This window comes from Variovorax sp. Root318D1 (genome assembly GCF_001424835.1).
In the GTDB taxonomy this organism is placed as follows: domain Bacteria; phylum Pseudomonadota; class Gammaproteobacteria; order Burkholderiales; family Burkholderiaceae_C; genus Variovorax.
In genome coordinates this window covers 169293-222522 of sequence record NZ_LMCQ01000021.1, presented here as the reverse complement: position 1 = coordinate 222522, position 53230 = coordinate 169293, and the positions used below count along the sequence as shown (strand labels likewise).

Here is a 53230-nt window from a genome sequence, read left to right as displayed (position 1 = left end):
CCAGCGGCGGCCCGATCAGCACGGCCGTCGGCCACGTGCTGGGCACAAGCCCTGAAACCACGATCGAGCTCAATCTCCGCATCCGCAATACGGCGGTGACCGAGTTTGCTTTTACGCCCAAGCGCCACATGCTGGTGACGTACAACACTCTGCCGCACCTGGATGGCCCCGCCTATGACGGGTGGGTGACCTACGCCTGATGAAGCCGGCGCGAAAAGGCAACCGATCTCAGGCCTGCCAGACGCCGTAGCCGTTCTTGCGCAGCGCAATGGCCAGCTCGACCTCCATCGAGCGCGCGTCTTCGTAGCTCAGGGGGTTGTAGCGTTCGTAGAGGGTGGGCAGCAGCCGGAGGCCGAACGCCTGCACGAAGCTGTTGGCCTGGATGCCCGCCTTGTGCTTGTCGAAGCGGATGTCCGGGTCGAGCCCGGTCATTCCCACGTACACAAAAGGCCTGCCAAGTTGGTATTCTGGGTTGGCGCGCCTGAAGCGGCCGTGATTCCAGACGCGGTCCTCGAGCTCGACCACGTAGACGTGATGCTTGGCTCCAGGCTTGCGCGGCACGGTCCGCACGCTTCCGGTACTAGCTCTTGCGCTTGACCAGGCTGTAGAGAACCAGTAGCACGATCGCACCAAGCACGGAGGCGATGAAGCCCGCACCCTGTCCCGCCGTGTACCAGCCCAGGGCTTGGCCGACATAGGTCACGATCAGCGATCCCGCAACGCCGATCAGCGTGGTCACGATGAAGCCCGCGGAATCATCGCCCGGCTTGACGGCGCGTGCCACGAGACCCACGATGAACCCGATCAGAATAGTCCAGACGATGCTCATGAAAAATCCTTTGGCGGTGATGGAAGCGCGTAGAAGTCCTGCGCCGTCGGTGCAGGTGGCATTCATGATAGCGGAGCAATACGCGCGCCAAGCCTCGCGGAGTCCGTGGAACATTCGGCCAGGGATTTTTGGCGCGGATGCCATGGCGCGCATGCTGTAGCGTCCTACAGGTCGCCGCGCCCCGCAGCGCTATACCGGCGCCATGCTCGAGAAATTGCCCGAAGTCATCGGCCACGCGCTGCACGGAATGCGCGCGGGCCTGGACAAAATCATTTTCAATACGCTGGGCATGCGCCAGGGTATGGCGTCGATCGCGCTCACTAGCGTTGCCTTCGCGGACCATGCACCTTTGCCGCCGCGCTACACGGCCGATGGCGAAGGCGTTTCGCCGCCGCTGCAATGGACCGATCTCCCGGCTGAAACCACCTCATTGGTGCTGGTGGTGGAGGATGCCGATTCGCCAACCCCGAACCCGCTGGTGCAAGCGATCGTGGTGGGGCTGCGGCCGAGCGAAGGCAAGCTCGACGAAGCGGCCATTCCAAGCCGCGACAACGACGGCGCGCCCGGCTTGCACGTCGGCCGCAACTCCGCACTGCAGGCGGCCTGGCTGCCGCCCGATCCGCCTCCCGGACACGGCGCGCACCGCTATGCCTTCCAGATCTTTGCGCTCGGCGGGGCGCCATTGTTTTCCGCCAGCCCAGGGCGTGATGAGATCTTCAATGCGCTGCGCGAGCATGCGCTTGCCAGCGGCCTGTTGATTGGTACGTGGGAGCGGCCGGATGGCTCGATCAAGATCGAGGAGGCCGCGCCAGCCGGCCCCTTGGCAACCGGTTGAGAAGATTTTTCAACTGCATGAACCTGCCGAGGTGGCGAAAACAGCCATTTTTGCCGCTACAATTGCGGGCTCTGCGGTGGCTGTAGCTCAGCTGGTAGAGTCCCAGATTGTGATTCTGGTCGTCGTGGGTTCGAGTCCCATCAGCCACCCCAAAATATCTTCCTGACTGCTATTTGCGCAATAGCGTCCATGGAAACCACTACGCCGGGCCCGCCCCGGCGTTGTCATTTCCGGCTCCCGCTTCGGCGGGCGCTTGGAGTCTTCCTTCCTCCATTTGTTCGATAAAACGCCCACGCCGTCGAGCTTTTCGTCGTGTGCTGCCGCAATCGGTGCGGCGCTGAGGGTTTTTTCTCACCGCGGCCTGCTTGTTTTAAATTGGAACTGAATTAAAATCCGCCCCGTTTCCAATTTTCAGGAGTCCAATATGGCTTCGACCCTTGCCGATATCAATTCTCAGATCAAGAAGTACGACGAGCAGATTGCGCAATTGCGCAAGCAGGCCGAAGACCTTCGCAACGAAGAGCGCGCTGGCGTCATTGAGGATGTGCGCAGAAAGATCGCCGAATATGGCCTGACGGCTTCTGACTTGAAGCTGAGCGCACGCGGCGCCCCGGTCAAGCGCAACGCCGGCGTTCCCGCAGCCAAGGCAGCGGCCAAATACCGCGGCCCGACCGGTGAAACCTGGTCCGGCGGCCGTGGCCGCAAGCCGCGCTGGGTCACCGAAGCATTGGCCGCCGGCAAGTCACTGACCGAATTCGAGATCAAGTAAACCTCTGGCGTAGCCACTGGACCATAAAAAAGCCCGCATGCGCGGGCTTTTTTATTGAGCGACGACGGGGCGCGCGGGGCGTGTTCAGTTGACCATCACGAGTTTTCCTTTGACGCCGCGCGAGCCCATGTGTGCGTAGGCTGCTTTCAATTGCGCCATGGGCATGGTGCTGTCGATCACGGGCTTGATCTTTCCCTGCCCGTACCAGTGGGCCAATTCGGTCATCATTTGCGCATTGGCCTTGGGCTCGCGCCTGGCGAAATCGCCCCAGAACACGCCGACCAGCGAGGCGCCTTTCAGCAGCGTCAGATTCAATGGCAGCGATGGAATCGGGCCTGACGCAAAGCCAACGACCAAATAGCGGCCGCGCCAGCCAATCGAACGAAATGCCGGCTCTGCAAAATCGCCACCTACGGGGTCGTAAATCACATCGGGACCCTTGCCATCGGTAGCGGCCTTGATGGCTTCGCGAAACCCGTTTGGAAGCGCGTGCGTCGTGTAGTTGATTGTTGCGTCGGCGCCAATGGAGCGGCAGAGCTCGCATTTCTCGTCGGTCGATGCCGCTGCTATTACTTTGGCGCCCGCTGCCTTTGCAATCTGGATGGCCGCGGTGCCCACGCCGCCGGCGGCTCCGAGCACGAGCACGGTTTCTCCGGCTTTCAATTGCGCGCGGTCCATCAATGCGTGCCATGACGTGGCATAAATCATGATGAATGCCGCTGCATCGACGTGGCTGAAGCCTTCCGGCAGCGGCATGCACAGCGCGGCGGGTGCCAATGTATGCGTTGCGAACCCGCCGGTGCCCGAAAGGCACGCGACGTTCTGTCCGGCCTTGAGATGCGTGACGCCTTCGCCCACAGCCTGAACGACGCCAGCGTATTCGGAGCCTGGCACGAAAGGCAGCGGCGGCTTCATCTGGTATTTGTTCTGGACGATCAGCAGATCGGGAAAATTGAGGCTGGCGGCTCTTATTTCGATCAGCACCTGGCCCGGACCTGGCGTTGGTGTGGGTAGTTCTTTCCAGGTCAGCGCGTCGACGCCGGTGGGGTTTTCGCAAAGCCATGCGTGCATGCTGGGTCTCCTTTGGATCGTTCGTGTGTGGGCAATGATTGCGAGGCGATGATAGGGGGCCGTGCAGGGCGCCCTTGTCCCTGCTGCGACCCACCCGGCGCCTACAATCCGGGCACTGAAAAGCACCATGAAGATACTCATTTCCAACGACGATGGCTTTCAGGCACCTGGCATCGTCGCATTGCACGACGCTCTGAAAGACATCGCAGATGTCGAGGTGGTTGCACCCGAGCACAACAACAGCGCCAAGTCGAATGCACTCACGCTGGCGGCGCCGCTCTACGTGCACAGGGCACACAACGGTTTTCGCTATGTGACAGGCACGCCGGCCGACTGCGTGCACATCGCGCTGAAGGGGCTGCTCGACTACCGGCCCGATCTGGTGGTGTCCGGCATCAACAATGGCGCCAACATGGGCGACGACACCATTTATTCCGGCACCGTGGGCGCGGCAATGGAGGCGTATCTGTTCGGCATTCCGGCCATCGCGTTCTCGCAGATCGAAAAAGGCTGGGCGCATGTCGATGCGGCCGCACAGGTGGCGCGGCGACTGGTGCAGCAGATCGAGCGCGAGCGCATGCTGGATGGCAGCGCCTTCCTGCTCAATGTGAATGTGCCGAACCGGCCATTCGATGAACTCAAGCCCATGAAGGTGTGCCGGCTGGGTCGCCGCCATGCGGCGGAGAAAGTCATTACGCAGGAAAGCCCGCGCGGCGAGACCATGTACTGGATTGCAGGCGCCGGCAGCGCCAAGGACAGCGGCGAAGGCACAGACTTTCACGCCACCGCGGACGGCCATATCGCATTGACGCCGTTGCAGATCGACCTGACGGACCATGCCAACCTGGGCCAATGGCGCGAGACGGTTGCCCGTCTCGGCAATTGACATGGCCACGCAACGGCCTGGATTCCCGGTTCGCCTGACACCCACCGCTTCAGCCGCCACGCGCGGGCGGCTCCCCGCCGTCCCGGCGAAGCCGATGGTGCCGACCACGCCCTCGATGGCCTCGGACGCCGTGCGCGCGCGCATGGTGCAGAAACTTGCCGCCCAGGGAATTACCGATCCGCGCGTGTTGCGCGCATTGGGCGCGGTGGAGCGGCATCGCTTCGTCGACAGTGCACTGGTCAACCAGGCCTACGAAGACACGAGCCTGCCCATCGGGCTTGGCCAGACCATCTCCAAGCCCAGCGTGGTGGCGCGGATGATCGAACTGCTGCTGGGCGCGCCCGCGCTGGCCGGCAAGCCGCAGGAGCGGTTGGGACGTGTGCTGGAAATCGGCACCGGTTGCGGTTACCAGGCGGCGGTGCTGAACCACGTGGCCACGGAGGTCTACAGCATCGAGCGCCTGCGCGGGCTGCACGAGCGCGCGCGCACCAACCTGCGGCACTTCCGATTGGCAACGGTGCACCTGATGCTGGGCGACGGGATGGTGGGCTATGCCAAGGGCGCTCCCTACGCCGGGATCATTGCCGCAGCGGGTGGCGAAGCAGTCCCCGAGGCCTGGACCGAACAACTCGCCGTGGGCGGACGCATCGTCGCGCCCACGCAATCGGCAGGGGGCGGACAGGCCCTTGTCGTCATCGATAAAACCGCCCGCGGACTCGAGCGCCGCATTCTTGAGGCGGTTCACTTTGTCCCCCTAAAATCGGGTATCGCTTGAAGGAACAACAAATGCAGGGTTTTGGCAATCGGAGTTGGTGCGCTGGTATCACGTTGGCCGTTGTGCTCGTGATCGCAGGCTGCGCCGCGCCGCGAGGGCCGGCTCCGGTCGAAGACCGCGGCACCATGACGCGTGCGCCCGGTGCAGCACCCGGTGGCCCGCTCATCACCACCGATGCCTCGGGCAAGCCGCTTCCGGGCATCGAAAATTATGGCAAGCCGGGCTATTACACCGTGCGGCCCGGCGACACGATCCGCCGCATCGGAAACGAAACCGGTCAAAGCTGGCAGAACATCGTTCGCTGGAACAATCTCGAAAATCCCGACCTGATCGAGGTCGGCCAGGTGCTGCGCGTGATTCCGCCGGTGGGACCGGCGAGCGGAGCGACCTCGCTCGCCACAGCGCCTGCGCCTGCAGAAGCGGGCGTGGTGACCAAGCCCGTGGCGCCTCCGTCGGCCGTGGTGCCCACGTCGCCCGCAAGCGCAGCAGTTGGCAGGCCTCCCGTCACAGCGTCGCCGTCGGCACCTGCCGCTAATTCGGGCGACGAAGACCTCGGCTGGATCTGGCCGGCGCATGGCACGCTGATCGCGGGTTTCGACGACGCCAAGAACAAGGGTTTCGACATCGGCGGCAAGGCCGGCGACGCGGTGCTGGCCGCGGCCGACGGCCGTGTGGTCTATGCGGGTGCTGGGCTGCGCGGCTATGGCAACCTGATCATCCTGAAGCACAACAACACCTATCTCACGGCGTATGCGCACAACCAGACGCTGCTCGTGAAGGAAGACCAGTCGGTTCAAAAAGGCCAGAAGATCGCCGAAATGGGCAGCAGCGACGCGGACCGCGTGAAGCTGCATTTCGAAATCCGCCGCCAGGGCAAGCCCGTCGATCCGGCGCGCTACCTGCCGAGCCGGTGATGCCATGGCCGCCTCTCGCCTCCGTCGCACGCTTGCTGTGCGTCGGCCGGCGGGCCGGGGCGGGGCTGTAGAGAGCAGCCAGGCAAACGCTGCGCCGGAAGGGCGCTCTTTTCCCGGGGACTTCGATGCGGCGGCAACCGAGCCGTCCATTGGCGGCGAGGGCGCGGACGCCCTGACGATCTATCTACGCCAGGTGCGGCGAACCGAGCTCTTCACGCCGGAAGAGGAATACCAGGCTGCATGCGCCGCGCGCGCGGGCAGCTTCGAAGCACGGCAATCGATGATCGAACACAACCTGAGGCTGGTTGTGAGCATCGCCAAGGCTTATCTGGGCCGCGGCGTTCCGCTTTCCGATCTCATCGAGGAAGGCAATCTCGGCCTGATGCATGCCATCACCAAGTTCGAGCCCGAGCGCGGCTTTCGCTTTTCCACCTACGCCACCTGGTGGATCCGCCAGTCGGTGGAGCGTGCGGTGATGACCCAGGCCCGTGCCATCCGCCTGCCGGTGCATGTGGTGCGTGAACTGCAGCAAGTGCTGCGGGCGCGCCGAACGCTGGAAGGCAACGCGGAATTCTTGGTGCATCGGCCCGACGGTGTGCGGGTGGAAGACATCGCTGCACTCCTTGGCCGCGACGTGCAGGCGGTCGCGGAACTGCTGGCGCTGTCGGAGGCACCGCGTTCGCTCGATGTCGGCGACGCGCGCGGCGACGAGGGCTTCACGCTCGCCGACACCGTGGCTTCCGACGATGAGCAGGGCGATCCGACCGACGTCACGCAGACCCACGAAGTCGCGCGCCTGCTCGATCAATGGGTCCATGCCCTCGATGCGCGCGAGCGCGAAGTGCTGGAAGGCCGCTACGGCCTGCGCGACCGCGAGCCCGAAACGCTCGAGGTGCTGAGCGTCCGTCTCGGACTGACGCGCGAGCGCGTGCGACAGATCCAGAACGAGGCGCTGGCCAAGATGCGGCGCCAGCTGGTTCGCTCCGGCGTGGCGCGCGACGCATTGTTCTAGCGGCGCCGCCCCGCCGCGGAAGCCGGGGGCTGGCGCTGAGACAATCGGGGGATGACGGAATCCACTGAAGAAAAGAAAGTCCCCGCGAAAACCCCGGCAACCGCGGCGGGCGAATGGCTCAAGATCGAGTCGCTCGACCTCGATGCGCAAGGCGTGGCGCACAACGCCGAAGGCATGGTCGTGTTCATCGAAGGCGCCCTGCCTTTCGAAGAGGTGCAGTTCAACGCTCACCGCCGCAAGAACAACTGGGAGCAGGGCACGGTCACGGCCATCCGACGCGAATCGTCGCAGCGGGTGCGCCCCGGCTGCCCGCATTTCGGCTTGCACACCGGCGCCTGCGGCGGCTGCAAGATGCAGCACCTGGATGCGGCGGCGCAGGTGGCGGTGAAGCAGCGGGCCCTCGAAGACAACCTGTGGCATCTCGGCAAGGTGCAGCCCGAGAACGTGCTGCGGCCGCTGGAGGGGCCCGCGTGGCACTACCGCTACCGCGCGCGGCTCTCGGTGCGCCACGTGGTGAAGAAAGGCACGGTGCTGATCGGCTTTCACGAACGCAAGAGCCGCTATCTCGCCGACATGCAGGTCTGCCCGGTGCTGCCCAAGCAGGTCAGCGACATGCTGATGCCGCTGCGTGCGCTGATCGGTTCCATGGATGCGCGCGAAACCTGCCCGCAGATCGAACTCGCGTGCGGCGATGCGCCTGGTACGACCGCGCTCGGCACCATTGCGCTGGTGCTCCGGCATCTGCAGCCGCTCTCCAATGCGGACATCGGCCGCCTGAAGGCTTTTGCGGCGCAGAACGCGGGCGTCCAGTGGTGGTTGCAGGCCAAGGGCCCCGAAACCGTGAAGCTGCTGGAAGAGGGCGGCGCGCCGCTCTCGTACGAACTGCCGGAATTCGGCGTGACCATGCCCTTCAAGCCGACCGACTTCACGCAGGTCAATCCGCACATCAACCGTGCGCTGGTGGGCAAGGCGTTGCGCCTGCTCGACGTGCAGCCCGACGAGCGCGTGATCGACTGGTTCTGCGGGCTCGGCAACTTCACCTTGCCGCTGGCCAGCAGGGCGCGCGAGGTGCTGGGTATCGAGGGTAGCGACACCCTGGTGGCGCGCGCGGGCGAAAACTTCAAGAAGAACCAGCCCGCCACCTCCGCGAGGCGGGCACTGTCGCCGACGCGCTTCGTCGCTCGCAACCTCTTCGAAATGACCCCGGCCATGCTGGTGGCCGACGGCAGCGCCGACAAATGGCTGGTCGACCCGCCGCGCGAGGGTGCTTTCGCGCTCGCCAAGGCCATGGCCGACCTGCACCTGCAGCCCGAGCTGCTGCGAACCGATGGCTGGACGCCGCCTAAGCGCATCGTGTACGTGAGCTGCAATCCGTCCACCCTGGCACGCGATGCCGGACTGCTGGTTCACCAGGCCGGCTACCGCTGCACCTTTGCCGGGGTGATCAACATGTTCCCGCACACGGCGCACGTCGAGTCGATGGCGGTGTTCGACCTGGCATGAAAAAAGGGCCCGCGGGCCCTTTTCTCATTGGCGCACGCGGCGCCTTGCTTGGTCGCGTTCAGTCGCGTTCGCCGCCGGCAATGCCCAGCAGGGCCAGCAGGCTCTGGAACACGTTGAACAGGTCCAGGTAGAGCGCGAGAGTGGCGCTGATGTAGTTGGTTTCGCCGCCGTCCATGATCTGCTTCAGGTCATAGAGCATGAAGGCCGAGAAGATGCCGATGGCCGCCACCGAAATGGCCATCATGCCGGCGCTCGAGCCAACGAAGACGTTGATGATGGCGCCCACCATCAGCACCATGGCGCCCACGAAGAGCCACTTGCCCATGCCGGACAGGTCGCGCTTGATGACGGTGGCCAGCGAGGCCATCACGAAGAACACACCGGCGGTGCCGCCGAATGCCGTCATGACGAGTTCCGGGCCGTTCTTGAAGCCCAGCACCATCGCGATCAGGCGCGACAGCATGAGGCCCATGAAGAAGGTGAAGGCCAGCAGCACCGGCACGCCGGCGGCGGAGTTCTTGGTCTTCTCGATGGCGAACATGAAGCCGAAGGCGCCGCCGAGGAAAACGATGAGACCCAGACCGCCCGAGAGCGAGCGGGTGATGCCGGTGCTGACGCCGATCCATGCGCCCAGCACGGTGGGTAGCAGGCTCAGTGCCAGCAGCCAGTAAGTGTTGCGCAGCACGCGCTGGCGTTCAGCCTGCGGCAGCACCTGGCCGTAGCCGGTGGAAGTGTCGAGGGTGGTAACGCGGTCGTTCATGGCCGTAGCTCCTTTGATTGCTGCAGTGATGCAGTTGGGCGCATTCTAGGGGTCTGCAAGAGGGGGCAGCGAAAAGACCGTATGGGCGATGGTCCTAAGCCCCGCCGGGGTTTCGGGCGCGTTGCCCGTTATGCTGTCGGGTTTTACGAACCTGCTCCCAACATGAAGACCAAGTCCTTCCTCGAACTCGCCGACGTCAAGGCCATTGCCGCCGCAGCCGAAGCCGAAGCCCTCAAGAACAACTGGGCCGTGACCATTGCCATTTCCGACGATGCCGGCAACCTGCTCTGGCTCCAGCGCCTGGACGGCGCCGCGGCGCTCTCGTCGCACATTGCCCCTGCCAAGGCGCACACGGCCGCCATGGGGCGCCGCGAGAGCAAGGTCTACGAAGACATCATCAACGGCGGCCGCACGGCATTTCTCACGGCGCCCGCGGTGCAGGGCCTGCTCGAGGGCGGCGTCCCCATCGTCAAGGACGGCCAAGTGATCGGCGCCGTCGGCGTGAGCGGCGTCAAGTCGAACGAAGACGCCCAGATTGCCAAGGCCGGCATCGCAGCGCTCGGCCTCTGAGAACCTGAAGCCACAACGCAAGACGCCGACCAAGGGTCGGCGTTTTTGTTTGAGTGCTCAGCGTGGAAAAAAAGCTTGGCTAGTCGGCGAACCGTTGGCTAGCAAAAAACGACCCTCGGAGATGAAATCTCCTCAAGTCGCCCCACGATGAAACTTGCGCGAGGGGCGGCTGATTTTTACTTGGTAAGAATCAGCTTGCCGAGTTTGGTGGCCTGGAGCCGATAGAGGGAACCGTTGTGCATGATGCCCACAGTCTTGCTTCCCTTGAGAAGCTCCGTGCTTTCGACCAGGGGCGCCGGACGGGCGGCCTGGATGGATGCTCCGCCCCCCGATTGGTCGAGCGAGGGATGGCTCAGAACGGAAAAGGCGTTGGGCTTGGCTTGCATTTGAGATTCCCTTATCGAAGCGATGAGTGAATGATAATGATTCGCAATAAAAAAGTCAATCGCGGCGATCGATTTTTTTGCGTATGCCCGTATTTATTTCGTGTCCGGCTCTGTAATGAAGCCGATCTTGCGCACGCCGGCTTCTCTCGCCTGCGACATGGCCTTGGCCACGCGCTCGTAGCGCACGTCCTTGTCGCCGCGGATGTGCAGCTCGGGTTGCGGGTCCTTGGCGGCCTCGGCCGCCAAGCGGGCCTGCAGCTCGCCGTCTTCGATCTTCTGTTCGTTCCAGTAGTAGCCACCGTCCGCCGTGATGCTGAACAGGATGTTCTGCGGCTTGGGCTGCTCGGGCTCGCTGGTCGCGCGGGGCAGATCGATGTTGACTGCGTGTTTCATCACCGGCACGGTGATGATGAAGATGATCAGGAGCACCAGCATGACGTCGACCAGCGGCGTCATGTTGATCTCGTTCATCACCTCATCGGGTTCGTCCTGGGTACCGAAAGCCATGATTCTCAGCCCTTCTTGAGCGGAACCACGATGGCGTCGCCGCTGCCGCTTTGCACCCGTGCACCGGTGACGAAGTAGGCGTGCAGGTCATGCGCGAAGCTGTTGAGCTTAGTCAGCACGAACTTGTTGCCACGAACCAGCGCGTTGTAGCCCAGCACCGCGGGAATGGCCACCGCGAGGCCCAGCGCAGTCATGATCAGTGCTTCGCCGATGGGGCCCGCCACCTTGTCGATGGTGGCCTGGCCGGCCGTGCTGATGCTCATGAGCGCGTGATAGATGCCCCAGACGGTGCCAAACAGGCCGATGAAAGGAGCCGTCGAACCGACCGATGCCAGGATGGCGAGGCCGGTTTGCAGGCGCGCCGTGAAAGCGTCGATGCCGTTGCGCAGCGCGCGCGTGATCCAGTCGCTCACGTCCAGCGCGTCGTGCAGATGGGCCTTGGTGTTGCGATGGTGCGCAGCCGCTTCCCGGCCTTCGAGCGCAAGCGCGCGGAACGGGTTGCTGTCGTCCTTGCCGAGCTTGTTCAGTGCGGTTGCGAAGTCTTCGCTGTGCCAGAAATCCTGCGAGTGCTTGGCAAGGCGCTTGTATTTCACGACGTCGAGGGCCTTGATGATGATCACGATCCACGACACAAGCGACATGCCGATCAACAGCACCGCGACGGCCTTGGTGACGAAATCGCCCTGATTCCAGACGTTCATCAAGCCGAATTGGGAATCCATACGAAGTTGCTCCAGAGAAAGATTAGTTCAATTTGAATGAGAAGGGCGCCCGCAGCAGGTAGGTCGTCTGTGCGTTGCCTCCTGTTTGCCGGAAGGGCGTGACCTGGGCGGTCCTGGCGGCGCTCAGCGCGGATTCGTCCAGGCGTTCGAACCCGCTGGACTTGTAGAGTTCGACCCGCTTGGCGAAGCCTTCGCTGTCGAAGTAGATCGAGACAACGGTGGTGCCGGATTCCCCCAGCCGCTTGCTCATGCTGGGAAACACGAGCCTCGGTTCCCTGACATAGCGCGTCTGGCCTTCCGTGATCTCGATCGTCCGCGGTGCGGGCGGCGCGGGCGGTGCTGGCGGCGGCGCCGGGGGAGCGGGCGGTGCCGGGGCTTCTGCCACGGGTGCGGGTGCCGGGGGAGGGGGTTCAGGCACGCCCACGGGCGCGGCGGGCGCGGGTGTTGGCTTGGGCTCGCGAACGGCCACCGGCCGCGGCGGGGGCTTGACGGCCTCGGGCTTGCGCTGCGGAGGCGGTGGGGGAGGAGGCGGCGGCTCGGCCGGCTTGGGAGGCTCGACGAACTGGCTGAGTATTTCGACGGGGATCACCACTTCGGCGGCGCGGCGCAGCAGGCCGCTTTGCAGCGCCCACAGCGCAGCCGCGTGAAACAGGATCACGCCCCCGGCAATGAGTGCATTGCGCGAGAGGCCCAGAAAGGAGGGGGGAGGGGCAAAGCGGTCAGACACGATCAACCATTCGAATGCGGGCACGCCGAAACGTGCCCCGATTGCAGCAAAACCGCTACGACTACTGTTTACTTACGAAAGATCCACCAGACCGAACCTGCAACGAATATCAGGCTGCCGCCGAGCGCCGAGAAGAGTTCCATGCCTTGCTTTCCGAAATGGAGGTGGCAAGCTGGATCGCGCTCGTTCCGGATTCGCGATTCAACGCGGCGACCGGATGCGAGGCGCTGCACTGCGCGACGATATCGCGCGCACAACCTTCACACTGGCCACATTGGGTGGCCACGCCAAGCTCGAACTGGACTTCGTCGAAAGTCATGCCGGCCCGCACGTGACGTGCGATTTCACGGTCGGAGACTCGGCGGCAGACGCAAACGATCATGGCGGTGAAAGCGGCAGTTGGCTGGCTGGTTAGTTCGAGGTCCAATTATAAATACGAATCTCTCGCATTTTCAATAACTATCCAAAGCAGAGGTCTTTTGTGTCGGTGTGGGAGAAAGTAGTATTTTCGCAACAAGCGAATCTAACTGCGAATGATTAAGACTACGTTCCAACTACACTCCAGCCAAATTTCGGCAAGCCACTTTCCCGACCTCGCGCCGGGGCCAGCCAGCCATTCAAAAACTAGCCGTTTTTTGGCTTTCTGGAGGTTATCTTGGCCCATGCCGCCCGTCAGCGCGCTCGTACGTCGCGCTCCGTGTCTTCTTCCGTCAATGCGGCTGCCGCAGCGGTCACGTCGCGTGAAGCGGCAATGCTTCCTTTTGGAGCCCTGATGTTGGCTGCCTCGGTCAGCAGCTGGGCGCAGACACCGCCGGCCACGGTGCAAGGCGGAACGTTGGGCACCGTCACGGTGACGGAGCAGGCCGAAGCACAAGGCAAGGACCAGGTCCAGACCAAGAAGACCAACATCGGCAAGGGAACGCAAGAAATTCGCGACATTCCCCAGTCGATCAACGTCATCACCGAAAAGCTCATCGACGACGTCAAGCTCGATACGCTTCGCGACGCCTTGCACTATTCGGCCGGCATCACTTTCGCCGCGACCGAGAACGGCACCGACCAGGACATCCGGCTGCGCGGCTTCCCGGTTGCGACCGTGGGCGACCTGCTCATCGACGGCATGCGGGACCCTTCGCAGTACGACCGCGACACCTTCAACCTCGAGCGCATCGAGGTACTGCGCGGTTCGGCGTCGATGATCTTCGGACGGGGTTCCACCGGTGGCGTGATCAACCAGGTGACCAAGAAGCCGTTGCTGGCCGACCAGACCGACGTGGAAGCCACCGTCGGCTCCCGCGGCTACTACCGCACGACCGCCGACTTCAATGTGCGCACCGGCGAGACGTCGGCGCTGCGCATCAACGGCATGTGGAACAAGGCCGACAACGGCGGCGCCAAGGTCGACAAGTACGGCATTGCGCCTTCGTACAGCTGGGGCGTGGGCACGGCCAATGAATTCACCGTCGGCCTGTTCCACCTGAACGTCGACAACGTTCCACTGTCGGCGGTTCGCTGGGTGGCGACCGGCCGCCAAGGGATTACCGGCTACAACGCGAGCGGCGTGCCCACCATCGGCAGCCTGGGAACAATCGCCCCCATCAAGCCGGGCAGCTTCTACGGCACCACGGCCGACAAGCTACTTGGCCAAGCCACCTACGGCACGGCTTCCTGGCTCCATCGATTCGATGACGGCGGCGAACTGCGCACGCAGGTGCGCTCGGGTACCTTCGACCGCAACCAGTGGTCCACCGCCGCTGGTGCCAGCACCACCTTCGGTGCGCCGACCACGCTGGCCAACTTCGGCGACTACACGGTGCTCACGCGCAGCGGCCTCACGCCGCGCAAGGACGAGTACAAGGGCACCTACCTGCAAAGCGACTACAGCAAGGAGCTGAACTTGGGCGGCATGAAGCACCAGTTGCTGGCCGGTATCGATGCCTCCAAGGAGGAAGCGAGCCGCTACCAGAACGATGCCTTCTTTAACAACAGCTTCCGCGGCCGCGCGCTGGGTTCGCGAGCCAACACCTTCGTCGGCACGCCGAATGACGGTGCCGGCCTGAGCGGCACGTTCGTGGAGCCGGTGTACCGCGACTCGAGTTCCTATTCCGCCAAGTCGATCGGCGTCTACCTGCAGGACCTGGTCCAGGTCGCGCCTGACTGGAAGATCCTCGGCGGCGTGCGCTACGACCACCTCAGCGGCGACTTCAACCAGTACAACTACTCGAATCCTGCGTGCGTCAGGCCCACCCCTGCGCCGCGCGGCTATACGCAAACGGCCAACTGTACCGATCCGCGCGAGCGCTATTCCGCCGGTAGCCCGCTGCCGACGGTGGCATCCACCAGTTTGTCGCAGGGCGCCTGGAGCTACCGCGCCGGCGTGCTTTATCAGCCTTCGACCACGCAGTCGTATCACCTGTCCTACAGCACGTCGTTCAATTCGTCCGCGGACACCTACCAGTACGTGACGCCCCAGACGGCGGGCACGCCACCGGAGAAGAGCCGCAACATCGAACTCGGCACCAAGCTCGACTGGCTCGACGGCAAGCTCTCGACGCGCGCCGCCATCTTCCGCACCGAGAAGACCAACGAACGCACCACTGACTCGGACTTTGCCAGCAGTTCCTACCTGCTGTCGGGTAAGCGCCATTCGCAGGGCCTTGAGCTCGACGTGGTCGGCCGGCTGACTTCGCAGTGGGAGGTCTACTTCTCGTACTCCTACATTCCGAAGGCAACCATCGACCAGGTCGGCAGCACCGCGACGCCGGGCACCGTCGGCTCGCGCGTGGGCCTCACGCCCAAGCACAGCGGCGCCGCGTGGATCAGCTACCAGGCCACGCCCAAGTTCCGCATCGCGGGCGGTGTGCGCGGCGCATCCGAGAACCGGCCGCTGCAAGGCGCCAGCGGCGCTGCCAGCCTGGCCAACAGCACCCCTGGCTACGTGGTGGGCGACATGATGCTCGAGTACAAGTTCACGCCCGATCTGTATGCGCAGCTCAACGTCAACAACGTGACGAACAAGCTCTACGGCGACCAGCTCTATCCTGGCTTCGTGATTGCCGGTGCCAAGCGCACGGTGCTCTTCACGGTTGGCGCACGTTTCTAGAATAGACCGGCACAACCGATCTTCCGCTCTTCATGCTCTTGCACATTCGCGAAGTCCTCACGTCTGACGAAGTCCGCCAGGCCAGGGAAATCCTGGGCCAAGCGCCCTGGGAAGACGGCCGCCTGACCGCAGGCGAGCAGTCGGCCAAGGCGAAGAACAACGAGCAGCTGAGGGAAGACTGCGAAGAAACCCGCGCGGTCCAGCAGCTGCTGCTGCGCGGGCTCGAGCGGCACCAGGTTTTCTTCTCGGCTGCGCTTCCAAAGCAGATTTCGCCGCCGCTGTTCAATCGCTACGGCGGTGCGTCGAACAGCTTCGGCAATCACGTGGACAGCGCGGTCCGTTTTCTGCGCGACGGCACGGGCAGGGTGCGCACCGACATTTCGTGCACCCTGTTCCTGGCCGAGCCTGACGAATATGACGGCGGTGAACTCGTGATCGAGGACACCTTCGGCACCCAGCGCGTCAAGCTCGCAGCGGGCGACATGGTGCTCTATCCGGGCACCAGCGTTCACCGGGTGCTGCCCGTGACGCGGGGCTTCCGTATCGCGAGCTATTTCTGGATCCAGAGCATGGTGCGCAGCGACGAGCAGCGCCGGCTGCTGTTCGAAATGGACAACCACCTGCGCCATCTCCGCAGCCAATATGGCGAGACCGATCCGGGCGTGATCGGGCTTACCAGTACTTATCACAACCTGCTGCGCATGTGGCTCGACATCTGAGCCACGGCGTGGTGCCGGCAATGCCGGGAGACCATTCATGAACAAGTCACTTCTTTATGTGGCGGCTGCAGCGGCCGTCCTCTGGTCCGCGTCCGCATCCGCGCAGTTCGTCGACCACGACGCGGTCAAGTGCGCGCCGGTTCCCAAGGAAGAAATGCGTCCGCAGATGGAGCTGCAGCGCAAGCTCACCTCCGAAGGCTGGAAGGTGCGCCAGATCAAGAACTTCAATGGCTGTTACGAGGTCTACGGCTTCGACGAGAAGGGCCAGCGCGCCGAAGCGTTCTTCGATCCCAAGACCTTCGTGAAGGTCGGACAGGTAAAGCAGCCTTCCTGAGGCGCTGCGCGGTGCATGCGGTTTCCGGGCGTCCATCGACGCGGGTCTGGGCGCTTTGGCTGCGTGCAACACACTGGGCGCTGGTGGCCGCCATTGCGGTGGCATGGTTCAGCGGCGAGGCGCTGCTGCGGCAGCATGAATGGGCGGGCTACGCGGCACTGGCCCTGGTCGCGGGCCGCTGCATCGGCGGCGGACTCGGCGGGCGCTACGCGAGATTCCGCCAGTTCGTTCGTTCGCCCTCCGAAGTGCGGCGCTATGCGGGCGAGGTGCTTGCCCGGCGGGAAAAGCGCTACATGGGCCACAACCCACTGGGCGGCTGGATGGTCATTGCCTTGCTGGCCGCGGTGGCTGCCGTCGGCGTTACGGGCTGGATGTACTCGCTCGACATGTTCTGGGGACTGGCGTGGGTGGAATGGCTCCACCGCACATTGGCCTGGACGCTGGTGGCGCTGATTGCCCTGCATCTGGCCGGTGTCGTTTTCACGAGCTGGCGGCACCGCGAGAACCTGGTGACTGCCATGCTCAGCGGTCGCAAGCGACCGCAGGCGCCGGGCGACGTCGATTGACGGTTGCGCCCGGCCTCGCCGATCAGCTGAGCTCGCCCATCTGCGATTGCAGGTAGTTCTGCAGGCCGACCTTGTCGATCAGCTCGATCTGGGTTTCCAGAAAGTCGATGTGCTCTTCGGTGTCGTCCAGGATTTCCTGGAGCAGGTCGCGTGAAACGTAGTCGCGCACCGTTTCGCAGTAGGCAATGCCGTCCTTGATGGTGGCTTGCGCGCCAGTTTCGGCGCCCAGGTCGCAGGTCAGAAGTTCGGGCACATCCTCGCCGATGTTCAGCTTGCCCAGGTCCTGCAGGTTCGGCAGTCCATCGAGCATGAAGATGCGGTCCATCAGCTTGTCGGCGTGCTTCATCTCGCCGATGGATTCCTCGTATTCCTTCTTGGCCAGCTTGTCCAGGCCCCAGTGCTTGAGCATCCGGTAGTGCAAGAAGTACTGGTTGATTGCGGTGAGCTCGTTCTTGAGCTGCGCCTGCAGATGTTCGATGACCTTAGGGTCGCCCTTCATGGTGTTTTCCTTGTTCTGAAAGCACCGATTGTGAGAGGGGTGGGTAAGCAGTTGCAAGCAATCCCATGCTGCGCCGGTCTGCATGCGTTTGATGGTGATACACGTTCGTATTCGCCCGCTGGGGCGCCATCGCGGACATAGCAACCTGTAATGATTTTAATAGCTGTTAACTATTGAAACTGATGAATTGGTAGTTATACTAATGGCTCGTTCTTTTCATTAGCCACCACAAGGAAACAGCAATGTCCCTGATCAACACCGAAATCATTCCCTTCAAGGCCACCGCGTATCACAACGGCAAGTTCGTGCCGGTCAGCAACGACAACTTCAAGGGCAAATGGTCGGTCGTGGTGTTTTACCCGGCGGACTTCACATTCGTGTGCCCCACCGAACTCGGCGACCTCGCCGACCACTACGCAGAATTCCAGAAGCTCGGCGTGGAGATCTATGGCGTGTCCACCGACACCCACTTCACCCACAAGGCATGGCACGACACCTCGGACACCATCGGCAAGGTCAAGTACCCGCTGATCGGCGACCCTAGCCAGCAACTGGCCCGCGCCTTCCAGGTGCTGATCGAAGAAGGCGAAGACGCCGGCCTCGCATACCGCGGCACCTTCGTGATCGACCCCGAAGGCAAGATCAAGACCATCGAAGTGCACGACAACGGCATCGGCCGCGACGCTGCCGAACTGCTGCGCCGCGTGAAGGCTGCCCAGTACGTGGCCGCCCACCCCGGCGAAGTTTGCCCCGCCAAGTGGACCGAAGGCGCCGAAACGCTCAAGCCTTCGTTCGACCTCGTCGGCAAGATCTAAGCGTCCCGCGAAAGCCCGGGCGCTCACGAGGCCCCGGGTTTTTTTGTCCCCTGTTGATAGTTTTCAGTTATCGAAAGAGAGCCCCTCATGCTCGACGCCAGCACCAAAGCCCAATTGAAGAGTTACCTCGAACGCGCCACGCAGCCGATCGAGATCGTCGCCTCGCTCGACGACAGCAAGGCCTCGGGCGAAATGCTGTCGCTGCTGAAGGACGTCGCAGAAGTGTCGCCGCTGGTCAAGCTGACCGAAAGCCGCGACGACAACCATCGCAAGCCCTCTTTCTCGGTCAATCGTCCGAGCGAGAACCACGGCCCGCGCTTTGCCGGCCTGCCAATGGGCCATGAATTCACGTCGCTGATCCTTGCGCTGCTGCAGATCGGCGGCTACCCACCCAAGGTCGAGCAAGCTGTGCTCGACCAGATCAAGGCGCTCGACGGCGACTTCGAGTTCGAGATCTACGTCTCGCTCACCTGCCACAACTGCCCCGACGTGGTCCAGGCGCTGAACCTGATGGCCATCCAGAACCCGCGCATCCGCACCACGATGATCGAGGGCGGCACCTTTCAGGAAGAGGTCAAGGAGCGCCAGGTGATGGCCGTGCCTACCGTGTTCCTGAACGGCACCGAATTCGGCCAGGGGCGCATGAGCCTGGAAGAGATCCTCGCGAAGATCGACACCAGCGGCGTCGAGCGCGAGGCAAAGAAGATCGCCGCCAAGGACCCGTTCGACGTGTTGATCGTCGGCGGCGGCCCGGCCGGTGCCGCGGCTGCCGTGTATGCGGCGCGTAAGGGCATCCGCACCGGCGTGGCATCGGAGCGATTCGGCGGCCAGGTCCTCGACACGCTCGGCATCGAGAACTTCATTTCCATCAAGGAAACCGAAGGGCCGAAGTTCGCCCATGCGCTCGAAGAGCACGTGCGCGACTACGACGTCGACATCATGAACCTGCAACGCGCCAAGGCGCTGGTTCCGGGCAAGGACCTCATCGAAGTGCAGCTCGAGAGCGGCGCTTCGCTCAAGAGCAAGTCGATCATCATCTCGACCGGTGCGCGCTGGCGCAACATCAACGTGCCCGGTGAGCACGAGTTCAAGAACAAGGGCGTGGCTTACTGCCCGCACTGCGACGGGCCGCTCTTCAAGGGCAAGCGTGTCGCTGTCATCGGCGGCGGCAACTCGGGCGTCGAGGCGGCGATCGATCTTGCCGGCATCGTCGGCCACGTGACGCTGATCGAGTTCGACACCGCGCTGCGCGCCGACGCCGTGCTGCAGCGCAAGCTCAAGAGCCTCCAGAACGTCGACGTGTTCACCAATGCGCAGACCACCGAGATCACCGGCGACCAGAAGGTCAACGGCCTTGTTTACAAGGACCGCGCGACGGGTGAGCTGAAGAAGGTCGAGCTCGAAGGCGTGTTCATTCAGATCGGCCTGGTGCCCAATACCGATTGGCTCAAGGGCGTGGTCGAGCTGACCAAGCACGGCGAGATCGTGGTCGACGCCAGGGGCCAGACCTCGGTGCCGGGCGTGTTTGCGGCGGGCGACGTGACCACGGTGCCGTTCAAGCAGATCATCATCGCGGCCGGCGACGGCGCGAAGGCGGCACTGGGCGCGTTCGACCACCTGATCCGCACTTCCGCGCCGGCCGAGCAGATTGCTGCCTGAACGCGGCAGCGACGGGCTGACCGGGCGGCAGGTTCAGTAAACCAGCCGCTCGGGCTTCAGTTCCTGCAGGATGGTGGTGGCAATTTCCTCGATCGACTTTGTCGTCGTCGAAAGCCACCGGATGCCCGCCCGTCGCATCATCGCCTCGGCCTCGGCCACCTCGTGGCGGCAGTTTTCGAGGCTGGCGTAGCGCGAATCGGGCCGGCGCTCGTTGCGGATCTGGCTCAGCCGCTCGGGCTGGATGGTGAGCCCGAAGATCTTCTTGCGATAGGGCATCAAGGCCGGAGGCAGCTGGCGTCGATCGAAATCTTCCGGTATCAGCGGGTAATTAGCTGCTTTCAGGCCGTGCTGCATTGCCAGGTAAAGAGACGTGGGCGTCTTGCCGCTGCGGCTCACCCCCACCAGGATCACGTCGGCACCCTCGAGGTCTCGGTTGCTCTGGCCGTCGTCGTGTGCCAGGCTGAAGTCGATGGCCGCTATGCGCGCGTCGTACTCCTTGCTCTTGCTGACGTCGCTGAAGCGGCCGATGCGGTGGTTCGATTTGACCGCCAACTCGATCTCCAGCGGGCGCACGAAGGTGCCAAACATGTCCAGCAGCATGCCTTTGCACCCGGTTTCGATGACTTCGAGCACCTCCATGTTCGCCAGGGTCGTGAAGACGATGGGACGAACGCCCTCTACCTCGGCCGTGTGGTTGATCTGCCGCACCGCCTGGTGGGCCTTGTCGACCGTGTCCGTGAACGGCAACCGCACGTGGCGCGGCTTCATCTCGAACTGCGCGAGCACGGCGTTACCGAAAGTTTCGGCGGTGATCCCGGTGCCGTCTGAAATGAAGAAAACAGTGCGTGTATGCATGGTGTAGCTCTTGCGGCCTTGTCCTGCGGCGCGTGCAACCTCGCCACGCCTACAATTCGGGCCATTATCGGGAATCCGCTTTCCCCTGACCCAATTCTTTCCATGCACGCCGCGCCAGCACCCAAAGCAACGACAACGATCGTGCCGCGCCGTCTGCATGCAGCATCGGTTTCAACTTCTGGAGCTTTCCCATGTCTGCACTTTTCGACGCGACCGCCCTGGTCGTACCGTTTGAAAACCTGAGGATGACCGACGTCGAGTCGGTCGGCGGCAAGAACGCCAGCCTCGGCGAAATGATCTCGCAACTGCCGCAGGGCGTGCGAGTGCCCACGGGCTTCGCGACCACGGCGCACGCCTTCCGCGAGTTTCTGGCTCATGACGGACTGGCCGACAAGATCAGCAAGCGGCTCGCCGCCCTGGACACCGAAGACGTGCGGGCGCTGGCCGTGGCCGGCGCTGAAATTCGCGCCATGGTCGAGGCCCAGCCTTTTCCGGCCGATCTTCAGAAAGCCATTGCCGACGCTTTCGCCAAGCTGAGCGCTGGCAACCCCGCCGCCTCTTTCGCCGTGCGTTCTTCGGCCACCGCCGAAGACCTGCCGGACGCTTCGTTTGCCGGTCAGCAGGAAACCTTCCTCAACGTGGTCGGCATCGACGACGTGCTGCACAAGATGAAGGAGGTGTTCGCCTCCCTCTACAACGACCGCGCCATCAGCTACCGCGTGCACAAGGGATTTGCGCACGACGTGGTCGCGCTCTCGGCCGGCGTGCAACGCATGGTCCGTTCCGACCTCGGCGCGGCCGGTGTGATGTTCACCATCGACACCGAATCGGGCTTCGAAGACGTGGTGTTCATCACCTCCAGCTACGGGCTGGGCGAAACGGTGGTGCAGGGCGCCGTGAACCCTGACGAGTTCTACGTGCACAAGCCGACGCTGCGCGCCGGCAAGCGGGCGGTGATCCGCCGCAACCTCGGCTCCAAGCTGATCCAGATGGAGTTCGCAACGCCCGAAGAGAAAAAGGCGACCGGCAAGCTGGTCAAGACGACCGACGTCAAGGCCGAGCAGCGCAACCGCTATTCGCTGAGCGACGCCGATGTCGAACTGCTTGCCAAATACGCGCTGGTCATTGAAGAGCACTACGGCCGCCCGATGGACATCGAGTGGGGCAAGGACGGCACCGACGGCCAGCTCTACATCCTGCAGGCGCGCCCGGAAACCGTGAAGAGCCAGCAGCAGGGCAAGGCCGAGCAGCGCTACAAGCTGCTGGGCAAGGGCGCTGTGCTGGCCGAAGGCCGTGCCATCGGCCAGAAGATCGGCACCGGCCCCGTGCGGCTCGTGCACAACATCAGCGAGATGGACAAGGTGCAGGCCGGCGACGTGCTCGTCACCGACATGACCGACCCCAATTGGGAGCCGGTGATGAAGCGCGCTGCCGCTATCGTCACCAACCGCGGTGGGCGCACCTGCCACGCGGCCATCATTGCGCGCGAACTCGGCATTCCGGCCGTGGTGGGCTGCGGCGATGCCACCGACCTGCTGAAAGAAGGCACGCTGGTGACCGTGAGCTGCGCCGAGGGCGACACCGGCTTCATCTACGACGGCCTGCTCGAGACCGAGGTGACCGAAGTGCAGCGTGGCGTGATGCCCGAGATCGACATCCAGTTGATGATGAACGTGGGCAACCCGCAACTCGCCTTCGACTTTGCGCAGTTGCCGAACCACGGCGTCGGCCTGGCGCGGCTCGAGTTCATCATCAACAACAACATCGGCGTGCACCCGAAGGCGATCCTCGACTATCCGAATGTCGACAACGACCTGAAGAAAGCCGTCGAGTCGGTGGCCCGCGGCCACGCTTCCCCGCGTGCCTTCTATGTCGACAAGGTGGCCGAAGGCATCGCGACCATCGCGGCAGCCTTCTGGCCCAAGAAGGTCATCGTGCGCCTCTCCGACTTCAAGTCGAACGAGTACCGCAAGCTGATCGGCGGTAGCCGCTACGAGCCGGAAGAAGAAAACCCGATGTTGGGCTTCCGCGGCGCCGCGCGTTACTTGAGCAAGGATTTCGGCGAGGCCTTCGCCATGGAATGCGAGGCGCTGAAGCGCGTGCGCAACGACATGGGCCTGGTCAACGTGCAGATCATGGTGCCCTTCGTGCGCACGCTGGGCCAGGCCGAACGCGTGACCACGCTGCTCGGCGAGCATGGCCTGAAGCGCGGCGAGAACGAGCTCAAGCTGATCATGATGTGCGAGGTGCCGAGCAATGCGATCCTGCCCGAGGAGTTCCTGAAGTTCTTCGACGGTTTCTCGATCGGCTCGAACGACCTGACCCAGCTCACGCTCGGCCTGGACCGCGACTCTGGGCTCGAGCTTCTGGCCGCCGACTTCGACGAGCGCGACCCGGCCATCAAGGCTCTGCTGAGCCGCGTCATCAAGGCCTGCAAGGCCGAAGGCAAGTACGTCGGCATTTGCGGCCAGGGCCCCAGCGACCATCCGGACTTTGCGCTCTGGCTGGCGGAACAGGGGATCGAGTCGATTTCCCTCAATCCCGACAGCGTGATCGACACCTGGCAGCAACTCGCCAAGCGTTGAAGGCGCGGCGGCGCGCGTTGCGTCGCTTGTCGCGTAGCAGCCACTGCGGGAATTCCCATGGGAATTCCCGCGCCAATGCCTGCAGAATTGAATCAGAATGTGTTACTAGGTGTCAGTTCCGTGACTCCACGGGGCTGGCCGGCCGCTCGCGGACTGCGCATGGCGAAACCGCTCGTCGCCGCATCCGCCGGCATTACCCGGAAGAAACCATCATGATTCTTGTCAAGACAGAAGCCGGACAGCAGGTCCTCAAAGATCGCTCGGTGCCCCTTTCACCGCGCCAGCGTACGGCTTTCATCCTGTTCGACGGCAAGCGTTCGGTCGACGAAGTGCTGGCCGGAGCGGGCATTGCGCGTGAAGAAATCGATCAACTGGTCACGCTGGGACTGCTCGGTCCAGCGGCGGGCAGCAAACCGGCCGCACCGGCCAAGGAACCAGAACCGCCGGCCGCAAGCAGGGCGCCCGCAGCGCCGCCGGCGCCAGTCCCGACGCCCACGCCAAAGCCGGCCGAGCCCGCGCCGCCTGCCGGGCGCAGCAGGCAGCAGCGCTACAAGGATGCCTATCCGATCGCCACCCAATTGACGGGTGCTCTCGGGCTGAAGGGGTTTCGGCTCAACCTGCAGGTCGAGGGCACCACCAGCTACGAAGATCTGGTAGCGCTGGCACCCAAGATACGTGCCGCCGTGGGCCCCGAGAAGGCCGCCGCACTCGACAAGGCCTTGAACGACTGAGGCTGGACAAGCGCTGCGCCAGCAGTGCTACAATAGCCGGCTTTGCCTTGCCACACTGCGCCCGACGCTGCAGGTGGCTTTTCCTCTTCTACGGAAGAATCCACAAGGAGTGCCATGCGTCACTACGAAATCATTTTGCTGATCCACCCGGATCAGAGCGAACAAGTTCCGGCCATGCTGGAGCGTTACAAGGGCCTCATCACGGCCGGCGGTGGCAAGATCCACCGCGTTGAAGATTGGGGCCGCCGCCAGCTGGCTTACCAGATCAACAAGCTCAACAAGGCGCACTACCTGTGCGTCAACATTGAAGCCGAGCAAACCGTGATGGGCGAACTCGAACACGCGTTCAAGTTCAACGACGCCGTGCTTCGCCACCTCACCGTTCAGAAGAAGAAGGCCGACACCGGTCCTTCGTCGATGATGAAGACGGTCGAGCGCGAAGAAGCCCGCAAGGCCCAGCAGGCCGAATACGCCGCCAACAACAGCTGATGGCGTGACCGCTGCCGCTGCTGCGGCAACCGGGGTCAATCAGCTTCTGCTGACAGCCTCTGTTGCCGAACTCGGAGCCTTGCGATACACGCCGGCCGGCCTTCCCGCCATCGACCTGAAGCTCGAACACGAGTCGACGCTTCAGGAGGCAGGAAAAGCCAGGCAGGTGAAAACGGCCCTCAAGGCCGTTGCCTTCGGCGCCATCGCCGAAAGGCTCGCAACGCAGTCGATGGGAAGCCTCTGGCGTTTTCAGGGTTTTCTCGCGACACCGGGCAACGGCAAGCATCCGGTCCTGCACATCCAGGATTTTCAGCAAGATTAATTTTCGACAAGAGGTCCCCAAATGGCCACGTTCAAGAAATTCAACAAAGACAAGCGCCCGAAGCGCAACACCCAGTCGCTGCTGTTCAAGCGCAAGCGCTTCTGCCGTTTCACCGTCGCTGGCGTCGAGGAAATCGACTACAAGGACATCGACACGCTGCGTGACTTCATCAGCGAAAACGGCAAGATCATCCCCGCACGCCTGACCGGCACGCGCGCGATCTACCAGCGCCAGCTCAACACCGCGATCAAGCGCGCGCGCTTCCTCGCGATGGTGCCGTACAGCGACCAGCACCGCGTCTAAGGAGCCGTACCATGCAAATCATTCTTCTGGACAAGGTCCTGAACGTCGGCGCCCTGGGCGATATCGTCAAGGTCAAGGACGGCTACGCCCGCAACTTCCTGATCCCGTCGGGCCGCGCCCGCCGCGCTACCGCTGCCAACAAGGCCGAATTCGAAGCCAAGCGCGTCGAACTCGAAAAGGCTGCGGCTGCCAAGCTGGCTGAAATGCAAGCCCAGGGCGAGAAGCTCGGCGGCACGACCATCAAGCTGACCCAAAAGGCCGGCGTCGACGGGCGCCTGTTCGGCTCGGTCACCAACGGCGACATCGCCGAAGAGCTCGGCAAGCAAGGCTACAAGGTTGCGAAGTCGCAAGTGCGCCTGCCCAACGGCCCGATCAAGGTCGTCGGCGACAGCACCGTGAGCGTTGCGCTCCACACCGACGTGGTGGTCGACATCACCGTCACGGTCTACGGCGAAACCGCCTGATCGTCCACAGCGCCTTGCGCGCTGCCGCAAAAGCCGCCCTCGGGCGGCTTTTGTCTTTTTGCGCACCGGTTCTCCCGGTCGATTCACTGAAAGATCACCGTTTATTCACAACCTTGTCCACACACGCCAGCGCGTGTGCGGCTTAGCATGCAGGGTTGCAAGGGAAGTCCATGTCCGCCGTTTTCTCCTATGCCGACAATGACCCGTCGGCCGACCGCCAAGTCGCCAAACTCCGCATTCCGCCTCACTCGATCGAGGCCGAGTCGAGTGTGCTTGGCGGGCTGCTGCTCGACAACGGCGCGTGGGACCGAATGGGCGACCTGCTGGTGGATGGCGACTTCTATCGCCATGAACACAAGCTGATCTACGCCGCCATCGGCGGGCTGATCAATGCCAGCAAGCCGGCCGACGTCATTACCGTTTACGAGCAGCTGCAGGGCCTTGGCAAGGCCGAGGAAATCGGCGGGCTGGTGTACCTGAACTCGCTCGCGCAGTACGTGCCGAGCGCGAGCAACATCCGCCGCTATGCGGAGATCGTGCGCGAACGCTCCATCCTGCGAAAGCTAGTCTCCGCGAGCGACGAGATCGCGACCAACGCCTTCAACACGCAGGGCAAGTCGGTCGACAAGATCCTGGACGAGGCCGAGCAGAAGATCTTCAACATCGGCGAAGAAGGCACGCGGATGAAGCAGGGCTTCCAGAGCATGGATGCCCTCGTGGTCGAACTGCTCGACCGCGTGACCGAGATGGCGGAGAACCCGAACGACATCACTGGCGTTCGCACCGGCTTCTACGAGTTCGACAAGATGACCTCGGGCCTGCAGCCGGGCGACATGATCGTGCTGGCCGCGCGTCCTTCCATGGGCAAGACCTCGCTGGCCATCAACATCGCCGAGCACGTGGCGCTCAACGAAGGGCTGCCGGTGGCGGTCTTCTCGATGGAAATGGGCGCTTCGCAACTCGCGGTGCGTATCGTCGGCTCAATCGGCCGCATTGACCAGGGACACCTTCGCACCGGCAAGCTCAGCGACGAAGAGTGGCCGCGCCTGACCGAGGCCATTGAGAAGCTGCGCAACGTGTCGCTGCACATCGACGAGACGCCGGGCCTCACCACCAGCGAACTGCGCGCAAATGCACGCCGCCTGGCGCGGCAGTACGGGCGGCTCGGCCTGATCGTGGTCGACTACCTGCAGCTCATGAGCGTGTCGACCAGCATGAACGACGAGAATCGCGCCACGGCGGTGGGCGAAATTTCGCGCGGCCTGAAGATGCTTGCCAAGGAGCTCAAGTGCCCGGTGATCGCGCTGTCGCAGTTGAGCCGCGGCGTCGAAAGCCGCACCGATAAGCGCCCCATGATGAGCGACCTGCGCGAATCCGGCGCCATCGAGCAGGACGCGGACATCATCATGTTCATTTACCGCGACGACTACTACGACAAGAACAGCAAGGAGCCGGGCGTGGCCGAGGTGATCATCAGCAAGCACCGGAACGGGCCCACGGGCACCGTCAAGCTGACCTTCCTCAAGCCGCTCACCAAGTTCGAGAATATGGCCAGCTACGGCAGCAACGACGACTATTGATCCCTCGTTTATTGCTGCTGCTGTTCGAGCCGCTTCGCTTCCGCCGAGCGGGCCTTCACCTGGCGCAGCATGTCGGCCAGCGTCTTGCCCGCTTCGTCGCGAAAGCGCTCCGGCAGCACCTCGACCGCGTCCATGCGGTCGATGCGAAAGCCGCGAAAGTCGCTGCGCAGTTCGCACCAGGTCGAAAGCGTCCAGACCTTGCCCCAGTAGAAGCAGCCGAGCGGGCGCACAGTGCGCTCGCTGGCATCACCCGACACATCCCGATAGCTGAGCCGCAGCTTCTGGCGTGCCTCGACGGCCTCGCGCAAGATCTGCAGCCGGTTGCGCATGGTGTCGTCCAGGCCCAGTGCGGGCGCGTAGAGCGCCAGCGCTTCCGCCGAGACCCGTGCCGCTGCCGGCAGCACCGAAAGAATCTTGCCCAGCCCGGTTTCGATGTTGCGCGCCAGCGCCGGATCGACCCAGCTCTGCGCGAGCCGCGCCGCAGCCATGAGCGCTGAAGCCTCTTCCTGCGTGAACATCAGCGGCGGCAGCTCGAAGCCCGCGCCCAGCCGGTAGCCCACGCCGGCTTCACCCTCGATAGGCACGCCCTGGTGCTGCAGATCGGCCACGTCGCGGTACACCGTGCGCTCCGACACCTCCAGGCGCTGCGAGAGGAAGGCGGCCGTGGTGAGCCGGCGGCCACGGATGAGCTGCACAAGCTGAAAGAGGCGGTCGGCGCGGCGCATCAGCGTGTGCGGGCCAGTTTCTTCGCGAAGTCTTCGACGAAGTAGCGCTTGCCGCGCTGCACGACCGTGTGGCCTTCGGCCTCGAGCCTGGTCATTTGAGATTCGATGCCGCCCGGGTAGCCGGCGAGCCTGTCGCGCCAGCTTTTCTTGGTGCTCATGAGACTCCGATGTGGATCGCCACTTTGTCAGGTCCGTCGTACGCTTCGAAGTCGCTGCGGTAGAGGCGCGCGATTGTCGGGTTTGCCTCGAAATACTGCCAGATGCGCTGCCAGGCATCGATCACCATTTGCGGCATTTCGCCCTGGCTTGTGAAGACGAGGTAGTCGCCGGCCTCGATGGTCGCAGCTTCGCTCGTTGCATGCGACACAGCCACGCCCACGGTCACGTCAAACGGGCCATCGGCGTCCGATTCGTAGCCGGAGTAGACGCCGAAGATGCGCGCGTCTTCGGTGCGATGCGGTGTCGACCGATAGGTCTCTTCCGCGAAGAAGCGGTTCCACAGTCCCTCGATGCGGGCCGTTGCAGGCTCGTTCTCTTCGCGGTTGGTGGTGCGGGCCGTGAGGCCCGCAACCTGGAAGGCGCCATGGTGCTGGCGTATGGGTTCCATCTGCTTTTTCTCCTGCGTAAGCGATGCCACGGTGGCTCAGGCCAGAGCGTGAAGGCCGACTTCGTTACCTTCGGTGTCGCGCAGATGGGCGATGAAGCCCATGCCCGGTGGCAGCGCGGACTTGGGCGCCACGATCTGGCCACCTGCCGCTTCGACCCGTGCGAGCACGGCGTCGATGCTTGGCATGCAGTCGAGGTAGATGCGGATCCCGCTGCCCGCGCGTGCGCTGGCGTTCGCACCCGCCTGGAGCGCCCCGCCAGTGGCAGGATCGTCGTAGGGGAACACGGCCAGCGTCTCGCCGCCGAAGTTTTCGCGGCGCAGCGTGCGGCCCAGCACGGTTTCATAGAAGGCTTGGGCGCGATCGATGTTGGCGACGGGAATCTCGAACCAGCTGATGGCGTTTTGCATGAGGGACTCTCTTTCGATTGTGCGTTGGAAGGAGCCTTGATGGTGCGGACCGCCTCCTGACAACGTCTTGTCAGGAGCCTGTCACCACGGACGAAAAAAAGCCCGCGATGCTCCGAGGAGCATGCGCGGGCTTTGATCGGATCGGACGAAGCCTAGAGCACGTCGCTCGCGAAGTCAGCCAGCCGCGAGCGTTCGCCACGCGCCAGCGTGATGTGCCCGCCATGCGGCCAGCCCTTGAACTTGTCCACCGCGAAGGTGAGGCCCGAGGAGCCTTCGGTCAGGTATGGCGTGTCGATCTGCGCAAGATTGCCCATGCAGATGATCTTGGTGCCCGGGCCGGCCCGGGTGATCAGCGTCTTCATCTGCTTGGGCGTCAGGTTCTGGGCCTCGTCGATGATCACGTACTTGTTGAGGAAAGTGCGCCCGCGCATGAAGTTCATGCTCTTGACCTTGATGCGGCTGCGGATCAGCTCGTTGGTGGCCGCGCGGCCCCATTCGCCGGCGCCGCCGCCGTCGCCCTTGGCCAGGAACTCGAGGTTGTCGTCGAGCGCTCCCATCCAGGGGCCCATCTTTTCTTCCTCGGTACCGGGCAGGAAGCCGATGTCTTCGCCCACGCTTACAGTGGCACGGGTCATGATGATCTCGGTATAGCGGCGGTCGTCGAGCACCTGCGTCAGGCCCGAGGCCAGCGCCATCAGCGTCTTGCCGGTGCCGGCGGTGCCCGTGAGCGTGACGAAGTCGACTTCGGGGTCCATGAGCAGGTTCATCGCGAAGTTCTGCTCGCGGTTGCGCGTGTTCACGCCCCACACCGCGTTCTTGCCCGAGCTGTAGTCCTTCAGGGTCTTGAAGACCGCGGTCTTGTCGCGGATCTCGGTGACGCGCGCGTACATGCTCGGCTCGCCCGGGGCCTCGAAATAGACGAACTGGTTGATGTACAGGTTGGGCACCAGCGGCCCGCTGACGCGGTAGAAGGTGTTGCTGCCGCTTTGCCAGCTTTCGACCGTCTTGCTCTGGCGCGTCCAGAAATCGGGCGGCAGCGCGAGCGAACCCGCATAGAGCAGGTCGCCGTCTTCCAGCGTCTTGTCGTTTTGGTAGTCGTCGGCCGCGAGGCCGAGTGCGCGCGCCTTGACGCGCATGTTGATGTCCTTCGACACCAGCACCACTTCCTGCTTCGGACGGCCGGGCTGCTCTTTGGCGTGCAGGTCGTGCAGGTCGCGCAGGGCCTGCACCACGCCGAGGATCTGGTTGTCGGCCTTGCCTTGGGGCAGGCTGACCGGCAGCGAGTAGTCGAGCGGCGCCGTCTGGAAGAACAGCTTGCCACCGGCCTCGCGATGGCCCGTGGTGTCCAGCTTCAGGCCCTTGGCGATGTCGGCGTCCTGCGTCGCGGCCAGGGCGTCGAGCGTGCGGCTGGTCTGGCGGCCATTGCGCGCCACTTCGGTGGTGCCCTTCTTATGGCCATCGAGCTCCTCCAGCACGATCATCGGCAGGAAGATGTCGTGCTCTTCGAAGCGGAACAGGCACATCGGATCGTGCAGCAGCACGTTGGTGTCGAGCACGAACAGCTTGGCCGGACCATTCGATTTGGCGCGTTTGGCACGCGTTGGTTGCGGCGCCGCAGCCGGCAACGGCGGCGGCACATAGACGGCGGGCGGCGCCTCGGGCTCGCCGCGGGCGGCAGGCCTGTGCTCCTGATTGCGGTCCTGGTTGCGTTCGGGACTGCGGGAGGGGGCGGGTTTCGACCTGCCGCGGGCCACAGGCGCAGCCTCGGTACCGCCGCCTACCGCATCCGCGGCGCTGCGGTCGAACAGTTCCAGCGGCTGGGAGCCGCTCGATGAAGCCGAATCGGCGCGCGATTCGCCCGAGCGCCGCGAGCCCCCCCTGTGGGAGGAGCGGGCGGGTGCATCGTGCGCATCCGGCGAGAGCAATGCGGCGCGTTTCGTGGGGGCGGGAGGCAGTGGCATGTGTCAGGTCGCTCGCAGGAAGTGGAAACCAGAAAACGAAAAAGCCGCCTGTAGACCAAGGCGGCTTTGTTCGGGGGATGCGGTCGTGGAGCTCAACGGCATGAGGCCATTATGCACACCCGCGGTGACGCGTCTCGCGCTCTTTGCACAGTCCGTTGGGCAATTCCCACGGGTTGAAGCAAAAGCGCACAGTCCGCGCTTGTTGTAACGGTCAGGCAGCCTTCTTGAGCGCCTTGACGGCCTTGAGCACGTCGTCGACATGGCCAGGGACCTTGAGGCCGCGCCATTCGGCCTTCAAGATGCCGTCGGCGCCGATGAGGAAAGTGCTGCGCTCGATGCCCTTGACCTTCTTGCCGTACATGATCTTGTTCTTGACCACGCCGAACATGTGGCACATTTTTTCTTCGGTATCGGCGATGAGTTCGAAGGGGAGTTCGAGCTTGGCCTTGAATTCGTCGTGCGACTTCATGTTGTCGCGGGACACGCCGAACACGGTGGCGCCGGCTTTTTCGAAGTCTTTGTAACGATCGCGAAACTGCATGGCTTCGGTCGTGCAACCCGGAGTGTTATCTTTCGGGTAAAAATACATGACCAGCACGTGGCCGAGATGCGAGGTATTCGAGACTTTCAGGCCACCCGTGGCGTTGGCGTCGAATTCAGGAATGGGTTTGTTGACAACGATCGCCATGAATCTTGTTTTCTCCGTTGGTTTCCATTGGATCGGGCGCTTTGAGGCACACTCGACGAAATGGAGGATTGGTCGTTGCTAACTGAGGGCAGCTGGCCTGTTCGCAACCCGGTATTTTACCCCGAAAAGCTCCCCCTCAGCTATCCTGGGGTGGTTCGACCAGCAGGGCGGCAATCACGTGGCGGCCTTCGCCGGCCAGGATGTTGTAGGTGCGGCAGGCTGCCGGGGTGTCCATGGTCTCCACGCCGGTGCGCTTGGCCATGAGCGGCTGCAGCCAGGACGGCTGCGGAAAGCGGATCCGGGATCCGCTCCCGAAGATGATCAATTCGGCGCCGAGCGACGCCAGCTGGGCGAAATGTTCGGGGCCCAGCTGGTCGAAACGGGTGCAATTCCACTCGAAGCGCTCGCCGCGCGAGCCAACCACCACGCTGCCCTCGACCTTTTCGTTGTTGATCGCGACCCACCCGGGGCCGTGGGCGGTGAGGGACTGGGTGTCGGATTTGTCGGGCTGGAGCTTCATCGGGGCACTGGGAACTGTGGTCAAATTATAGGTTTTCCCCAGTGACACGAGGCCTTTGAGGGCCTTTCGACATCGAGTAACCCGCGCCCGGGAGGGCCCTTTGAAGCAGTTCAAGAAATCGGCCAAGCTGGCCAACGTGCTCTACGACATTCGCGGCCCCATCATGGAGGCCGCCCAGCGGATGGAGGAAGAGGGCCAGAAGATCATCAAGCTCAACATCGGCAACCTTGCCGTGTTCGGCTTCGATGCGCCTGAGGAAGTCCAGCAGGACATGATCCGCAACCTGCCGGGCTCGGCGGGTTATTCGGACAGCAAGGGCATCTTCGCGGCACGCAAGGCCGTGATGCACGAGACGCAGAAGCAGGGCATTGCCGGCGTCACGCTCGACGACATCTACCTGGGCAACGGCGCCAGCGAGCTGATCGCCATGGCCACCAACGCGCTCTTGAACGACGGCGACGAAATGCTGCTTCCGGCGCCCGACTATCCGCTTTGGACCGCTGTGACCAGCCTGTCGGGTGGCAAGCCTGTGCACTACCTGTGCGACGAGGACAACGGCTGGATGCCGAACCTCGACGACATCCGCGCCAAGATCTCGCCGCGCACCAAGGGCATCGTGGTGATCAACCCGAACAACCCGACCGGCGCGCTCTATTCCGATGAGCTGCTCAAGAGCATCGTGGCCATCGCGCGGGAACACCATCTGGTGATCTTCGCCGACGAGGTCTACGACAAGGTGCTGTACGACCACGCGAAGCACACAGCGATCGGGAGCCTTTCGACGGATGTGCTCACGCTGACCTTCAATTCGCTATCCAAGAGCTACCGGTCATGCGGCTATCGCGCGGGCTGGCTCGTGGTGTCGGGTGACAAGAAGCGGGCGGAAGACTACATCGAGGGCCTGAACATGCTCTCGAACATGCGCCTGTGCGCCAACGTGCCCGGCCAATGGGCCATCCAGACCGCCCTTGGCGGCTACCAGAGCATCAACGACCTGGTGGGCGACGGAGGTCGTCTGCGGCGCCAGCGCGACCTGGCCTACGAGCTGATCACGGCCATCCCTGGCGTGAGCTGCGTCAAGCCTAGCGCTGCGCTCTACATGTTCCCGAAGCTCGATCCGAAGATTTATCCAATCGAGGACGACCGGCAGTTCTTCCTCGAGTTGCTGAAGGAAACCAAGGTGATGCTGGTGCAGGGCACCGGCTTCAACTGGGCCACGCCCGATCATTTCCGCATCGTGTTCCTGCCGCACGAGGAAGACCTGCGCGAGGCCATCCACCGCATTGCCAAGTTCCTGGAGCTGTACCGTTTGCGCAGCAGCGAGACAGAGTCATGACATCCGCATGTGCCGCGGTTCTGCAGGTGGCGCCTGGAACCTGCCCCACTGCATGAGCCGCGCCGTGAGCGCGCCGCCTGCCGCCCCATTTAAACCATTAACGCGAATCTCCCAATGAAACCCATCCAAGTAGGCTTGCTCGGCGCAGGCACGGTCGGCAGCGGCACCTTCAAGGTGCTGCTGCGCAACCAGGAAGAAATCAAGCGCCGTGCGGGCCGCGGCATCGAGATCACGATGGTGGCCGACCTCGACCAGGCGCGTGCGCGCGAAGTGGCGGGCGAGGGCGTGAAGGTGGTCAGCGATGCGCGCGCCATCATTGCCAACCCGGACATCGACATCGTCATCGAACTCATCGGCGGCTACGGCATTGCGCGGCAGCTGGTGCTAGAAGCCATTGCGGCCGGCAAGCACGTGGTCACCGCCAACAAGGCGCTGCTCGCCGTGCACGGCACCGAAATCTTCGCGGCCGCCCACGCCAAGGGCGTGATGGTGGCCTTCGAAGCCGCGGTGGCCGGCGGCATCCCGATCATCAAGGCATTGCGCGAAGGCCTCACGGCCAACAGCATCCAGTGGCTGGCCGGCATCATCAACGGCACCACCAATTTCATCCTCTCCGAGATGCGCGACAAGGGGCTGGACTTCGCGACCGTGCTCAAGGAGGCGCAGCGCCTGGGCTACGCCGAAGCCGACCCAACCTTCGACATCGAAGGGGTCGACGCGGGCCACAAGGTCACGCTGATGAGCGCCATCGCCTTCGGCATTCCAGTGCAGTTCGACAAGGCGCACATCGAGGGCATCACCAAGCTCGCCGCGCAGGACATCAAATACGCCGAACAGCTCGGCTACCGCATCAAGCTGCTCGGCATCACCAAGCGCACCGCGCAAGGCATCGAGCTGCGCGTGCATCCCTCGCTCGTGCCGTCGAAGCGCCTGCTTGCGAACGTCGAGGGCGCAATGAACGCCGTCGTCGTGCATGGCGATGCCGTGGGCACCACGCTCTACTACGGCAAGGGCGCGGGCAGCGAGCCGACCGCCAGCGCCGTGATCGCCGACCTCGTCGACATCACGCGCCTGCACACGGCCGACGCCGCGCACCGCGTGCCGCACCTGGCCTTCCACCCCGACGCCATGAGCGACCTGAAGGTACTGCCGATGACCGAGGTCGTCACCAGCTACTACCTGCGCCTGCGCGTGGCCGACCAGGCCGGCGTGCTCGCCAAGGTGACGGGCCTGCTGGCCACCGCCGGCATCAGCATCGACGCGGTGCTGCAGCGCGAAGCCGACGAAGTGGGCGGCGAAGGCTCCACCCAGACCGACCTGATCATCCTCACGCACGATGCGCGTGAAGGCACCGTGAACGACGTGCTCGCGGAACTGCAGGCACTGCCCACCGTGCTGCAGCCGATCGTGCGCATCCGCAAGGAAGAGCTGTCCTGAGGGCGGCGCAAGAGAACCACCGTGAATTACCTGAGCACCCGCGGCCACCCCGACCGCAAGCGTTTCTGCGAAATCCTGCTTGAAGGCCTCGCGCCCGACGGCGGGCTCTACCTGCCCGATGAGTATCCGCAGATCGACTCCGCCACGCTCGCGAAATGGCGCAGCCTGCCGTATGCCGAACTGGCGTTCGAAATTCTGTCGCTCTACATCGACGACATTCCGCCGGCCGACCTCAAGGCGATCTGCGCCAAGACCTACACGCCCGAGGTGTTCGGCACCGAAGAAATCGTGCCGCTGCGCGAGCTCGAAGACGGCGTGTACCTCGAAGCTTTGTCCAACGGCCCGACGCTCGCCTTTAAGGACATGGCGATGCAGCTCCTGGGCAACCTGTTCGAGTACGAACTGGCCCGCCGAGGCGCCGAGCTCAACATCCTCGGTGCCACCAGCGGCGACACCGGCAGCGCGGCCGAGTACGCCATGCGCGGCAAGAAGGGCGTGCGCGTCTTCATGACCTCGCCGGACGGCCGCATGAGCCCGTTCCAGCAAGCGCAGATGTTCAGCCTGCAGGACGAGAACATCCACAACATCGCCATCACCGGCGTGTTCGACGACTGCCAGGACATCGTCAAGGCGGTGTCGAACGACCTGGGCTTCAAGCGCAAGTACCGCATCGGCACGGTCAACTCGATCAACTGGGCGCGCCTGCTCGCGCAAGTCGTCTACTACTTCGCCGGCTATTTCCAGGCCACGGCCAGCAACGACAAGCCTGTGAGCTTCACCGTGCCGTCGGGCAATTTCGGCAACGTGTGCGCGGGCCACGTGGCGCGCATGATGGGCCTTCCCATCCAGACGCTGGTGGTCGCCACCAACGAGAACGACGTGCTCGACGAGTTCTTCCGCACCGGCATCTACCGCGTTCGCGCGGCGGCCGATACGCATGAAACCTCGAGCCCGTCGATGGATATCAGCAAGGCCAGCAACTTCGAGCGCTTCGTGTTCGACCTGGTGGGCCGCGACGCCGCCAAGCTGCGCTCGCTGTTCGTGGACGAGCTGGGCGGCCAGGGCCGCTTCGACCTGAGCGGCGATCCCGCCTTCAAGCAAGCCGCGGAGCGCTTCGGCTTCAAGAGCAGCCGCAGCACCCACGCTGACCGGCTGGCCACCATCCGCGACACCGACAAGCGCTTTGCCACCTTGGTCGATCCGCACACCGCCGACGGCCTCAAGGCCGCGCGAGAACACCTCGCGCCCGGCGTGCCGATGGTGGTGCTCGAAACCGCGCTGCCGATCAAGTTTGCAGCCACGCTTGTGGAGGCGCTCGGCCACGAGCCTGCGCGGCCGGCCAGGTTCGAAGGCATTGAGGCGCTGCCCAAGCGGGTCGTCAAGCTTCCGGCCGATGTGGAAGCCGTGAAGGCCTATATCGCCCAGAACTGTGATTGACCTTTGCCGCACGCCGCGCATGGCGGCGGCTGCCTCGCAACTGCATCTGCATTCGGCTGCTGCGTAAACAGCAGCCACAGGAACTCGACATGAAGGTGATCGGCTTTTCCGGGTATTCGGGTTCAGGCAAGACCACGCTGGTCGAGCGCCTGATTCCGGTGCTCAAGCTCCACGGCCAGCGCGTGTCGGTGGTCAAGCATGCGCATCACAAGTTCGACATCGACCATCCGGGCAAGGACACCTACCGCCACCGCGAGGCCGGGGCCTTCGAGGTGGTTGTGGCGTCGGACAAGCGGCTCGCGCTGATCCGCGAATTTGAACAGCCCGCGCAGCTGACGGTGCATGACCTCATTGCAGAGCTTCACGACGGTGTCGACTGGGTGCTGGTCGAGGGCTTCAAGCACAGCGACCTGCTCAAGATCGAAGTCTGGCGCGCCCCCGAGGCGGGCCAGCCGCCCCGGCCTTCGAAGTACATCGAAGACGCCTTCGTGACCGCCATTGCCACCAACGCGCCAAAAGGACTGCCGGCGCCCACCAACCTTCCCTTGTTCGACCTCGACGACATCGAGGGCATCGCGCAGTGGTTGATCGACAGCGGCAGCCGCTTCGAATACAACCCCGAACACCATGGCTGATCCTGCTGTTCCTTCGCGTCCCCCGCTGATGGCGCTTGACGATGCGCTGGCAAGCCTGCTCGAGAAGGCACAGCCCAGGTTGCCCGCCGAAAGCGTCGCCACCTTCGACGCAGATGGCCGCGTGCTTGCGCAAGACCTGGTGTCCGCGCTCACCGTGCCGCCGCGCGACAACAGCTCGATGGACGGCTACGCGGTGCGCGTGGCCGACTGCGCCGCCCCCGGCGCAGTGCTCCAGGTGGCGCAGCGCATTCCCGCTGGCACCGTGGGTACGCCGCTCGCGGCCGGCACCGCGGCACGCATCTTCACCGGCGCGCAGATCCCCGAAGGCGCAGATGCCATCGTGATGCAGGAAGACACGCAAGTGCTGCCGCAGGAAGGCACGCTCGGCGCGGTGCGCATCGAGACCGTTCCCGCCGCCGGCCAGTGGATTCGCCGCGCGGGCGAAGACGTCGCGTCCGGCGACGTGGTGCTGTGCAAGGGCGAGCGGCTGACGCCCGCGGCGCTGGGCCTCGCGGCCAGCGTGGGCTTCGACCGGCTCCAGGTGGCACGGCGGCCGCGCGTGGCGCTGCTCTCCACCGGCGACGAACTGGTGATGCCCGGCGAGGTCGCGCCCGAGGCCATGAAGCCCGGCGCGATCTACAACTCCAACCGCTTCTTCATGCGCGCCTTGCTGCATCGGCTCGGCTGCGAGGTGAACGACCTCGGTATCGTGCCCGACAAGCGCGAAGCCACCATCGAGGCGCTGCGCGGTGCGGCCAAGAACAGCGATCTGATCATCACCACCGGCGGCGTGTCGGTAGGGGAAGAAGACCACATCAAGGCGGCCGTGCAGACGCTCGGCGAACTGCAGTTGTGGTCGCTCTCGATGAAGCCGGGCAAGCCTTTCGCCTATGGCTCTATTCCGAGGGCCGGGGGCGAATCGCAAGGCCGCTGCCACGTCACCGGGCTGCCCGGAAACCCGGTGTCCAGCTTCCTGACCTTTCTGCTGCTCGTTCGCCCCTTCCTGCTGACGATGCAGGGCGCCACGCGTGTGGCACCCGAGCCCGTACCGATGCGTGCCGATTTCGACTGGCTGCGCGCCGACAAGCGCCGCGAGTTCCTGCGCGCGCGGCGCAACGCTGCAGGTGGGCTCGACTTGTTCACCAACCAGAGCTCGGGCGTGCTCACGTCGATGGTCTGGGGCGACGGCGTCATCGACAACCCGCCAGGCCAGATCATCAAGGCGGGCGACACGGTGAAGTTCATTCCCTTGGCCTCGCTGCTGGCCTGAGGCGAATCCATGAAAGTCCAGATCCGTTACTTTGCCTCAGTGCGCGAGGCGCTCGACACCAGCGGTGAAACCGTCGACACCACCGCCGCCACGCTGGCCGCATTGCGCGACGAACTCATCGCCCGCGGCGGCGCTTACGCCACGGCGCTCGCACGCGGCAAGGCCGTGCGCATGGCACTCGACCAAGCCATGAGCGACGAGGCGGCCGCGCTGCGCGAAGGCTGCGAGGTCGCCTTCTTCCCACCCGTTACGGGCGGCTGAGCCGGGCGTTCAACGCCACCAGGCGCTCGCGCAGCGCGTTGGATGCCCGGGTCATCGGCGAGCGCAGTTCGTCGCTCATCGATCCGCCGTGTGCCAGCAGCGCCTTGAGCGGCCCGGGGTTCGGTTCGGCAAACAGCATCTCGATCAGCGGCTGCAGCGGCTGCCATTCGGCGCGCGCTTCCGCGAGCCGGTTTTCGGCCAAGAGGCGCAGCACCTGCACAAAGCGCCGCGTCTGCACATGGCCGCTCGCCGCGATGGCGCCCACGCCGCCTTCGGCCACCGTGCCGAAGATCTGGTGGTCTTCGCCAGACAGCACCTGAAGCCTGCCGTCGGCGATCACTGCGCGCGTCTTGGCCATGTCGCCGCCGCAGTCCTTGATGCCGCGGATCTGCGGGTGCTCGGCCAAGGCCAGCAGCGTTTCGCGCGCGATGGTCGCACCGGTGCGGTAGGGAATGTCGTAGATAAGCACCGGCGCGGCGCTGGCATCGGCGATGGCGCGGAACCATTCGAGCAGGCCGGCCTGCGATGGCCGAATGTAGTGCGGCGCGGGCACCAGCAGCCCCGCCAGCGGGCGTTCGGCCAGCCGGCGTACCCAGGCCGTCGTCTTGCCCAGGTGATAGCCCGACAGCCCCATGACGATCGGCAGTCCCTCGGCGGCCGCCTGTACTGTCTCGAGTGCGGCGAGCTGCTCAGTCTCATCGAGCGCGGCGGCCTCGCCGGTCGAACCGCAGACCACGAAGCCGGCAACGTCGTCGCCCGCGAGCCGGCGGGTTAGCGCCGAGAGTGCGGCATGGTCGATGGCGCCACCGCGAAACGGTGTGACGAGAGGAATCCAGAGGCCCGAGAAATCAGGGCGGGAGGAGGGGTGAGAGGGTTGCAGCACGCGAGGCTTCCTTACGGGATCGACCGATGGAAAAGAACCGTCGTTCGATGCGCGCGCAACCCAGTCGGGGGCCAAGGCCTTTGCAGGTTCCGTCGCTCATCCGACGACGGAACCGCAGCTCCGGTCAGACGAGCTTGGGTTTTTTGGCTTTGCTGCCCTGGCGCGCAGCGCTGCTTTCGAGGCGCGAAAGCACCGTGGAGAGCGTGGCGTGGCAAGGCATTGCCGAAGTCTAGCGCGGTGCCACAATCCCGGCATGAGTGGTGCACGCGTTTCGATCCAGACAGCTGATTTCGACCTGGGACAGGAGGTTGCCGCGTTGCGTGCCGGCGACAAACGCGTGGGCGCGGTGTGCAGCTTCATCGGTACCGTGAGAGACCGCAACGACGGCAGCGCCATCGCCTCGATGGAGCTCGAGCACTACCCCGGCATGACCGAGAAGGCCATCGAAGCGATGATCGACGAGGCGCACAAGCGTTTCGACATTTTGGGCGCACGCGTGATCCACCGCGTGGGCCTGCTGCAGCCGCTCGACCAGATCATGATGGTGGCGGTGGTCTCGGCCCATCGCGGGCAGAGCTTCGAGGCCTGCGAGTTCCTGATGGACTACCTCAAGACGCAGGCGCCGTTCTGGAAAAAAGAACAGACGCCTGAAGGCGCACGATGGGTGGATGCGCGAGTCAGCGACGATGCGGCATTGGCGCGCTGGGGCATCGCCGCCAACAACGCCTGATCTTTTCCCTCTCCCTCTGGGAGAGGGCAGGGTGAGGGCGGCGGCGCTGGTTGAGCGGCGTGCTTCATCGGCGGCACAGTGCCCTCACCCCTACCCTCTCCCAGAGGGAGAGGGAGCAAGAAGGGGAGAGGGGGCAAGAAAGATCAGAGGGGCTTGAACCCGCTCGACTGAATGATCCGCTCCCAAGTCTGCGTGTAAGTACGCACGCGGCCCGCAAACTGGCCTTGCGGCTCGTACGCCACAGTGAGGCCCATTGCGGTGAGCTTCTGCTTCACGTCAGGCATCGCCAGCACCTTCTGCAGTGCATCCCCATATTTGTCGATGATCGGCTGCGGCGTGCCCACGGGCGCGAAGATGCCGTAGTAGGGCAGGTCTTCAAGATTGGAGAAGCCCAGCTCGGTGAACGTTGGCACGTTCGGCAGCACGGCCTGGCGCTTGGCGCCGATCGAGGCCACGATGCGCACTTTGCCGGCCTTGTGGTTCTCGATGAAGTCCGGCACCGAGGCAATGCCCGCGGTGATCTGGTTCCCCAGCATGTCCGCTGTCATCGGCGCGCTGCCGCGGTAGGGCGCGGGCTGCACGTCGATCTTGTATTTTTCCGAGATCATCTTCACCAGGAACTCGGGAATCGAGGCCGGCGCGGGGATGCCGATGGTCTCCTTGCCGCCGCGTTGGGTACGAACCCATTTCACGTACTCGTCGATGCTTTTGGCCGGCGTGCCGCCCGAGACCGCCAGCACGTTGGCGAAGGTGGCGAAGCCGGCCACCGGCACGAAGTCGGTGGCGGGGTTGAAGCCAGGGTTCTTCACCACCTGCGGCAGGATGGAGATCGAGTGGTCGTGGGAGAGGAACAGCGTATGGCCGTCAGCCGGGGCTGCCTTGAGCGCCTGCGCCGCAATCTGTCCGCCCGCGCCGGCGCGGTTCTCCACCACCACCGGCACGCCCAGCACGTCCTTGAGTTTTTCGCCGAGCGTGCGTGCAATGGCGTCCGAGCCGGCGCCGGCCGGAAATCCGACCAGCAGGCGGATGGGCGTGCCTTGCGCCTGCGCAAGACCGGTCAGGCCGAAGGCCGCTACAAGGAGGCCGACGCCGAGCGCCCGGCGAGCCGGATGAGGGCGCTGCATTGAAAAAACCATGATCGACTCCATTCGAAAGATGAGCAGGCACAGTGCAATAGACGTGCCCGAAGCCCCGGGCACCTTGAATCGCGCCCGAACAGTCCTATTTTGAGTGCAGGAACACCACCATGCGACAAGACAAACTCACCACCAAATTCCAGGAAGCGCTGGGCGATGCGCAGACGCTCGCTCTCGGCAACGACAACGCCTACATCGAACCGGCCCACCTGCTGGTCGCGATGCTGCGCCAGGAAGACGGCCCGCGCGCCTTGCTGGAACGCGCTGGCGTCAACGTCCACGGCCTTGCGAACGCAGCCGAAGCTGCTATCAAGAAGCTGCCGCAAGTACAGGGCCACGACATCGTGCAGGTCGGACCCGAGCTCGGCAAGCTGTTGCAGGCGACCGAGAAAGAGGCCATCAAGCGCAACGACCAGTTCATTGCAGGCGAGCTCTTCCTTTTGGCCGTGGCCGACAGTAAGTCGGACATTGGCCGCATCGCGAAAGAAAACGGCCTGACACGCAAGTCGCTCGAATCGGCCATCGACGCCGTGCGCGGCGGCCAAGGCGTGAACAGCGCCGATGCTGAAGGCCAGCGCGAAGCCCTCAAGAAATACTGCCTAGACCTGACCGAGCGCGCCCGGCTGGGCAAGCTCGACCCGGTCATCGGCCGCGACGAGGAAATCCGCCGCGCCATCCAGGTGCTGCAGCGCCGCACCAAGAACAACCCCGTGCTCATCGGTGAGCCGGGCGTGGGCAAGACTGCCATCGTCGAAGGCCTGGCGCAGCGCATCGTGGCGGGCGAAGTGCCCGAATCGCTCAAGGGCAAGCGGGTGCTGTCGCTCGACATGGCTGCGCTGCTGGCCGGCGCCAAATACCGCGGCGAGTTCGAAGAACGCCTCAAGACCGTCTTGAACGAACTGGCCAAGGACGAAGGCCAGACCATCGTCTTCATCGACGAACTGCACACCATGGTGGGCGCAGGCAAGGCCGAAGGCGCGATGGACGCGGGCAACATGCTCAAGCCCGCGCTCGCGCGCGGCGAGCTGCACTGCGTGGGTGCCACCACGCTCGACGAATACCGCAAGTACATCGAGAAGGACGCCGCGCTTGAGCGCCGCTTCCAGAAAATCATCGTGGGCGAGCCGAGCGTGGAGGCGACCATCGCCATCCTGCGCGGCCTCCAGGAAAAGTACGAAGTGCACCATGGCGTGCAGATCACCGACCCGGCCATCGTGGCCGCGGCCGAGCTGAGCGACCGCTACATCACCGACCGCTTCCTGCCCGACAAGGCCATCGACCTGATCGACGAAGCCGCGGCCAAAATCAAGATCGAGATGGATTCCAAGCCCGAGGTGATGGACCGCTTGGACCGTCGCCTCATTCAGCTGCAGATCGAGCGCGAAGCCGTGCGCCGCGAAAAGGACGAGGCCTCGCAGAAGCGCTTCGGCCTCATCGAGGACGAGGTTGCGCGCCTGCAAAAGGAAATTGCCGACTACGACGAGATCTGGCAGGCCGAAAAGGCACAGGCGCAGGGCAGCGCGAAGATCCGCGAGGACATCGACAAGATCAAGTTCGAGATCGAGGAGTGGAAGCGCAAGGGCGACTTCAACAAGCTCGCCGAACTGCAATACGGCCAGCTGCCAGCACTCGAAAAACGCCTGCGCGAAGCCGAGGAGAGCGAGGCGAGCAAGGGCAAGTCGAGCGCGCCCACGCTGCTGCGCACACAGGTCGGCTCGGAAGAAATTGCCGAAGTCGTGGCGCGCGCCACCGGCATTCCGGTCGCCAAGCTGATGCAGGGCGAGCGCGACAAGCTGCTCGTCATGGAAGACAAGCTGCACGAACGCGTCGTGGGGCAGGACGAAGCCATCGGCGCGGTTGCCAACGCGATCCGCCGCTCGCGCTCGGGCCTTTCCGATCCGAACCGCCCGACTGGCTCCTTCCTGTTCCTCGGCCCCACCGGCGTGGGAAAGACCGAGCTGTGCAAGGCGCTTGCGGGCTTCATGTTCGACAGCGAAGACCACCTCATCCGCATCGACATGAGCGAGTTCATGGAGAAGCATTCGGTCGCCCGCCTGATCGGCGCGCCGCCGGGCTACGTGGGCTACGAGGAGGGCGGCTACCTCACGGAAGCCGTGCGCCGCAAGCCCTACAGCGTGGTGCTGCTCGACGAGGTCGAGAAGGCCCATCACGACGTGTTCAACGTGCTGCTGCAGGTGCTCGACGACGGCCGCCTGACCGACGGCCAGGGCCGTACCGTCGACTTCAAGAACACCGTGATCGTGATGACCAGCAACATCGGCTCGCCGATCATCCAGGCCATGGTGGGCCAGCCGGCCGAAGAGATCAAGGAAGCGGTGTGGGATGAGCTGAAGAACTACTTCCGCCCCGAGTTCCTGAACCGCATCGACGAGACGGTGGTGTTCCATGCGCTCGACGCGAAGAACATCGAATCGATTGCCGCGATCCAGCTCAAGGTGCTGCAGGCGCGGCTCGCGAAGATGGACCTGGGGCTCGAAGTCTCGCCCGCGGCGCTGGCCGAGATTGCCAAGGTCGGCTTCGACCCGGTGTTCGGCGCACGGCCGCTGAAGCGCGCCATCCAGCAGCGCATCGAGAATCCGCTCTCCAGGCTGCTGCTCGACGGCAGCTTCGGGCCGAAGGACACGATCGAAGTGAATACCGATCCGATCCGGACCCCAGGCCAGTTCTCGTTCACAAAGGCCGGGGAACCATCGGAGGCCATTGCGGCCTAAAGTCGGATGATGAACTTCATATTTCGCGTCATTCTTCTGCTTCTTGGCCTGGTTTTTGCGGCCAGTCTCGCGGTGGCGGTCATGCTGCTTGCGGCTGTGTGGGGCGTGCGCTACGCCTGGGGCCGGATCACAGGCAAGCCCGTGACGCCCTGGGTGGCCTCGATGGGCGGGCGCTTCAACCCGCGCTCGGGCTTCGAGCGTTTTCGCAATGCGGCACAGCCGACCGAGCCCACCGCGGCCGACATGGCCAATGCGCGTGCGCGCGGCGAATCGGTGCGCAGCCCGTTGGCCCTGCGTCCCGCGGGCGACGTGACCGACGTGCGGGCCCGGCCTGCGCGCGGCGAGTAGGCACCCCGCCTTCTCGAACGCGTTTGAAGGCACACTTGCCTTCATGCTTCGCCCACCCCTTCTCATCGACCCCGACGAGGTCGAGATCAGCGCCATTCGGGCGCAGGGTGCGGGCGGGCAGAACGTCAACAAGGTGTCGAGCGCGGTGCATTTGCGCTACGACATCCACGCGAGCTCTTTACCGCCTGACGTGAAGGAACGCCTGCTTGCGCTGCGCGACAGCCGCATCACGCAGGAAGGCGTCTTCGTGTTGAAGGCCCAACAGCACCGCACGCAGGAGATGAACCGGGCCGGCGCGCTCGCGCGCCTGCAGGCGGTAGTCGACAGCGTGGCTACGCCGCCGCGCGTGCGGCGTGCTACCAAGCCGACCTACGGCTCGAAGCAGCGCCGACTCGAAGGCAAGAGCCAGCGTTCGCAGATCAAGAACCTGCGCGGACCGGTGCGGGACTGACCTTTAAGGCCCCGCTAAGCTGCATGACACGGCCCCGACGCACAATGGAGGCCATGAGAGTCTTCTTCCGCCGCGTATTGCCGGCATTCCTGCTGGCTCTGGGCGCGGCTGCCCTGGCGGGCTGCGGCCCGGATGCCGACACGAAGGCGGCGACCGCGGGCCCGGTGCAGGAGCTCAAGTGGGAAGAGCTCGTACCCAAGAACTGGGATCCGACCAAGCGCTACCGCAACATCAGCCTCGAATCGCTGCGCGACAACGACCCGCGCGCGATCCAGATGCTGGACGAGATGCGCGCCGTCTGGGACAACGCGCCGGTCAACGTGGCGCTCGACGGCACGGCCGCGCGGCTGTCGGGCTTTGTCGTTCCGCTCGACAACACGCAGGGCGGCATTCGCGAGTTTCTGCTGGTGCCTTACTTCGGCGCCTGCATCCATACCCCGCCGCCGCCCGCCAACCAGATCGTGCACGTGACCGCGGCCGACACCGTGAAGGGCCTGCACGCGATGGACACAGTGCGGGTCAGCGGGCTGCTGAAGGCGGCGCGCTATTCCTCGGTGGACATGGGCGTGAGCGGCTACGAGATCAAGTCGGCTTCCGTCGAGCCTTTTGTCTCGGCGCGCTGAGCTTCTTCCGGCTGCGCCAGCGCGGCCAGCGCCTCTGCGTCGGTGCGGTAGCTGAAAAGCATCGGCCCCGCTGTAAGAAGTCCGGCACGCTCCAGCACCTGCATGGCCGGCAGCTTCAGGCCGCTCAGGTGCAGGCGCACGCCCTTGGCTTCCATCATCCGGCGGATCGAGCCGAACACCTCGGCGCCCGTGATGTCGATGCGGTTGATGGGCTGCGCAAAAAGGCATACGTCGGTGAGGTCCGGCCGCTCGGCCATGGCGACCGTGAGCGCGCGCTCGAGCGTGGAGGCCGATGCAAAGTCGAGTTCGGCATCCATGCGCAGCGCGTAGAGATGCGGCGCCAGCGGCGGCAGCTTCCAGAGGTGGCGGTCGCGCAGGCTGCCGTCCGGGTGCAGGCCGACCTCGATGATCCGCGGATGCAGGTGGCGGTACATGTAGTGCGCCATGCTCGCGAGCAGCCCGCCCAGCACGCCCCAGTAGATGCTCGGTGCGGTGGCAATGGTCAGCACGAAGGTGCCGAACGCGATGCCTGCCTCGATGCGCGACACGCGCCACAGCGCGACGAAGCTCGCCGGCTTGACCAGCCCCAGAATGGCCGTGACCACCACCGCCGCCAGCACTGCTTGCGGCACGTGATAAAGCAGCGGCATGAGCCACAACAGTGCACCGGCCACCACCATCACGCTGAACAGCGTCGCCCATCCGGTTTGCGCGCCCGCATACAGCGTGATGGCCGAGCGCGAGAACGACGAGCTGGTGGGAAAGGAGCCCGAGAAACCCGAGGCCAGCTTGGCGAGGCCCTGACCGATCAGGTCCTGGTTCTCGTTCCAGAGCGTGCCGGCGCGCGCGTTGTCGATCTTGGCGCTCGATGCCGTCTCCAGAAAGCTCACCAGCGTGATCATCAGCGCGGGCAGCACCAGCGCGCTGAACGTGTTCAAGGGCAAGAGGCCCGGCCAGTAGAAGGAGGGCAGGCCGGCGGGCAGGCTGCCCACCACGGCGCCGCCGCGCAGCGCGTAGTTGACCGTCCAGCTGATGGCCGCGGCACCCGCCACGAGCGCCATGGTGGTCGGAAAGCGCGGCGCCAGCCGCTTGCCCAGCCACAGCACTGCAATGCTGCCGAGCCCGAAGGCAATGGCGACAAGGTCTGGCAGCGGACCGCCCTGCAGCACCTGGGGAATGGTGCGGCCCGTGAAGCCGAGCAACGCCGGCAACTGCGAAATGGCAATCAGCACCGCCGCGCCCTGCGTGAAGCCGATCAGCACCGGAGAATTCACCAGCCGCAGCAGCCACCCGAAACGCCCCGCGCCCAGCACCATCTGGATGGCCCCCGATATCAGCGTGAGCCACACCGCCATCGCCACCCATTCGCTGCTGCCGGGCACCGCCAGCGGCGCGAGCGAGGCGCCCACCAGCAGGCTCGTGAGCGCGGTGGGCCCGACCGACAGTCGCTGCGAGGAACTGAAGATCACCGCAACCAGTGCTGGGAACAGTGCCGCGTACACGCCGGTGACCAGCGGCATACCCGCCAGCGCCGCGTAGGCCACGCCCTGCGGAATGACCATGAGCGCCACCGTGAGGCCCGCCAAGGCCTCGTTGCGCAGCAGCGCTGGGGAAGGGCGCGGCCAAGCGAGGCAGGGAACCCACCGCGCGACGCGGTGGCGCAAGGAAGTGGAAGAAGAGGAGGAGGCTGCCGGATTCATGAAGCGTTACGAGCGCACGGGAGAAGCGGGACGGCACGTGCGCGGTGCGCCGCGCGCGTGGGATGCGGAGCGCCGTCAGATCAGCGAGGAGGCGTTTTTCAGAACGTAGTCGCAGGCCTTCACCTTCAGCTTCGATGAGAGCATCTTGACGTTGAGCGTCTTGCCGTCCCCGCCCTTCAGCAGGCCCTTCGCGCCGCTCTCGAAGTTCTTTTCCTGCTGCTTCTGGCCAGTGATCTTGGCAAGGAGCTTGTCTTTCACCGAGGCCGCATCGCCGCCCAGGTAGTTGTTTTTGACGCAGTACTGCAATACGCCGGCCGCGCTGCCGATGGTGCTGGAGCCGATGGCGGGCATCTGGAAGCCGAGGTTCTCGCCAAGCGACGAGCCGGCCTGGTCCTTCAGCTTGCCGAGCAGGTCCGACTGGGCCAGGACCGGGACGCTCGCCGCGATCAGCGCGAGAGAAACCAGTGCGAAGCGAAAGCGCATGACGAACTCCCGTCTGTGGATGTGAATGAAGATTCCATCGTCAGCATACCCCCGACGGAATCCGGGTTCACGCGCGACGGAACAGCAGCACCGAATTCGTGCCGCCGAAAGCGAAGGAGTTGCTCATGGCCGCTTCGAGCGCAGGTGCGCCGGTGTCGTCATGCGTCACCAGGTTCAGGCTGCACGCCGGATCGATTTCGCTGCAGTTGGCATTGGGCGGCAGTTGCCGGCGGTGCAGCGCGAGCACTGTGATGAGCGCTTCGATGGCTCCGGCCGCGCCGAGCAGGTGGCCGTGCAGCGCCTTGGTGGAACTGACGCGCAGGTTGTCGAGGTCGTTGCCCCACACGTCCGCCAGCGCATTGCGTTCGACCACGTCGCCGATGCGCGTGGCCGTGCCGTGCGCGTTGCAGTAGCCCACGTCGCGCGGCTGCAGCCCGGCCTGGCGCAGGGCGGAGCGCAACGCGCGGGCCTGGCCGGGAGCGTCGGGCTTGGTGAGGTGCGTGGCGTCGCTACTGAGGCCCCAGCCCGCCAGCGTGGCATAGCTGCGGGCGCCGCGGCTGCGCGCGCGTTCGGCCGACTCAAGCACCAGAAACGCTGCGCCTTCGCCCAGCGCGAAGCCGCTGCGGTCGCTGGCAAAGGGCCGCACCGCGCCGGCTGCTTCGCCGGGCTGGAAGGTGGCCAACGTCTGCATGGCCTGCCAGGCCAGCACCACGCCGGGCACGATGAGAGCCTCGCTGCCGCCGGCAATGGCCACGTCGACTTCACCGCGCTGGATGGCTTTGGCGGCTTCGGCAATGGCCACTGACGACGAGGCGCAGGCCACCGAATAGGTGAGTACCGGCCCCAGCACGCCGTGGCGCATGGCCACGTGGGCGGCGGGCGCATTGGGCATGAAGGCGGGAATGGTGAGGGGCGACACGCGCCCATTGCCGCGGTAGGCCGCCTCGAGTGCTGCGGCGCCGCCCATGCCGCAGCCGGCATAGACGCCCACGCGCTCGGGGTCGGCATCGCTCATGGTCAAGCCCGCATCGCGCACCGCGAGGTCAGCCGCGGCCACGGCGAGCTGGCTCACGCGGTCGACGCCGGCAAGCTGCAGCTTGGTGAACCAGCGTGTTTCGTCGAAAGCCACCGTGGCCGCGGCGGCCGGCTTGGGCAGGTCGGGAAAGACGGGCTGGATGGCCGATTGGCCGTCCAGCAGGGCTTGGAACAGCGTGCTGGGTTCGCCGCCATGCGGCGCCATGACGCCCAGTCCGGTGACGCAGACCTCGTGGTTCACGCTGTCTTCGCGGCCCTGACCTTGTCGACCAGCAGGGCCAGTTCGCCCAGGGTGTCGATGTTCGCGTCGCTGTCGGGCATGGTGATGCCGAAGTGATCTTCGATGGCAAACAGGAACTCGGCCAATGCCAGCGAATCGAGCCCGCCGGTTTCGCGCATCGATGCGTTGGGGTCGAGCTTCGACGGTTCAATACCGTACTTCTCGTGGATCAGGTCCTGCAATTGCTTCAGCGAACTCATCGTGCGATGCCTGTTGTCGTGTGCCGGCCGCTGATCGATCGCCGCCCTGGGGGCGCTCCATGGGATCGACCCCTTCCTCGCTCGGCTTGTGGGTCAGTGATGGCCAATGATATCCGCTCCAACCAAGGTGCTGACCTGGCTTCTGCCCTCCGGACGCCAACGCAGCGACGGGAGTGCGAAGGCCATTCCCAGCAAGGCGCCGGCCAGCGCGTCGAGCACCACGTGCTGCTTGACGGCCAGCGTCGACCAGGCAATGGCGGCAAACCAGATCCAGTTGGCAAAGCGCAGGTACGACGGCGTGCGCGCCTCGCGCAGCACGTGGTCGAGCCGGATGGCCGTGAAGATCGCCACGGCCACGTGCATCGAAGGGCATGCGTTGCCGGCGGCATCCACGCCCTGCAGCATGGCAAAGCCGGCGTAGCCCGACACGTCCATGGCAAGCGGTGGTATCTGCGTGGGCCAGAAGTAGAAGAGGCCCAGGCCGGTGAGGCACAGCGCGCCAATCCAGAGCCCATAGACCACCAACTCGCGAAAGCTCAACTGCAGCCCGGGCGCGATGCCCACATAGAACCAGAGCGAAAGGTAGGCGCCCAGCGCGTAGGGCTGGAACGGAATCAGATGGTCGAGGGCCGTGAGCGGCATTACCGCGACCGGATAGGCCGGATTGCGCAGCAGGTGAAAGTAGCCGATGAAGAAAAGCCAGGTGAAGACCGTGGTGCCGATCGCCTTGAGCCAGAAGAGGCGGCGGATCCGCTCGCCGATGTCCATGGTCCAGGTCTGTGGGCGATGCGGTCGGGGGAGGGGCGCCATGAGCAGGTCGGTCGGGTGGTCCGTGGTTTTTCTTCGGTCCTTCGATCTTGCCAGAGCCCCATGACGGCTCGGCACTATTCAAGAGAGGGCGGCGGATCGCTTGCGGTGCTGGAACGAAGTTGGCGAGCGCCCGGTGGCTGCCTTGAACATGGCGCAGAACGCGCTGTCGGTGGCATAGCCGCTGGCTGCCGCCACCTGGCTTACGGCCATGCCGCGCGCCAGCAGTGGCAGCGCGTGCGCCATCACGGCCTGTTGCCGCCATTGCTGCCAGCTCATGCCGAGCTGGTCGCGGAACAGCCGCGCCACCGTGCGCTCGCTGGCGCCGATGGCCGCGGCGCGCTCGGCCAGCGTGGCCCGGTCGGCCGGATTGCGAAGCAGCGTTTCGCACAACTGCCGCAGCCTCTTGTCGGTAGGCAGCGGCACGTCGATGCGGATCTGCGTGGCGCGCTCCAGCTCGTCCACCAGCAGCGGGGCGATCATGCGTTCGCGCTGCGGCGCATGCGGGTCGGCCGGCGGCAGCCCGTCGGGGGTGGTGTCGAGCGCGAGCATCAGCGCGCGCAGCAGAGGGCTGATTTCAAGCACCTCGCACTTTTCCCACGGCGGTCCGAGCCAGGCATGCAGGTACACGGTGCGCAGCTCGGCATCTTCGATCAGCATGATGCTGTGCGGCATGTTGGCCGGCACCCAGACCGCGCGCGACGGCGGCACGATGTAGCTGCCGTCTTGCGTGCTGAGCCGGATCACGCCGCGGGTCGAGAAGGTGAGCTGCGGCCAAGGATGCTGGTGCAGCTCGACGAAGGTGTCGGCGCTCAGGAAGTGTTCCTTGGCGCGCAGCGGCCGCACGGCGTCGGGTGCGTAGAGATGCGGCGTGAGCGAGGCCACGCTGGTGACCGGGGAAGGGGTGGAAACGGCGCTTGGCATAGTTTCGACAAATGTTGTCGCTGTATCGCCATTCTGCCGCGGCCGGCGCGCATAGCATCGGTGCCTGCCCCGGTTTTTTGTAGCAATCCATGTCTTCAACTTCTTCTCCGACAGCCGCTTCTTCCACCAATTTGCGAGGCGACGCGCAACTGATCGGACTGGTCGGCCTGGCCCATGCCATCAGCCACTTCAGCCAGCTGATCCTCGCGCCGCTGTTTCCCTGGCTCAAGGACGCCTTCAACGTGAGCTACACCGAGCTTGGCGCGGTGCTGACGGTGTTCTTCGTGGTCTCGTGCGTCGTGCAGGCGGCGTCGGGCTTCATCGTCGACAAGCTGGGGCCGCGGCCGGTGCTCTTTGTGGGGCTTGGCGCGCTGGCGCTGGCGGCTTTCGGCTATGCCCTGGCCCAGAGCTACTGGATGCTGCTGCTGTGCGCCATCGTGGGCGGCATCGGCAATGGCGTGTTCCACCCGGTCGACTACACGCTCTTCAACCGCAAGGTAGCACCGACGCGGCTCGGCCACGCCTACAGCGTGCACGGCATCACCGGCAGCCTGGGCTGGGCGCTGGCGCCGGCCTTCGTGGTGCCGATTGCCATCGCCTTCTCGTGGCGCGTGGCGCTGGCATCGGCGGGTGTGCTGGCCATCGTGGTGCTGCTGGTGCTCTGGGCGTATCGCAGCGTGCTCTCGCTCGACGTGAAGACGGTGCAAAAGGCCACCGGGCACGGCGAGCCCGCACCCATCGGCGGCGAGTTCGACTTCCTGCGCATTCCCGCCGTGTGGATGTGCTTCGGCTTCTTTTTCTTCTATGCCGTTGTGATCAGCGTGGTGCAGACCTTCGCGCCGGTGGCGGCAGGCCACCTGCACGCGGTGCCGGTGGCGCTGGTGGCGGTGTGCCTCACGGTGTACATGGTGGCCAGCGCGGGCGGCATGGTGGTCGGCGGCTTTCTCGCCTCCGACCCGTCGCGCTGCGAACGCATCGTGGGAACCGGCTTCGGCATTGCGGCCGTGTTGGCGCTGGTGCTCGCTTTTGCGCAATTTCCGCCCGTGATGGTGCCGGTGCTGTTCGGCGCCATGGGTTTTGTCTCCGGCGTGGCCGGGCCTTCGCGCGACTTGCTGGTCAAGCGCTCGACGCCGCCCAACGCCACTGGGCGTGTCTACGGCGTGGTGTATGCGGGCCTCGACATCGGACAGGCCCTGGCGCCGCTGGTGTTCGGCCGTCTCATGGACCACGCGCAGTACACGAGCGTGATCGTTGGCCTTGCACTGGTGCAGGCGGTGCTGATTGCCAGCGCCTTCAACGTGAGGCGGGTGCGCCGCACGGCGCTGGTGACGGCATCGGCCTGACCGATTCGCGCGTGCACCGGACGCGGTCGATATCATCGGCCGCATGCAGGCCTTGTATGTGTATGTGATCGCCGGCGCCGTGCTGGCGGGTTTTGTGCAGGGCCTGTCGGGCTTTGCCTTCGGCTTGGTGGCGATGTCGGTTTGGGCCTGGACCCTCGAACCGCAACTGGCAGCAGTGCTCGCCTTGTTCGGCGCGCTCACCGGCCAGATGATCGCCGCCGTCACCGTGCGCCGAAGCTTCGACAGACACGTGCTGTGGCCCTTCGTGGTCGGCGGGCTGGTCGGCGTCCCTTTCGGCGTGTGGCTGCTGCCGCACCTCGACCTCGTGGTCTTCAAGGTCTGCCTCGGTGTGCTGCTGGTGCTGTGGTGCCCGGCCATGCTGATGTCGCAGCACCTGCCGAAGGTCACCTTCGGAGGGCGAATCGCCGACGGCATCGCGGGGAGCATCGGCGGTGCCATGGCAGGCATCGGGGGCTTCTCGGGCACCATTCCCACGCTGTGGTGCACGCTCCGTGGCTTTCAGCGCGACACGCAGCGCGCGGTGATCCAGAACTTCAATCTCTCGATGCTGCTGGTGGCGTTCGCGATCCACGTCGCGAGCGGCAGCATTGCCCGCTCGATGTTGCCGCTGCTGGGGCTGGTTGCGGTGGCCGTCGCGGTGCCGGTGCTGCTGGGCGCACGGCTCTATATCGGCATCAGCGAGACGGCTTTCCGCAAGGTGGTGCTGGGCCTGCTGACCGCATCGGGCGTGGCGATGCTGGCTTCGGGCGTGCCTGCGCTGCTGCAGCGCGCCTGAGCGCCGGCTCGGTCTACGCTGTTGGCAAGATCTCGCGCACGCGCTCCCAGGGCCGGCACATCAACGTGCCGCGCGGCGAGACGACGATGGGCCGCTGCAGCAGGATCGGATTCGCGACGATGAAGTCGAACAGCTGGTCGTCGGTCAATTTCGGATCGGCCAGGCCCAGCGCTTCATAGGGCGC

63 protein-coding genes and 1 tRNA gene (2 of these 64 only partly in view) are annotated in these 53230 nt (G+C 64.6%); 37 read left to right on the top strand and 27 right to left on the bottom strand.

Annotation, left to right across the window (positions count from 1 at the left end):
- Positions 1 to 200, top strand: partial view of a histidine phosphatase family protein gene (locus tag ASC78_RS19555; protein ID WP_055804889.1) — the end only. It extends 475 nt beyond the left edge of the window; only the last 200 of its 675 coding nucleotides appear in the window; its start codon lies off the left edge, out of view; its stop codon occupies positions 198 to 200.
- Positions 201 to 228: 28 nt separating this feature from the next.
- Here ASC78_RS19555 and ASC78_RS19550 read toward each other — a convergent pair whose 3' ends face one another.
- Together ASC78_RS19550 and ASC78_RS19545 are read right to left on the bottom strand one after the other, a co-directional pair.
- Positions 229 to 561: a hypothetical protein gene (locus ASC78_RS19550; RefSeq protein WP_055805088.1), complete on the bottom strand. Its 333-nt coding sequence runs from the start codon at positions 559 to 561 to the stop codon at positions 229 to 231.
- Between the two features lie 19 nt (positions 562 to 580).
- Positions 581 to 829 carry a GlsB/YeaQ/YmgE family stress response membrane protein gene (locus ASC78_RS19545; protein WP_055805085.1) on the bottom strand — a complete coding sequence of 83 codons (249 nt, stop codon included), beginning with the start codon at positions 827 to 829 and terminating at the stop codon, positions 581 to 583.
- A 202-nt stretch (positions 830 to 1031) separates the two neighbouring features.
- Between ASC78_RS19545 and ASC78_RS19540 the strand changes: the two genes are divergently transcribed.
- The 3 genes from ASC78_RS19540 to ASC78_RS19530 all read left to right on the top strand — a co-directional run bounded on the left by ASC78_RS19540 (position 1032) and on the right by ASC78_RS19530 (position 2433).
- Positions 1032 to 1664, top strand: coding sequence for a YbhB/YbcL family Raf kinase inhibitor-like protein (locus tag ASC78_RS19540; protein ID WP_055804886.1), 633 nt, complete (start codon positions 1032 to 1034; stop codon positions 1662 to 1664).
- A 76-nt stretch (positions 1665 to 1740) separates the two neighbouring features.
- Positions 1741 to 1816 (top strand) — tRNA-His (locus tag ASC78_RS19535).
- 272 nt (positions 1817 to 2088) lie between these two features.
- Positions 2089 to 2433, top strand: coding sequence for an H-NS histone family protein (locus ASC78_RS19530; protein ID WP_055804883.1), 345 nt, complete (start codon positions 2089 to 2091; stop codon positions 2431 to 2433).
- Positions 2434 to 2517: 84 nt separating this feature from the next.
- Here ASC78_RS19530 and ASC78_RS19525 read toward each other — a convergent pair whose 3' ends face one another.
- Positions 2518 to 3504 (bottom strand): NADPH:quinone oxidoreductase family protein, encoded by a 987-nt coding sequence (locus ASC78_RS19525; RefSeq protein WP_055804880.1) that lies wholly within the window; start codon positions 3502 to 3504, stop codon positions 2518 to 2520.
- A gap of 127 nt (positions 3505 to 3631) precedes the next feature.
- Between ASC78_RS19525 and surE the strand changes: the two genes are divergently transcribed.
- From surE to rlmD, 5 genes are read left to right on the top strand one after another with little or no spacing between them, the layout of a single operon-like run.
- Positions 3632 to 4390 (top strand): 5'/3'-nucleotidase SurE, encoded by a 759-nt coding sequence (gene surE / locus ASC78_RS19520; RefSeq protein ID WP_055804878.1) that lies wholly within the window; start codon positions 3632 to 3634, stop codon positions 4388 to 4390.
- 1 nt (position 4391) lies between these two features.
- Positions 4392 to 5165 (top strand): protein-L-isoaspartate(D-aspartate) O-methyltransferase, encoded by a 774-nt coding sequence (locus ASC78_RS19515; protein ID WP_055804875.1) that lies wholly within the window; start codon positions 4392 to 4394, stop codon positions 5163 to 5165.
- A gap of 11 nt (positions 5166 to 5176) precedes the next feature.
- Positions 5177 to 6079 (top strand): peptidoglycan DD-metalloendopeptidase family protein, encoded by a 903-nt coding sequence (locus tag ASC78_RS19510; RefSeq protein ID WP_055804872.1) that lies wholly within the window; start codon positions 5177 to 5179, stop codon positions 6077 to 6079.
- Positions 6080 to 6083: 4 nt separating this feature from the next.
- Positions 6084 to 7091 (top strand): sigma-70 family RNA polymerase sigma factor, encoded by a 1008-nt coding sequence (locus tag ASC78_RS19505; protein ID WP_055804870.1) that lies wholly within the window; start codon positions 6084 to 6086, stop codon positions 7089 to 7091.
- Positions 7092 to 7142: 51 nt separating this feature from the next.
- Entirely contained in the window at positions 7143 to 8594 is a 1452-nt protein-coding gene (rlmD, locus tag ASC78_RS19500; protein WP_055804867.1) for a 23S rRNA (uracil(1939)-C(5))-methyltransferase RlmD, read from the top strand.
- A gap of 58 nt (positions 8595 to 8652) precedes the next feature.
- Here the strand turns inward: rlmD and ASC78_RS19495 are convergent, their stop codons facing one another.
- Positions 8653 to 9354: a Bax inhibitor-1/YccA family protein gene (locus tag ASC78_RS19495; RefSeq protein ID WP_055804866.1), complete on the bottom strand. Its 702-nt coding sequence runs from the start codon at positions 9352 to 9354 to the stop codon at positions 8653 to 8655.
- Between the two features lie 162 nt (positions 9355 to 9516).
- Between ASC78_RS19495 and ASC78_RS19490 the strand changes: the two genes are divergently transcribed.
- On the top strand, positions 9517 to 9924 hold the full coding sequence (locus ASC78_RS19490) for a GlcG/HbpS family heme-binding protein (RefSeq protein WP_028258861.1): 408 nt from the start codon (positions 9517 to 9519) through the stop codon (positions 9922 to 9924).
- Between the two features lie 176 nt (positions 9925 to 10100).
- Here the strand turns inward: ASC78_RS19490 and hemP are convergent, their stop codons facing one another.
- From hemP to ASC78_RS27195, 5 genes are all read right to left on the bottom strand, one after another.
- A complete protein-coding gene (gene hemP, locus ASC78_RS19485; RefSeq protein WP_055804863.1) occupies positions 10101 to 10310 on the bottom strand; it encodes a hemin uptake protein HemP in 210 nt (69 codons plus the stop codon).
- 93 nt (positions 10311 to 10403) lie between these two features.
- A complete protein-coding gene (locus ASC78_RS19480; protein WP_055804860.1) occupies positions 10404 to 10817 on the bottom strand; it encodes an ExbD/TolR family protein in 414 nt (137 codons plus the stop codon).
- A 5-nt stretch (positions 10818 to 10822) separates the two neighbouring features.
- Positions 10823 to 11539 carry a MotA/TolQ/ExbB proton channel family protein gene (locus tag ASC78_RS19475; protein ID WP_055804857.1) on the bottom strand — a complete coding sequence of 239 codons (717 nt, stop codon included), beginning with the start codon at positions 11537 to 11539 and terminating at the stop codon, positions 10823 to 10825.
- Between the two features lie 22 nt (positions 11540 to 11561).
- A complete protein-coding gene (locus ASC78_RS19470; protein WP_443082738.1) occupies positions 11562 to 12269 on the bottom strand; it encodes an energy transducer TonB in 708 nt (235 codons plus the stop codon).
- Positions 12270 to 12375: 106 nt separating this feature from the next.
- Complete coding sequence (locus tag ASC78_RS27195; protein ID WP_082517598.1) at positions 12376 to 12648, bottom strand: (2Fe-2S)-binding protein; 273 nt, start codon at positions 12646 to 12648, stop codon at positions 12376 to 12378.
- A gap of 390 nt (positions 12649 to 13038) precedes the next feature.
- Between ASC78_RS27195 and ASC78_RS19460 the strand changes: the two genes are divergently transcribed.
- Genes ASC78_RS19460 through ASC78_RS19445 form a run of 4 tightly spaced genes read left to right on the top strand, consistent with a single transcriptional unit; the run spans position 13039 to position 16988 of the window.
- Positions 13039 to 15369, top strand: a complete 2331-nt coding sequence (locus ASC78_RS19460) for a TonB-dependent receptor (RefSeq protein ID WP_235505143.1) — start codon at positions 13039 to 13041, stop codon at positions 15367 to 15369.
- Between the two features lie 32 nt (positions 15370 to 15401).
- Positions 15402 to 16088, top strand: a complete 687-nt coding sequence (locus ASC78_RS19455; protein ID WP_055804848.1) for a Fe2+-dependent dioxygenase — start codon at positions 15402 to 15404, stop codon at positions 16086 to 16088.
- A gap of 37 nt (positions 16089 to 16125) precedes the next feature.
- The gene (locus ASC78_RS19450) at positions 16126 to 16422 is read left to right on the top strand and encodes a PepSY domain-containing protein (protein WP_055804844.1); all 297 of its coding nucleotides are present in this window, start codon (positions 16126 to 16128) and stop codon (positions 16420 to 16422) included.
- Positions 16423 to 16433: 11 nt separating this feature from the next.
- Positions 16434 to 16988, top strand: a complete 555-nt coding sequence (locus tag ASC78_RS19445) for a cytochrome b/b6 domain-containing protein (RefSeq protein WP_055804841.1) — start codon at positions 16434 to 16436, stop codon at positions 16986 to 16988.
- Between the two features lie 22 nt (positions 16989 to 17010).
- Here the strand turns inward: ASC78_RS19445 and bfr are convergent, their stop codons facing one another.
- Positions 17011 to 17487 carry a bacterioferritin gene (bfr, locus tag ASC78_RS19440; protein ID WP_055804838.1) on the bottom strand — a complete coding sequence of 159 codons (477 nt, stop codon included), beginning with the start codon at positions 17485 to 17487 and terminating at the stop codon, positions 17011 to 17013.
- Between the two features lie 242 nt (positions 17488 to 17729).
- On the opposite strand from bfr, the gene ahpC reads away from it, so the two are divergent.
- Together ahpC and ahpF are read left to right on the top strand one after the other, a co-directional pair.
- Positions 17730 to 18302 carry an alkyl hydroperoxide reductase subunit C gene (gene ahpC, locus ASC78_RS19435; protein ID WP_021006525.1) on the top strand — a complete coding sequence of 191 codons (573 nt, stop codon included), beginning with the start codon at positions 17730 to 17732 and terminating at the stop codon, positions 18300 to 18302.
- An 87-nt stretch (positions 18303 to 18389) separates the two neighbouring features.
- The gene (gene ahpF / locus ASC78_RS19430; RefSeq protein WP_055804836.1) at positions 18390 to 19961 is read left to right on the top strand and encodes an alkyl hydroperoxide reductase subunit F; all 1572 of its coding nucleotides are present in this window, start codon (positions 18390 to 18392) and stop codon (positions 19959 to 19961) included.
- 33 nt (positions 19962 to 19994) lie between these two features.
- Here the strand turns inward: ahpF and ppsR are convergent, their stop codons facing one another.
- Positions 19995 to 20816, bottom strand: coding sequence for a posphoenolpyruvate synthetase regulatory kinase/phosphorylase PpsR (ppsR, locus tag ASC78_RS19425; RefSeq protein WP_055804834.1), 822 nt, complete (start codon positions 20814 to 20816; stop codon positions 19995 to 19997).
- A 191-nt stretch (positions 20817 to 21007) separates the two neighbouring features.
- Between ppsR and ppsA the strand changes: the two genes are divergently transcribed.
- The 7 genes from ppsA to dnaB all read left to right on the top strand — a co-directional run bounded on the left by ppsA (position 21008) and on the right by dnaB (position 27290).
- Positions 21008 to 23401, top strand: coding sequence for a phosphoenolpyruvate synthase (ppsA, locus tag ASC78_RS19420; protein ID WP_055804831.1), 2394 nt, complete (start codon positions 21008 to 21010; stop codon positions 23399 to 23401).
- Between the two features lie 212 nt (positions 23402 to 23613).
- A complete protein-coding gene (locus tag ASC78_RS19415; protein ID WP_055804828.1) occupies positions 23614 to 24132 on the top strand; it encodes a hypothetical protein in 519 nt (172 codons plus the stop codon).
- Between the two features lie 114 nt (positions 24133 to 24246).
- Positions 24247 to 24621, top strand: a complete 375-nt coding sequence (rpsF, locus tag ASC78_RS19410; protein WP_055804825.1) for a 30S ribosomal protein S6 — start codon at positions 24247 to 24249, stop codon at positions 24619 to 24621.
- Between the two features lie 4 nt (positions 24622 to 24625).
- On the top strand, positions 24626 to 24943 hold the full coding sequence (gene priB, locus ASC78_RS19405; protein ID WP_235505142.1) for a primosomal replication protein N: 318 nt from the start codon (positions 24626 to 24628) through the stop codon (positions 24941 to 24943).
- A 21-nt stretch (positions 24944 to 24964) separates the two neighbouring features.
- Positions 24965 to 25246 carry a 30S ribosomal protein S18 gene (gene rpsR / locus ASC78_RS19400; RefSeq protein WP_007830781.1) on the top strand — a complete coding sequence of 94 codons (282 nt, stop codon included), beginning with the start codon at positions 24965 to 24967 and terminating at the stop codon, positions 25244 to 25246.
- Between the two features lie 11 nt (positions 25247 to 25257).
- Positions 25258 to 25710: a 50S ribosomal protein L9 gene (rplI, locus tag ASC78_RS19395; protein ID WP_055804822.1), complete on the top strand. Its 453-nt coding sequence runs from the start codon at positions 25258 to 25260 to the stop codon at positions 25708 to 25710.
- Positions 25711 to 25880: 170 nt separating this feature from the next.
- The gene (gene dnaB / locus ASC78_RS19390; RefSeq protein ID WP_055804819.1) at positions 25881 to 27290 is read left to right on the top strand and encodes a replicative DNA helicase; all 1410 of its coding nucleotides are present in this window, start codon (positions 25881 to 25883) and stop codon (positions 27288 to 27290) included.
- A gap of 8 nt (positions 27291 to 27298) precedes the next feature.
- Here the strand turns inward: dnaB and ASC78_RS19385 are convergent, their stop codons facing one another.
- The 7 genes from ASC78_RS19385 to ASC78_RS19360 all read right to left on the bottom strand — a co-directional run bounded on the left by ASC78_RS19385 (position 27299) and on the right by ASC78_RS19360 (position 32199).
- Positions 27299 to 28015, bottom strand: a complete 717-nt coding sequence (locus ASC78_RS19385) for a helix-turn-helix transcriptional regulator (protein ID WP_055804817.1) — start codon at positions 28013 to 28015, stop codon at positions 27299 to 27301.
- Positions 28015 to 28173: a hypothetical protein gene (locus ASC78_RS27190; RefSeq protein ID WP_200934331.1), complete on the bottom strand. Its 159-nt coding sequence runs from the start codon at positions 28171 to 28173 to the stop codon at positions 28015 to 28017. The genes ASC78_RS19385 and ASC78_RS27190 overlap by 1 nt, the downstream gene beginning before the upstream one ends.
- Positions 28170 to 28622 carry a GyrI-like domain-containing protein gene (locus tag ASC78_RS19380; protein WP_055805078.1) on the bottom strand — a complete coding sequence of 151 codons (453 nt, stop codon included), beginning with the start codon at positions 28620 to 28622 and terminating at the stop codon, positions 28170 to 28172. Before ASC78_RS19380 ends, ASC78_RS27190 begins: the two co-directional genes overlap by 4 nt.
- 36 nt (positions 28623 to 28658) lie before the next feature.
- Positions 28659 to 29030 carry a VOC family protein gene (locus ASC78_RS19375; RefSeq protein ID WP_055804814.1) on the bottom strand — a complete coding sequence of 124 codons (372 nt, stop codon included), beginning with the start codon at positions 29028 to 29030 and terminating at the stop codon, positions 28659 to 28661.
- A 152-nt stretch (positions 29031 to 29182) separates the two neighbouring features.
- Positions 29183 to 30991: a PhoH family protein gene (locus ASC78_RS19370; RefSeq protein ID WP_055804811.1), complete on the bottom strand. Its 1809-nt coding sequence runs from the start codon at positions 30989 to 30991 to the stop codon at positions 29183 to 29185.
- A 211-nt stretch (positions 30992 to 31202) separates the two neighbouring features.
- Positions 31203 to 31679 (bottom strand): peroxiredoxin, encoded by a 477-nt coding sequence (locus ASC78_RS19365; RefSeq protein WP_007830801.1) that lies wholly within the window; start codon positions 31677 to 31679, stop codon positions 31203 to 31205.
- A gap of 136 nt (positions 31680 to 31815) precedes the next feature.
- Positions 31816 to 32199, bottom strand: a complete 384-nt coding sequence (locus ASC78_RS19360; protein ID WP_055804809.1) for an Mth938-like domain-containing protein — start codon at positions 32197 to 32199, stop codon at positions 31816 to 31818.
- Positions 32200 to 32299: 100 nt separating this feature from the next.
- Between ASC78_RS19360 and ASC78_RS19355 the strand changes: the two genes are divergently transcribed.
- The 6 genes from ASC78_RS19355 to moaD all read left to right on the top strand — a co-directional run bounded on the left by ASC78_RS19355 (position 32300) and on the right by moaD (position 38575).
- Positions 32300 to 33535 carry a pyridoxal phosphate-dependent aminotransferase gene (locus ASC78_RS19355; protein WP_055804806.1) on the top strand — a complete coding sequence of 412 codons (1236 nt, stop codon included), beginning with the start codon at positions 32300 to 32302 and terminating at the stop codon, positions 33533 to 33535.
- 114 nt (positions 33536 to 33649) lie between these two features.
- Complete coding sequence (locus tag ASC78_RS19350; protein WP_055804803.1) at positions 33650 to 34972, top strand: homoserine dehydrogenase; 1323 nt, start codon at positions 33650 to 33652, stop codon at positions 34970 to 34972.
- A gap of 21 nt (positions 34973 to 34993) precedes the next feature.
- Positions 34994 to 36409 (top strand): threonine synthase, encoded by a 1416-nt coding sequence (gene thrC, locus ASC78_RS19345; protein WP_055804798.1) that lies wholly within the window; start codon positions 34994 to 34996, stop codon positions 36407 to 36409.
- 59 nt (positions 36410 to 36468) lie between these two features.
- A complete protein-coding gene (mobB, locus tag ASC78_RS19340) occupies positions 36469 to 37044 on the top strand; it encodes a molybdopterin-guanine dinucleotide biosynthesis protein B (RefSeq protein ID WP_268810393.1) in 576 nt (191 codons plus the stop codon).
- The gene (locus ASC78_RS19335; protein ID WP_055804795.1) at positions 37037 to 38314 is read left to right on the top strand and encodes a molybdopterin molybdotransferase MoeA; all 1278 of its coding nucleotides are present in this window, start codon (positions 37037 to 37039) and stop codon (positions 38312 to 38314) included. The genes mobB and ASC78_RS19335 overlap by 8 nt, the downstream gene beginning before the upstream one ends.
- Before the next feature lie 9 nt (positions 38315 to 38323).
- Positions 38324 to 38575 (top strand): molybdopterin converting factor subunit 1, encoded by a 252-nt coding sequence (gene moaD / locus ASC78_RS19330; RefSeq protein ID WP_055804792.1) that lies wholly within the window; start codon positions 38324 to 38326, stop codon positions 38573 to 38575.
- On the opposite strand, the gene ASC78_RS19325 is transcribed toward moaD, so the two are convergent.
- Complete coding sequence (locus ASC78_RS19325; protein ID WP_055805072.1) at positions 38562 to 39455, bottom strand: 4-hydroxy-tetrahydrodipicolinate synthase family protein; 894 nt, start codon at positions 39453 to 39455, stop codon at positions 38562 to 38564. The genes moaD and ASC78_RS19325 overlap by 14 nt on opposite strands.
- Before the next feature lie 256 nt (positions 39456 to 39711).
- Here ASC78_RS19325 and ASC78_RS19320 point away from each other — a divergent pair, with 256 nt between their 5' ends.
- Entirely contained in the window at positions 39712 to 40188 is a 477-nt protein-coding gene (locus ASC78_RS19320) for a molybdenum cofactor biosynthesis protein MoaE (protein ID WP_055804788.1), read from the top strand.
- A gap of 143 nt (positions 40189 to 40331) precedes the next feature.
- Here ASC78_RS19320 and ASC78_RS19315 read toward each other — a convergent pair whose 3' ends face one another.
- On the bottom strand, positions 40332 to 41324 hold the full coding sequence (locus ASC78_RS19315) for a Bug family tripartite tricarboxylate transporter substrate binding protein (protein WP_055805070.1): 993 nt from the start codon (positions 41322 to 41324) through the stop codon (positions 40332 to 40334).
- Positions 41325 to 41434: 110 nt separating this feature from the next.
- Between ASC78_RS19315 and clpB the strand changes: the two genes are divergently transcribed.
- Genes clpB through ASC78_RS19295 form a run of 4 tightly spaced genes read left to right on the top strand, consistent with a single transcriptional unit; the run spans position 41435 to position 45478 of the window.
- On the top strand, positions 41435 to 44056 hold the full coding sequence (gene clpB, locus ASC78_RS19310) for an ATP-dependent chaperone ClpB (protein WP_055804785.1): 2622 nt from the start codon (positions 41435 to 41437) through the stop codon (positions 44054 to 44056).
- Between the two features lie 9 nt (positions 44057 to 44065).
- Positions 44066 to 44404 (top strand): hypothetical protein, encoded by a 339-nt coding sequence (locus ASC78_RS19305; protein ID WP_235505141.1) that lies wholly within the window; start codon positions 44066 to 44068, stop codon positions 44402 to 44404.
- 43 nt (positions 44405 to 44447) lie between these two features.
- Positions 44448 to 44855 (top strand): alternative ribosome rescue aminoacyl-tRNA hydrolase ArfB, encoded by a 408-nt coding sequence (gene arfB / locus ASC78_RS19300; protein WP_055804780.1) that lies wholly within the window; start codon positions 44448 to 44450, stop codon positions 44853 to 44855.
- 44 nt (positions 44856 to 44899) lie between these two features.
- Complete coding sequence (locus ASC78_RS19295) at positions 44900 to 45478, top strand: DUF3299 domain-containing protein (protein WP_055804777.1); 579 nt, start codon at positions 44900 to 44902, stop codon at positions 45476 to 45478.
- Here ASC78_RS19295 and ASC78_RS19290 read toward each other — a convergent pair.
- Positions 45430 to 47040, bottom strand: coding sequence for a SulP family inorganic anion transporter (locus tag ASC78_RS19290; protein ID WP_235505139.1), 1611 nt, complete (start codon positions 47038 to 47040; stop codon positions 45430 to 45432). The genes ASC78_RS19295 and ASC78_RS19290 overlap by 49 nt on opposite strands.
- Between ASC78_RS19290 and ASC78_RS28080 the strand changes: the two genes are divergently transcribed.
- Positions 47039 to 47287 carry a hypothetical protein gene (locus ASC78_RS28080; protein ID WP_235505138.1) on the top strand — a complete coding sequence of 83 codons (249 nt, stop codon included), beginning with the start codon at positions 47039 to 47041 and terminating at the stop codon, positions 47285 to 47287. The genes ASC78_RS19290 and ASC78_RS28080 overlap by 2 nt on opposite strands.
- Here the strand turns inward: ASC78_RS28080 and ASC78_RS19285 are convergent.
- The 5 genes from ASC78_RS19285 to ASC78_RS19265 all read right to left on the bottom strand — a co-directional run bounded on the left by ASC78_RS19285 (position 47254) and on the right by ASC78_RS19265 (position 50907).
- The gene (locus ASC78_RS19285) at positions 47254 to 47661 is read right to left on the bottom strand and encodes a DUF2501 domain-containing protein (RefSeq protein ID WP_055804770.1); all 408 of its coding nucleotides are present in this window, start codon (positions 47659 to 47661) and stop codon (positions 47254 to 47256) included. The genes ASC78_RS28080 and ASC78_RS19285 overlap by 34 nt on opposite strands.
- Positions 47662 to 47728: 67 nt before the next feature.
- The gene (locus ASC78_RS19280; protein WP_055804767.1) at positions 47729 to 48937 is read right to left on the bottom strand and encodes a beta-ketoacyl-[acyl-carrier-protein] synthase family protein; all 1209 of its coding nucleotides are present in this window, start codon (positions 48935 to 48937) and stop codon (positions 47729 to 47731) included.
- Positions 48934 to 49176 (bottom strand): acyl carrier protein, encoded by a 243-nt coding sequence (locus tag ASC78_RS19275; RefSeq protein ID WP_055804764.1) that lies wholly within the window; start codon positions 49174 to 49176, stop codon positions 48934 to 48936. Before ASC78_RS19275 ends, ASC78_RS19280 begins: the two co-directional genes overlap by 4 nt.
- 93 nt (positions 49177 to 49269) lie before the next feature.
- Entirely contained in the window at positions 49270 to 49986 is a 717-nt protein-coding gene (locus ASC78_RS19270) for a phosphatase PAP2 family protein (RefSeq protein WP_055804761.1), read from the bottom strand.
- A gap of 78 nt (positions 49987 to 50064) precedes the next feature.
- On the bottom strand, positions 50065 to 50907 hold the full coding sequence (locus tag ASC78_RS19265; protein ID WP_055804758.1) for an AraC family transcriptional regulator: 843 nt from the start codon (positions 50905 to 50907) through the stop codon (positions 50065 to 50067).
- A gap of 89 nt (positions 50908 to 50996) precedes the next feature.
- Between ASC78_RS19265 and ASC78_RS19260 the strand changes: the two genes are divergently transcribed.
- The gene (locus ASC78_RS19260; RefSeq protein WP_055804755.1) at positions 50997 to 52250 is read left to right on the top strand and encodes an MFS transporter; all 1254 of its coding nucleotides are present in this window, start codon (positions 50997 to 50999) and stop codon (positions 52248 to 52250) included.
- Between the two features lie 43 nt (positions 52251 to 52293).
- On the top strand, positions 52294 to 53046 hold the full coding sequence (locus tag ASC78_RS19255) for a sulfite exporter TauE/SafE family protein (RefSeq protein ID WP_055804752.1): 753 nt from the start codon (positions 52294 to 52296) through the stop codon (positions 53044 to 53046).
- 13 nt (positions 53047 to 53059) lie between these two features.
- Here ASC78_RS19255 and arsC read toward each other — a convergent pair whose 3' ends face one another.
- Positions 53060 to 53230, bottom strand: partial view of an arsenate reductase (glutaredoxin) gene (arsC, locus tag ASC78_RS19250; protein WP_055804749.1) — the final stretch only. Its footprint extends 216 nt past the window's final position; 171 of the gene's 387 nt are visible here — the last part of the coding sequence; its start codon lies off the right edge, out of view; its stop codon occupies positions 53060 to 53062.

Excerpts from the sequence above, each read along its gene's own strand:
- ASC78_RS19335 (WP_055804795.1), top strand. The coding sequence starts at position 37,037 with ATGGCTGATCCTGCTGTTCCTTCGCGTCCCCCGCTGATGGCGCTTGAC.
- hemP (WP_055804863.1), bottom strand. The coding sequence starts at position 10,310 with ATGCAAGCCAAGCCCAACGCCTTTTCCGTTCTGAGCCATCCCTCGCTC.
- ppsA (WP_055804831.1), top strand. The coding sequence starts at position 21,008 with ATGTCTGCACTTTTCGACGCGACCGCCCTGGTCGTACCGTTTGAAAAC.
- arfB (WP_055804780.1), top strand. The coding sequence starts at position 44,448 with ATGCTTCGCCCACCCCTTCTCATCGACCCCGACGAGGTCGAGATCAGC.
- ASC78_RS19370 (WP_055804811.1), bottom strand. The coding sequence starts at position 30,991 with ATGCCACTGCCTCCCGCCCCCACGAAACGCGCCGCATTGCTCTCGCCG.
- ASC78_RS19260 (WP_055804755.1), top strand. The coding sequence starts at position 50,997 with ATGTCTTCAACTTCTTCTCCGACAGCCGCTTCTTCCACCAATTTGCGA.
- ASC78_RS19525 (WP_055804880.1), bottom strand. The coding sequence starts at position 3,504 with ATGCACGCATGGCTTTGCGAAAACCCCACCGGCGTCGACGCGCTGACC.
- ASC78_RS19540 (WP_055804886.1), top strand. The coding sequence starts at position 1,032 with ATGCTCGAGAAATTGCCCGAAGTCATCGGCCACGCGCTGCACGGAATG.
- ASC78_RS19530 (WP_055804883.1), top strand. The coding sequence starts at position 2,089 with ATGGCTTCGACCCTTGCCGATATCAATTCTCAGATCAAGAAGTACGAC.
- ASC78_RS19375 (WP_055804814.1), bottom strand. The coding sequence starts at position 29,030 with ATGCAAAACGCCATCAGCTGGTTCGAGATTCCCGTCGCCAACATCGAT.
- ASC78_RS19460 (WP_235505143.1), top strand. The coding sequence starts at position 13,039 with ATGTTGGCTGCCTCGGTCAGCAGCTGGGCGCAGACACCGCCGGCCACG.
- clpB (WP_055804785.1), top strand. The coding sequence starts at position 41,435 with ATGCGACAAGACAAACTCACCACCAAATTCCAGGAAGCGCTGGGCGAT.
- ASC78_RS19415 (WP_055804828.1), top strand. The coding sequence starts at position 23,614 with ATGATTCTTGTCAAGACAGAAGCCGGACAGCAGGTCCTCAAAGATCGC.
- ASC78_RS19290 (WP_235505139.1), bottom strand. The coding sequence starts at position 47,040 with ATGGTCATTCCGCAGGGCGTGGCCTACGCGGCGCTGGCGGGTATGCCG.
- rlmD (WP_055804867.1), top strand. The coding sequence starts at position 7,143 with ATGACGGAATCCACTGAAGAAAAGAAAGTCCCCGCGAAAACCCCGGCA.
- rpsR (WP_007830781.1), top strand. The coding sequence starts at position 24,965 with ATGGCCACGTTCAAGAAATTCAACAAAGACAAGCGCCCGAAGCGCAAC.
- ASC78_RS19365 (WP_007830801.1), bottom strand. The coding sequence starts at position 31,679 with ATGGCGATCGTTGTCAACAAACCCATTCCTGAATTCGACGCCAACGCC.
- rpsF (WP_055804825.1), top strand. The coding sequence starts at position 24,247 with ATGCGTCACTACGAAATCATTTTGCTGATCCACCCGGATCAGAGCGAA.
- ASC78_RS19385 (WP_055804817.1), bottom strand. The coding sequence starts at position 28,015 with ATGCGCCGCGCCGACCGCCTCTTTCAGCTTGTGCAGCTCATCCGTGGC.
- ASC78_RS19315 (WP_055805070.1), bottom strand. The coding sequence starts at position 41,324 with ATGGTTTTTTCAATGCAGCGCCCTCATCCGGCTCGCCGGGCGCTCGGC.
- rplI (WP_055804822.1), top strand. The coding sequence starts at position 25,258 with ATGCAAATCATTCTTCTGGACAAGGTCCTGAACGTCGGCGCCCTGGGC.
- ahpC (WP_021006525.1), top strand. The coding sequence starts at position 17,730 with ATGTCCCTGATCAACACCGAAATCATTCCCTTCAAGGCCACCGCGTAT.
- ASC78_RS19285 (WP_055804770.1), bottom strand. The coding sequence starts at position 47,661 with ATGCGCTTTCGCTTCGCACTGGTTTCTCTCGCGCTGATCGCGGCGAGC.
- ASC78_RS19510 (WP_055804872.1), top strand. The coding sequence starts at position 5,177 with ATGCAGGGTTTTGGCAATCGGAGTTGGTGCGCTGGTATCACGTTGGCC.
- ASC78_RS27195 (WP_082517598.1), bottom strand. The coding sequence starts at position 12,648 with ATGATCGTTTGCGTCTGCCGCCGAGTCTCCGACCGTGAAATCGCACGT.
- ASC78_RS19305 (WP_235505141.1), top strand. The coding sequence starts at position 44,066 with ATGAACTTCATATTTCGCGTCATTCTTCTGCTTCTTGGCCTGGTTTTT.
- ASC78_RS19270 (WP_055804761.1), bottom strand. The coding sequence starts at position 49,986 with ATGGCGCCCCTCCCCCGACCGCATCGCCCACAGACCTGGACCATGGAC.
- ASC78_RS19360 (WP_055804809.1), bottom strand. The coding sequence starts at position 32,199 with ATGAAGCTCCAGCCCGACAAATCCGACACCCAGTCCCTCACCGCCCAC.
- ASC78_RS19265 (WP_055804758.1), bottom strand. The coding sequence starts at position 50,907 with ATGCCAAGCGCCGTTTCCACCCCTTCCCCGGTCACCAGCGTGGCCTCG.
- bfr (WP_055804838.1), bottom strand. The coding sequence starts at position 17,487 with ATGAAGGGCGACCCTAAGGTCATCGAACATCTGCAGGCGCAGCTCAAG.
- ppsR (WP_055804834.1), bottom strand. The coding sequence starts at position 20,816 with ATGCATACACGCACTGTTTTCTTCATTTCAGACGGCACCGGGATCACC.
- ASC78_RS19380 (WP_055805078.1), bottom strand. The coding sequence starts at position 28,622 with ATGGAACCCATACGCCAGCACCATGGCGCCTTCCAGGTTGCGGGCCTC.
- ASC78_RS28080 (WP_235505138.1), top strand. The coding sequence starts at position 47,039 with ATGAGCGCCACCGTGAGGCCCGCCAAGGCCTCGTTGCGCAGCAGCGCT.
- ASC78_RS19515 (WP_055804875.1), top strand. The coding sequence starts at position 4,392 with ATGGCCACGCAACGGCCTGGATTCCCGGTTCGCCTGACACCCACCGCT.
- ahpF (WP_055804836.1), top strand. The coding sequence starts at position 18,390 with ATGCTCGACGCCAGCACCAAAGCCCAATTGAAGAGTTACCTCGAACGC.
- ASC78_RS19350 (WP_055804803.1), top strand. The coding sequence starts at position 33,650 with ATGAAACCCATCCAAGTAGGCTTGCTCGGCGCAGGCACGGTCGGCAGC.
- ASC78_RS19495 (WP_055804866.1), bottom strand. The coding sequence starts at position 9,354 with ATGAACGACCGCGTTACCACCCTCGACACTTCCACCGGCTACGGCCAG.
- ASC78_RS19505 (WP_055804870.1), top strand. The coding sequence starts at position 6,084 with ATGGCCGCCTCTCGCCTCCGTCGCACGCTTGCTGTGCGTCGGCCGGCG.
- surE (WP_055804878.1), top strand. The coding sequence starts at position 3,632 with ATGAAGATACTCATTTCCAACGACGATGGCTTTCAGGCACCTGGCATC.
- ASC78_RS19490 (WP_028258861.1), top strand. The coding sequence starts at position 9,517 with ATGAAGACCAAGTCCTTCCTCGAACTCGCCGACGTCAAGGCCATTGCC.
- ASC78_RS19295 (WP_055804777.1), top strand. The coding sequence starts at position 44,900 with ATGGAGGCCATGAGAGTCTTCTTCCGCCGCGTATTGCCGGCATTCCTG.
- ASC78_RS19455 (WP_055804848.1), top strand. The coding sequence starts at position 15,402 with ATGCTCTTGCACATTCGCGAAGTCCTCACGTCTGACGAAGTCCGCCAG.
- ASC78_RS19545 (WP_055805085.1), bottom strand. The coding sequence starts at position 829 with ATGAGCATCGTCTGGACTATTCTGATCGGGTTCATCGTGGGTCTCGTG.
- moaD (WP_055804792.1), top strand. The coding sequence starts at position 38,324 with ATGAAAGTCCAGATCCGTTACTTTGCCTCAGTGCGCGAGGCGCTCGAC.
- ASC78_RS19320 (WP_055804788.1), top strand. The coding sequence starts at position 39,712 with ATGAGTGGTGCACGCGTTTCGATCCAGACAGCTGATTTCGACCTGGGA.
- ASC78_RS19450 (WP_055804844.1), top strand. The coding sequence starts at position 16,126 with ATGAACAAGTCACTTCTTTATGTGGCGGCTGCAGCGGCCGTCCTCTGG.
- ASC78_RS19275 (WP_055804764.1), bottom strand. The coding sequence starts at position 49,176 with ATGAGTTCGCTGAAGCAATTGCAGGACCTGATCCACGAGAAGTACGGT.
- dnaB (WP_055804819.1), top strand. The coding sequence starts at position 25,881 with ATGTCCGCCGTTTTCTCCTATGCCGACAATGACCCGTCGGCCGACCGC.
- ASC78_RS19475 (WP_055804857.1), bottom strand. The coding sequence starts at position 11,539 with ATGGATTCCCAATTCGGCTTGATGAACGTCTGGAATCAGGGCGATTTC.
- ASC78_RS27190 (WP_200934331.1), bottom strand. The coding sequence starts at position 28,173 with ATGAGCACCAAGAAAAGCTGGCGCGACAGGCTCGCCGGCTACCCGGGC.
- ASC78_RS19480 (WP_055804860.1), bottom strand. The coding sequence starts at position 10,817 with ATGGCTTTCGGTACCCAGGACGAACCCGATGAGGTGATGAACGAGATC.
- ASC78_RS19255 (WP_055804752.1), top strand. The coding sequence starts at position 52,294 with ATGCAGGCCTTGTATGTGTATGTGATCGCCGGCGCCGTGCTGGCGGGT.